This window comes from Kitasatospora sp. NPDC051164, from assembly GCF_044455625.1.
Taxonomy (GTDB): Bacteria; Actinomycetota; Actinomycetes; order Streptomycetales; family Streptomycetaceae; genus Kitasatospora.
The window spans coordinates 56617-105229 of record NZ_JBITFB010000032.1; the positions used below are offsets into that span (position 1 = coordinate 56617).

General features: G+C 72.7%; 40 protein-coding genes and 1 pseudogene (1 of these 41 cut by a window edge). 20 read left to right on the forward strand and 21 right to left on the reverse strand.

Annotated features, from left to right (window positions below; all coding sequences use genetic code 11):
- Positions 1–482 carry the 5' end (the start) of a pyruvate dehydrogenase (acetyl-transferring) E1 component subunit alpha gene (gene pdhA, locus ACIBEC_RS36965; RefSeq protein WP_396289912.1) on the reverse strand. The gene continues 673 nt to the left of window position 1, outside the view, so the window shows 482 of its 1155 coding nt (coding positions 1–482); the start codon lies at positions 480–482; its stop codon lies off the left edge, out of view.
- Between the two features lie 401 nt (positions 483–883).
- Here pdhA and ACIBEC_RS36970 point away from each other — a divergent pair, with 401 nt between their 5' ends.
- Complete coding sequence (locus tag ACIBEC_RS36970; protein WP_396289914.1) at positions 884–1567, forward strand: response regulator; 684 nt, start codon at positions 884–886, stop codon at positions 1565–1567.
- Positions 1568–1692: 125 nt separating this feature from the next.
- The gene (locus tag ACIBEC_RS36975) at positions 1693–2733 is read left to right on the forward strand and encodes a phosphotransferase (protein WP_396289935.1); all 1041 of its coding nucleotides are present in this window, start codon (positions 1693–1695) and stop codon (positions 2731–2733) included.
- 5 nt (positions 2734–2738) lie between these two features.
- Here the strand turns inward: ACIBEC_RS36975 and ACIBEC_RS36980 are convergent, their stop codons facing one another.
- The 10 genes and pseudogenes from ACIBEC_RS36980 to ACIBEC_RS37025 form a co-directional block, all read right to left on the reverse strand.
- Positions 2739–4478 carry a protein kinase gene (locus tag ACIBEC_RS36980; RefSeq protein WP_360502424.1) on the reverse strand — a complete coding sequence of 580 codons (1740 nt, stop codon included), beginning with the start codon at positions 4476–4478 and terminating at the stop codon, positions 2739–2741.
- Between the two features lie 112 nt (positions 4479–4590).
- Positions 4591–6021 (reverse strand): protein kinase, encoded by a 1431-nt coding sequence (locus ACIBEC_RS36985; RefSeq protein WP_360502427.1) that lies wholly within the window; start codon positions 6019–6021, stop codon positions 4591–4593.
- 279 nt (positions 6022–6300) lie between these two features.
- Positions 6301–6915, reverse strand: coding sequence for a bacterial proteasome activator family protein (locus tag ACIBEC_RS36990; RefSeq protein WP_360502428.1), 615 nt, complete (start codon positions 6913–6915; stop codon positions 6301–6303).
- A 338-nt stretch (positions 6916–7253) separates the two neighbouring features.
- Complete coding sequence (locus ACIBEC_RS36995; protein ID WP_396289918.1) at positions 7254–8054, reverse strand: hypothetical protein; 801 nt, start codon at positions 8052–8054, stop codon at positions 7254–7256.
- A gap of 188 nt (positions 8055–8242) precedes the next feature.
- Positions 8243–9220 (reverse strand): NAD(P)H-quinone oxidoreductase, encoded by a 978-nt coding sequence (locus tag ACIBEC_RS37000; RefSeq protein ID WP_360502433.1) that lies wholly within the window; start codon positions 9218–9220, stop codon positions 8243–8245.
- A 48-nt stretch (positions 9221–9268) separates the two neighbouring features.
- Positions 9269–10315 carry a potassium channel family protein gene (locus ACIBEC_RS37005; protein ID WP_360502435.1) on the reverse strand — a complete coding sequence of 349 codons (1047 nt, stop codon included), beginning with the start codon at positions 10313–10315 and terminating at the stop codon, positions 9269–9271.
- Between the two features lie 22 nt (positions 10316–10337).
- Positions 10338–11522, reverse strand: a complete 1185-nt coding sequence (locus tag ACIBEC_RS37010; protein ID WP_360502438.1) for a molybdopterin molybdotransferase MoeA — start codon at positions 11520–11522, stop codon at positions 10338–10340.
- 20 nt (positions 11523–11542) lie between these two features.
- A pseudogene (locus ACIBEC_RS37015) lies at positions 11543–12485 on the reverse strand (NTP transferase domain-containing protein).
- A 31-nt stretch (positions 12486–12516) separates the two neighbouring features.
- Complete coding sequence (locus ACIBEC_RS37020) at positions 12517–13503, reverse strand: MBL fold metallo-hydrolase (protein ID WP_360502441.1); 987 nt, start codon at positions 13501–13503, stop codon at positions 12517–12519.
- Between the two features lie 121 nt (positions 13504–13624).
- The gene (locus ACIBEC_RS37025) at positions 13625–14257 is read right to left on the reverse strand and encodes an NAD(P)H-dependent oxidoreductase (RefSeq protein ID WP_360502443.1); all 633 of its coding nucleotides are present in this window, start codon (positions 14255–14257) and stop codon (positions 13625–13627) included.
- Positions 14258–14362: 105 nt separating this feature from the next.
- On the opposite strand from ACIBEC_RS37025, the gene ACIBEC_RS37030 reads away from it, so the two are divergent.
- Positions 14363–14773, forward strand: coding sequence for a helix-turn-helix domain-containing protein (locus tag ACIBEC_RS37030; protein ID WP_360502446.1), 411 nt, complete (start codon positions 14363–14365; stop codon positions 14771–14773).
- A 121-nt stretch (positions 14774–14894) separates the two neighbouring features.
- On the opposite strand, the gene ACIBEC_RS37035 is transcribed toward ACIBEC_RS37030, so the two are convergent.
- Positions 14895–15659 carry a polyprenol monophosphomannose synthase gene (locus ACIBEC_RS37035; RefSeq protein WP_360502449.1) on the reverse strand — a complete coding sequence of 255 codons (765 nt, stop codon included), beginning with the start codon at positions 15657–15659 and terminating at the stop codon, positions 14895–14897.
- 328 nt (positions 15660–15987) lie between these two features.
- Between ACIBEC_RS37035 and manA the strand changes: the two genes are divergently transcribed.
- Positions 15988–17187 (forward strand): mannose-6-phosphate isomerase, class I, encoded by a 1200-nt coding sequence (gene manA / locus ACIBEC_RS37040; RefSeq protein WP_360502452.1) that lies wholly within the window; start codon positions 15988–15990, stop codon positions 17185–17187.
- A gap of 118 nt (positions 17188–17305) precedes the next feature.
- On the opposite strand, the gene ACIBEC_RS37045 is transcribed toward manA, so the two are convergent.
- Entirely contained in the window at positions 17306–17593 is a 288-nt protein-coding gene (locus ACIBEC_RS37045) for a LysR substrate-binding domain-containing protein (protein WP_360502454.1), read from the reverse strand.
- Positions 17594–17731: 138 nt separating this feature from the next.
- On the reverse strand, positions 17732–19360 hold the full coding sequence (gene dnaB / locus ACIBEC_RS37050) for a replicative DNA helicase (protein ID WP_360502457.1): 1629 nt from the start codon (positions 19358–19360) through the stop codon (positions 17732–17734).
- Positions 19361–19811: 451 nt separating this feature from the next.
- On the opposite strand from dnaB, the gene ACIBEC_RS37055 reads away from it, so the two are divergent.
- Positions 19812–21161, forward strand: a complete 1350-nt coding sequence (locus ACIBEC_RS37055; RefSeq protein WP_360502460.1) for an MATE family efflux transporter — start codon at positions 19812–19814, stop codon at positions 21159–21161.
- Between the two features lie 72 nt (positions 21162–21233).
- Here ACIBEC_RS37055 and rplI read toward each other — a convergent pair whose 3' ends face one another.
- From rplI to rpsF, 4 genes are all read right to left on the reverse strand, one after another.
- Positions 21234–21680, reverse strand: coding sequence for a 50S ribosomal protein L9 (rplI, locus tag ACIBEC_RS37060; protein ID WP_360502462.1), 447 nt, complete (start codon positions 21678–21680; stop codon positions 21234–21236).
- Between the two features lie 17 nt (positions 21681–21697).
- A complete protein-coding gene (gene rpsR / locus ACIBEC_RS37065) occupies positions 21698–21934 on the reverse strand; it encodes a 30S ribosomal protein S18 (RefSeq protein ID WP_030059640.1) in 237 nt (78 codons plus the stop codon).
- A gap of 79 nt (positions 21935–22013) precedes the next feature.
- Positions 22014–22622: a single-stranded DNA-binding protein gene (locus ACIBEC_RS37070; protein WP_360502464.1), complete on the reverse strand. Its 609-nt coding sequence runs from the start codon at positions 22620–22622 to the stop codon at positions 22014–22016.
- Positions 22623–22718: 96 nt separating this feature from the next.
- Positions 22719–23009: a 30S ribosomal protein S6 gene (gene rpsF, locus ACIBEC_RS37075; RefSeq protein WP_360502466.1), complete on the reverse strand. Its 291-nt coding sequence runs from the start codon at positions 23007–23009 to the stop codon at positions 22719–22721.
- A gap of 318 nt (positions 23010–23327) precedes the next feature.
- Here rpsF and ACIBEC_RS37080 point away from each other — a divergent pair, with 318 nt between their 5' ends.
- The 3 genes from ACIBEC_RS37080 to ACIBEC_RS37090 all read left to right on the forward strand — a co-directional run bounded on the left by ACIBEC_RS37080 (position 23328) and on the right by ACIBEC_RS37090 (position 25990).
- Positions 23328–23627, forward strand: a complete 300-nt coding sequence (locus ACIBEC_RS37080; protein WP_360502469.1) for a hypothetical protein — start codon at positions 23328–23330, stop codon at positions 23625–23627.
- A 196-nt stretch (positions 23628–23823) separates the two neighbouring features.
- Positions 23824–24942, forward strand: a complete 1119-nt coding sequence (locus ACIBEC_RS37085) for a peptidoglycan bridge formation glycyltransferase FemA/FemB family protein (protein WP_360502471.1) — start codon at positions 23824–23826, stop codon at positions 24940–24942.
- Between the two features lie 13 nt (positions 24943–24955).
- On the forward strand, positions 24956–25990 hold the full coding sequence (locus ACIBEC_RS37090; RefSeq protein WP_360502474.1) for an alanine racemase: 1035 nt from the start codon (positions 24956–24958) through the stop codon (positions 25988–25990).
- A 12-nt stretch (positions 25991–26002) separates the two neighbouring features.
- Here the strand turns inward: ACIBEC_RS37090 and ACIBEC_RS37095 are convergent, their stop codons facing one another.
- Together ACIBEC_RS37095 and ACIBEC_RS37100 are read right to left on the reverse strand one after the other, a co-directional pair.
- Complete coding sequence (locus ACIBEC_RS37095; protein WP_360502476.1) at positions 26003–27580, reverse strand: glycosyltransferase 87 family protein; 1578 nt, start codon at positions 27578–27580, stop codon at positions 26003–26005.
- 159 nt (positions 27581–27739) lie between these two features.
- Complete coding sequence (locus ACIBEC_RS37100; protein WP_360502478.1) at positions 27740–30193, reverse strand: transglycosylase domain-containing protein; 2454 nt, start codon at positions 30191–30193, stop codon at positions 27740–27742.
- 516 nt (positions 30194–30709) lie between these two features.
- Here ACIBEC_RS37100 and ACIBEC_RS37105 point away from each other — a divergent pair.
- The 5 genes from ACIBEC_RS37105 to ACIBEC_RS37125 all read left to right on the forward strand — a co-directional run bounded on the left by ACIBEC_RS37105 (position 30710) and on the right by ACIBEC_RS37125 (position 35868).
- Positions 30710–31411: a PadR family transcriptional regulator gene (locus tag ACIBEC_RS37105; protein WP_360502480.1), complete on the forward strand. Its 702-nt coding sequence runs from the start codon at positions 30710–30712 to the stop codon at positions 31409–31411.
- A 127-nt stretch (positions 31412–31538) separates the two neighbouring features.
- On the forward strand, positions 31539–32621 hold the full coding sequence (locus ACIBEC_RS37110; protein ID WP_360502482.1) for an inositol-3-phosphate synthase: 1083 nt from the start codon (positions 31539–31541) through the stop codon (positions 32619–32621).
- Between the two features lie 126 nt (positions 32622–32747).
- Entirely contained in the window at positions 32748–34067 is a 1320-nt protein-coding gene (locus ACIBEC_RS37115; protein WP_360502485.1) for an MFS transporter, read from the forward strand.
- A 107-nt stretch (positions 34068–34174) separates the two neighbouring features.
- Complete coding sequence (locus ACIBEC_RS37120) at positions 34175–34807, forward strand: hypothetical protein (RefSeq protein ID WP_360502488.1); 633 nt, start codon at positions 34175–34177, stop codon at positions 34805–34807.
- A 32-nt stretch (positions 34808–34839) separates the two neighbouring features.
- Positions 34840–35868, forward strand: a complete 1029-nt coding sequence (locus ACIBEC_RS37125) for a hypothetical protein (RefSeq protein ID WP_360502490.1) — start codon at positions 34840–34842, stop codon at positions 35866–35868.
- A gap of 120 nt (positions 35869–35988) precedes the next feature.
- On the opposite strand, the gene ACIBEC_RS37130 is transcribed toward ACIBEC_RS37125, so the two are convergent.
- A complete protein-coding gene (locus tag ACIBEC_RS37130; protein WP_396289928.1) occupies positions 35989–37485 on the reverse strand; it encodes a CCA tRNA nucleotidyltransferase in 1497 nt (498 codons plus the stop codon).
- A 312-nt stretch (positions 37486–37797) separates the two neighbouring features.
- Here ACIBEC_RS37130 and ACIBEC_RS37135 point away from each other — a divergent pair, with 312 nt between their 5' ends.
- The 7 genes from ACIBEC_RS37135 (at position 37798) to trxA (ending at position 48486) form a co-directional block, all read left to right on the forward strand.
- On the forward strand, positions 37798–40209 hold the full coding sequence (locus ACIBEC_RS37135; protein ID WP_360502493.1) for a DUF6049 family protein: 2412 nt from the start codon (positions 37798–37800) through the stop codon (positions 40207–40209).
- Between the two features lie 57 nt (positions 40210–40266).
- A complete protein-coding gene (gene murJ, locus ACIBEC_RS37140; protein WP_360502495.1) occupies positions 40267–42765 on the forward strand; it encodes a murein biosynthesis integral membrane protein MurJ in 2499 nt (832 codons plus the stop codon).
- Between the two features lie 300 nt (positions 42766–43065).
- A complete protein-coding gene (locus tag ACIBEC_RS37145; RefSeq protein ID WP_360502498.1) occupies positions 43066–45129 on the forward strand; it encodes a serine/threonine protein kinase in 2064 nt (687 codons plus the stop codon).
- 47 nt (positions 45130–45176) lie between these two features.
- Positions 45177–45893, forward strand: coding sequence for an RNA polymerase sigma factor SigM (sigM, locus tag ACIBEC_RS37150; protein ID WP_360502500.1), 717 nt, complete (start codon positions 45177–45179; stop codon positions 45891–45893).
- Complete coding sequence (locus tag ACIBEC_RS37155) at positions 45890–46882, forward strand: hypothetical protein (RefSeq protein ID WP_360502502.1); 993 nt, start codon at positions 45890–45892, stop codon at positions 46880–46882. Before sigM ends, ACIBEC_RS37155 begins: the two co-directional genes overlap by 4 nt.
- Positions 46883–47055: 173 nt before the next feature.
- Positions 47056–48021 carry a thioredoxin-disulfide reductase gene (gene trxB / locus ACIBEC_RS37160; RefSeq protein WP_360502505.1) on the forward strand — a complete coding sequence of 322 codons (966 nt, stop codon included), beginning with the start codon at positions 47056–47058 and terminating at the stop codon, positions 48019–48021.
- A gap of 138 nt (positions 48022–48159) precedes the next feature.
- The gene (gene trxA, locus ACIBEC_RS37165) at positions 48160–48486 is read left to right on the forward strand and encodes a thioredoxin (RefSeq protein ID WP_360502507.1); all 327 of its coding nucleotides are present in this window, start codon (positions 48160–48162) and stop codon (positions 48484–48486) included.
- The last annotated feature ends 127 nt before the right edge of the window (positions 48487–48613 follow it).

A 48613-nucleotide genomic window follows, 5' to 3' on the forward strand; every position in this document is an offset into this window, starting at 1 on the left:
TGCAGGGCCTGCGCGCCGATCACGATGGTGTACAGGTGGAAGTTCTTCTCGTTCGGGTCCCAGCCGCCGTGGTTCACGCCGCGGAACATGCCGAGCAGGTTCAGCGGGTCGACGTCCCGGCACCAGGCCACGCCGTGCTCGCGGTAGGTGGGGAAGGCGTAGTCGCCGGTGCGCATGGCGCGGCCGGAGCCGACCTGGGCGGCCTCCTGGCCGAGCAGCGAGGCCCACAGGCCCAGCTCGCCCTGGCGCTGCAGCGCGGTGGCCTCGGCGTCGAACCGGCGCACCAGCACCAGGTCGCGGTAGAGGGAGCGCAGCTCCTCCGGAGTGGTGGTGAGGGGGTAGTCCGGGTGCTCGACCCGCTCGCCTTCCGGCGTGAGCAACTGGACGAGCTCCGGCTGGGCGTCCGTACCCGTGGCGCGGAGGGTGTCAGGAACAGCGGGGGCCGCCTTCTTGCGAGCCCTCGCCGTGCTTTTGACGGTCACGTTCACTCCTCGGTCTGTCCGGCCGCCCGGGGTCGCCGGTGACCGGTCCGGTCACCGCCTCGCGGGGCGCGCGTGGGTGTGCGCACCTACTGCGGGGCAGGTGGTGATCCTGTTCCGACGGCGTCCCTCACGAGAACGTTACCCAGCGTCCGCCCTTGGCGCGCTTGCGCTAGGACGTCCTACTTGTTCAGGGCCTACAACCCCGAGGGTGCCGCGCTCGGACCGCCGTCGGAAGGGTGGGGGTGACGGGCGACGTGACGCAGCTCTCAATTCGAGCGCCTTCAGGACACCAGCGCACGTTATCCGGGCAGACGCCCGTACGTAAGGGGGTTCTCGGTATCGGTTTCGGTGACTCTGGCCGGATCACGTCGTCACGGCGTTGCGAGTGATAGGTCTTTCGTATGGCGATATGGGAGGCTTTGGACGTGACTGACAACGGACAAATCAGGGTATTCCTGCTCGATGACCACGAGGTCGTCCGGCGGGGTGTGCACGATCTGCTCTCGGTCGAGGACGACATCGAGGTGGTCGGCGAGGCCGGCACGGCCGCCGAGGCGCTCACCCGGATCCCTGCGGTCCACCCCGACGTCGCGGTGCTCGACGTCCGGCTGCCGGACGGCAACGGGGTCGAGGTCTGCCGCGAGATCCGGTCCCGGCTGCCGGACATCAAGTGCCTGATGCTGACCTCGTTCTCGGACGACGAGGCACTGTTCGACTCGATCATGGCGGGCGCCTCCGGCTACGTCCTGAAGGCGATCCGCGGCACCGACCTGATCACCGCCGTCCGGGACGTCGCGGCCGGCCGCTCGCTGCTCGACCCGGTCGCCACCAGCCGGGTGCTCGCCCGACTGCGCGACGGCGGCGAGAAGGAGGACGAACGGCTGGCCCAACTCACCAAGCAGGAGCGGCGGATCCTCGACCTGATCGGCGAGGGGATGACCAATCGTCAGATCGGCAACGAGTTGCACCTGGCCGAGAAAACGGTGAAGAACTACGTCTCCAGTCTGCTCGCCAAGATGGGCATGGAGCGACGCACCCAAGCGGCGGCCTTCGTGGCGCGGCACCAGGCCGACCACCAGCACTGACGTGGAAGTTTCACAGGTCTGACGGTTTGTCAAGGGCCCCCGCCAGGGGGCCATAACCTCTGGCTGTGACTTTCAGCCAGACCCTCGCCTGCGCCCCGGCCCGCCCCGACCTCTCCGCACCGCCGATGGGGACCCTCAGCCCGCCCGTCCCGCACACCGCGCTCGCCGAGGTCCTGACCCGCTACCGGGTGGGGCGCCTGCTGACCGCCGAACCGGTCGCCGAAGGCCTGCTGAACCGGGGGTACCGGGTCATCACCGAGGCCGGTCCGTACTTCCTGAAGTGCTACGTCGACACCGCCACCGCCAGCCGTCCCAAGATCTTCGCCCACCACCGCGCGATGGCCGCGCTGAACACCCTCGGACTGCCCGTCGCACCCCCGCTGGCCTGCGCCGGACGCTCGGGCACGATGGCCGGCTGGGGCGGCCGGCTGTTCGCGCTGTTCCCGTGGACCGACGGCCGACACCGGCACGGTACCGAGCTCGACCTCCCCCAGTGCGAGGCGCTCGGCGCGCTGCTCGGCCGGCTGCACGGCGCGCTCGACGATGTCTGCGCCCCCTTCGACCCGCCCGCCGGCTACCGCAGCGCCGACCCCGCCGACAGCGCCGAACTCGCCCGTGACCTGCGGCGCCGCGCCCGCGAGCACCGCCCGTACGGGGAACTGGACGCGCTCGTCCAGCAACGGCTCACGGAACGGCTGGAACTGCTCGCCGAACACGCCCACCGCCGCCCCGCCCCGCAGGCCGCCCCGCCCACCGGCTGGACCCACGGCGACTTCCACGGCCTCAACCTGCTGTACGACGACGACCCGGCGGGCGGCCGGGTGGCCGCCGTCCTGGACTGGGACAAGCTCGGCCCGCAGCCGCGCGCCGAGGAGGCCGTCCGGGCCGCCACCCTGCTGTTCAACGACCGGGCATCGGGCGTCCTCGACCTGGTCCGGGTCCGCCGCTACTCCCAGGCCTACCGGGCCTCCGGCGCCGCCACCTCCGAGCACCTGGCTGCCGCCGCCCACCGGGTGTGGTGGGAGCGGCTGAACGACTTCTGGATGCTGCAGTGGCGCTACCAGCGGGCCGACCACCGGGCCGACCCGCTCTACCCCGCCTCGGCGGGCCAGCTGGCGTGGTGGTGCCAGGAGTACGAGCAGGTCCTGGACGCCTTCGCCAACTGACCGGCTCAGCCGAGGGTCGGCGGCGAGATCGGCCCCTTCGTGGAGCTCGGCGGGGCCGGGTTGGTGGGCGTGCCGCCCCCGCCGCCCGGGGTCGACGTGGACCCCCCGGTCGACCCGCCGGTCGGAGTCGCCGACGAGCTGCCCGTCGCGGAGTGGGTGGGGGTCGGCGTCGGCGTCGGAGTCGGCGTGTGCTTGCCCGAACTCGCCGACGGCGACATGTTGTTGCCGCTGTTCCCGGTGTTGTTCCCGCTGTTGTTGCCGGGCTCGGTCGGCTGCTGCGGCTTCCTGCTGCCGGAGACCGACGCCGGCGGGCTCGGCAGACCGCTCTGGGTCGGCGTGGTCGGCTCGGTCGTGCTGACCACCGGCTCGGGCGTCGGAGGCAGGACGTGGTCCTTGGTGCCGCCGTTGTCGGCGCCGCTGAGCGCGAACGCGATTCCGGCACCGGCCGCGACCAGCACCGCGATGGCGCCGGCCACCCAGGCCCACGGCCCGCGCCGCCGACCGTGCCCGTCGTCGTCGTCGCCCTCGCCGCCACCGCCGTACAGGCCGCCGCCCCCCGAGTAGGAGGTCGCGGGGGTGGAGCCGCCCGCCCCCTGGTAGGGCAGCACGGAGGTCTGGTCGCCCGGGCGGACCACGCCGAAGGCCGCCGTGGCCGCCGCCTGGTCCGGCCGGAGCACCTGGGTCGCGCCGGTGTCGCCGGGGGCCCCGCCCGCGCCGACCCAGCCGGCCCCGGCCGCGCCGTGCATCTCGCGCAGCGCGTGCTGCAGGTGGGCACGGAACTCGTCGGCGTCCTGGAAGCGGTCGTCCGGGTTCTTGGCGAGCGAGCGCAGCACCAGCGGGTCGAGGCCGACCGGCACCCGGCCGTTGGCCTGCGAGGGCGGCATCGGCAGGTCCTGGACGTGCTGGTAGACCACCGAGAGCGGGGTGTCGCCGGTGAACGGCGGGCGCAGCGTGAGCAGTTCGAACAGCATGCAGCCGGCCGCGTACAGGTCGGAGCGGTGGTCGACCGGCTTGCCCAGCGCCTGCTCGGGCGAGAGGTACTGCGGGGTGCCCATGACCATGCCGGTCTGGGTCATCGTGGTGGCCCCGCCGGTCAGCGCCCGGGCGATGCCGAAGTCCATCACCTTGACCGCGCCGGCGGTCGTGATGATCACGTTGGCGGGCTTGATGTCGCGGTGGACGATGCCGTGCCGGTGGCTGTAGGCGAGCGCCTCCAGCACCCCGGCGATGATGATCAGCGCCTGGTCGACCGGCGGCGCCTCCTCGTCCGCCAGCAGCTCGCGGACGGTCCGGCCCTCGACCAGCTCCATCACGATGTACGGCGTGGACTCGTCCCCGACGTACTCCTCGCCGGTGTCGTAGACCGAGACGATCGAGTGGTGGTTGAGCGCCGCGACCGCGTGCGCCTCGCGGGTGAACCGCAGCCGGGCGACGTCGTCCTGGGCCAGCTCGCCGCGCAGCAGCTTGACGGCGACGGTGCGGCCCAGCCGCACGTCCTCGGCGGCGAACACCTCGGCCATGCCGCCGCGGCCCAGCCGGTGGGTCAGCCGGTAGCGGCCGTCGCCGACGGTGCCCAGCGGTGCGGCGGTGCCGCGACCGGGGGTGTGCGGGCCGCCGGAGCCGAAGACGGGCGGCAGCGCCGAGGTCGCGGCATCGCTGCCGGGCTCGGGAATCCTCGGCGTCCCGCCGGTCCGGCCGGCCGCTCGGGCACCCGCGTCGTCATCCGGCTGCTGCGTCTGTGCCATCGCTCCTCGCCCCGGGCGTTCGCTCGGATCGCGGTGCCCTGTCGCCTACGTATCCCCGAACGCTACCGCTTCCGGCGCGCAGCCGTGGCACCCGTGAACCGGTCGGAATCCGTCAGAGCCGGCCATTCCGGTCGGCCGGCAGGTCGACCACCAGGACGTTCGCCGGACGCTCGGCGTGGCCGAACTTGCCATTCGTCTTCTTGTCGGCGTTGTTGACCACGATCGCGATGATGATGCCGGCCAGCACGAGCACGCCGACGATGATCCCGACCACGACCACGGCCGTCGAGCAGCCACCGCCGCCGGACGCCTTCGGCTGCTGGTACGGCGGCATCGGCTGCGGCGGCGGGGTGTGCGCCTGCTGGGCGAAGGGGTGCGGGGTGTGCGGGGCCTGCGGACGCGGCGTCTGGTAGGCCGGCGGCGGCGTCTGGTACTGCGGCTGCTGCCCCTGCTGGAGGTACTGCGGGTGCGGGGTGTGCGGGGCCTGCGGACGCGGCGTCTGGTAGGCCGGCGGCGGCGTCTGGTACTGCGGCTGCTGCCCCTGCTGCGGGTACTGCGGCGGCGGCGTGTGCGGAGCCTGCGGGGCGGCGTGCACCGAACGCGGGCCCTCGTTGATCACCAGTGGGGTACTGGCCTGCAGCTTGTGCCCGCTGCCGCCGCCCTTCGCGGCCTCGATCAGCCGCTCCGCCTCGTCCCGCATCGCCGCCGCGCTCTGGAACCGGTGCGCCGGGTCCTTGCGCAGCGCCTGGGCGACGAAGGCGTCCACCTCGGGGGTGACCGAGCGGTTGAGGGCGGAGGGCGCCGGCGGCTCCTCCTGGACGTGCTTGTAGGCGATCGAGAACGCCGAGTCGCCGTCGAAGACCAGCTGGCCGGTGAGCATCTCGAAGAGCATCACGCCGACCGAGTACAGGTCGGAGCGGGCGTCCACCGGCTTGCCGAGCGCCTGCTCGGGCGAGAGGTACTGCGGGGTGCCGACCACCATGCCGGTCTGCGTCATCGACGTGACGCCGGACTCCAGCGCCCGGGCGATGCCGAAGTCCATGACCTTGACATTGCCCTTGCGGTCGAACATGACGTTGCCGGGCTTGATGTCGCGGTGCACCAGGCCCATGTCGTGCGAGGCCTCCAGCGCGTTCAGCACGCCGACGGTGACCTTCAGGGCCGCCTCGGTCGGCATCGCGCCGTACTGGCCGATCGCCTCGTTGATCGCCTCGCGCAGGCCCTGGCCGTCGATCAGCTGCATGACGATGTACGGCGTGCTGGAGCCGTCCGGGGCGATGTCCTCGCCGCTGTCGTACACCGTGACGATGTTCGGGTGCTCCAGCCGGGCCACTGCCTGGGCCTCGCGGCGGAACCGCTCCTTGAACGAGTCGTCCCGGCCCAGTTCGCTGTGCATGCTCTTCAGCGCGACCTGCCGGTCCAGCACGCTGTCGTAGGCGAGGTGCACGGACGCCATGCCGCCTTCGCCCAGCAGCCGCTGCAGCACATAACGGCCGTTGCCCAGGGAGAAGCCCTCGACCGCCGCGTTGCCGTGCTCGCTCATGGTCCTCTGCTCCCCCTCGGCGCGGCCGTGCTGCCGCAACCCGTGACGTTCGGTCTCGTCCGTGCTGGTGGGCCCGGCCCGCTGGCCTGGCGGACCCCTGTCGCGGCGGCCCGACCGGCCTGCGACAGGGGTCAGGGTATCGGCTCGCGCCGACGGTGATCGGCCCAGGGCCGCTCCTGGGCCCGGGCCGCCGGCGCCGGATCCCGGCGACGCGGCCCGGGACGGGTCGTCGTGGTACGTCCGGTCCGGCGGCCGCCGGACCTGCCGCCGGGTACCGGACTACAGGTACGGGCCGGAGCGGATGCCGCGGCCCTGGCCCGGCTCGTCCTCGTCCTGGTCCCCGCCGTGCAGACCCGGCGGCAGCGCCCGCCGCATCTGCTCCAGCTGGGCCCGGGCCGCCATCTGCTGGGCGAACAGCGCGGTCTGGATGCCGTGGAACAGGCCCTCCAGCCAGCCGACCAGCTGGGCCTGGGCGATCCGCAGCTCGGCCTCGGTCGGGATGGTGTCCTCGGTGAACGGCAGCGACAGCCGCTCCAGCTCGGCGACCAGCTCCGGGGCCAGGCCGAGTTCGAGCTCCTTGATCGAGCTCGCGTGGATGTCCTTCAGCCGGACCCGGCTCGCCTCGTCGAGGGGCGCCGCCCGGACCTCCTCCAACAGCTGCTTGATCATGCTGCCGATGCGCATGACCTTGGCGGGCTGCTCGACCATCTCGGTCACCGGGAGCTCGCGCGGCATGTCGATGTCGTCGTCCCCCTCCCCCGCCGGGCCGGCGAAGCCCTGGCCCACGGGCATCCCGTCCGGTCCGACGATCAGCACCTTCTGGCCGTCCTGCGACTGCCCGCCGGCGGCCTGGTAGGGCTCCTGCGACGAGCGCTCGTTCATCGGATTCGTCATGAACAACATTCTCTCTCACTGGGGTTGGTCGGGCGGAAGCCCCCGTTCGTCCCGCCGTCCTGCGCCACCCGTGACGACGGTACGCCCCCACGCGCCGCGCGGGAATCCGTACGGGTACTCAGATCCCGCGCCCCGCAGGCCGGCCGCCCACCACCGCGCCCACCCCACGGAACCCGCACCGAACCTCCACCCCCACCGGAGGCCGTCGCTCCGGCCCGCCCCGGGGACCGGACCCCGCGCAGCCGCACCCGCGCGCGCCGGGAACCGGCTGCGCACGCCCGGTAGCGCACCGCTCTCCCCCGGCTGCGGGCCGACGCCGGGGCGGCCGCCGCCCCGGCTCAGCCCTTCCGCAGCCGCACGCCGATCAGCCCCAGGCCGCAGCCGATCAGCCCGAGGCCGACGCCGAGCGGGAGCTGGGTCGTGGAGGCGTCCTGCCAGCGGGCGGGGAGGACGATCGGGAGGCTGGCGGCCGCGACGGGCCGGCCGGAGGCGGCCGTGACGGCGTCCGGTGCGACGGCGTCGCCAGGGGCCGCCGGATCCGGGGCGCCCGGGTCTGCCTGGTCGGCCACCGGCTGGTCGGCCACCGGCTGGTCGGCCACCGGCTGGTCGGCCTTGACGCCCTGGTCCTGGGTCTGCTCGGGAGCCTGGTCGACGGCCTGGCCAGGGGCCTGGTCGGTCGCCTGGTCCGGGGCCTGGTCCGGGGCCTGTTCCACGGTGGCGTCGGGCCGTTCCGGCAGGGACGCCGGGCGGTGCCGGTGGGCTCGGGGGCCGTCGCCGCCCTGGTGCAGGCGGGGTGCCGGGTGCTGCGGCGGCGCGGCCGCCGGCCTGGGCGCGGTCGAGGACTCCGGCGCCGTCGCCGCCGCGCTCGGCGCCCCTGCCGCAAGGTCCGGGGTCGGAGCAGGGGCGGAGGAAGGAGGCGGGAGAGGAAGTGAAGGAGAAGGCGAAGGGAAAGGCGTCACCCCCGTCGAGGGCGAGGGCATCGCCACCGCCGCCGACGCGGCGGCCAGGGGGAGCGTGAGCCCCAGCACGGCCGCCGCGAACAGCCGCTGGGCGCGGCCCGGGCCGGAGCGGCGACGGGTACGACGGTGGTGCGGCGCTACGGGCAGCGGCCCGAGGTGTGCGTGCGGTGATGCGGCCACGGTCGGAGTCCTTCCGACGGCCGGCCGCGCCCGGGGGCGGGGTCGGCGGCGGGACAGCTCCGGACCAGCCTCGCACGATCCGATAATTCAGGCATTTCGGACATTCGAAGAGCCGCCCGCCCATCACCCAGGCCACCGCATCACCCCGGCCGCTCCTCACCCCGGCCGCTCCTCAGGCCGGCCGCCCCTCAGGCCCGCAGCACGACCTTCCCGACCTGCTCCCCGGCCTCCAGCACCCGGTGCCCCTCGCCCGCGTCGGTCAGCGGCAGCACCCGGTCCACCACCGGCTTCACCACCCCGGACTCGACCAGCGGCCACACGTGCTCCCGCACCGCCGCCACGATCGCCGCCTTCTCCGCCAGCGGCCGTCCGCGCAGGTTGGTGGCGATCACCGCCGCCCGCTTGCGCAGCAGCGCGTTGAGGTCGAGCTCGCCCTTCACCCCGCCCTGCAGCCCGATGATCACCAGTCGCCCGTTGACCGCCAGCGCGTCCACGTTCCGCTGCAGGTACTTGGCGCCCATGATGTCCAGGATCACGTCCGCCCCGGCCCCGTCGGTGGCCTCCCGGAGCGCCTCGACGAAGTCCTGCTCGCGGTAGTCGATCGCGATGTCCGCACCCAGTTCGGTGCACCGGGCCAGCTTCTGGGCGCTGCCCGCGGTGACCGCGACCCGCGCGCCGATCGCCTTGGCCAGCTGGATCGCCATGGTCCCGATGCCGCTCGCGCCGCCGTGCAGGAGCACGGTCTCGCCGGGCCGCAGGTGCGCGGTGAGGAAGACGTTGGACCACACCGTGCAGGCGACCTCCGGCAGCGCCGCGGCCTGCTCGGGGCTCAGCCCCTTGGGCACCGGCAGCAGCTGCCCGGTCGGCACCGCGACCCGCTCCGCGTAGCCGCCGCCGACCAGCAGCGCACACACCTCGTCGCCGACCGCCCAGCCGGACACCCCCGGCCCGAGCGCGACGATCCGCCCGGCGCACTCCAGCCCCGGGTAGGGCGAGGCGCCGGGCGGCGGGTTGTAGAAGCCCTGCCGCTGGAGCAGGTCGGCACGGTTGACGGCGGTGGCCGCCACCTCGACCAGGACCTCGCCCTCGCCGGGCACCGGGTCGGGCACCTCGGCCCACACCAGTGCCTCGGGGCCGCCGGGTACGGGAATCGTCATCGCATGCATGTCCCGAACCTACTGCGCGTCAGGGCGCTCCGCGGGGCAGAGCCCGCGTCAACCGGTCGACTTGATGACGATCACCCGGTCGGTGAGCTGCAGCACGGCGGCCTCCGGCTCGGTGTAGTTGATCACCCGCCGGCCGCGGACCACCGCGACCACCAGGTCCTCGCACCGGCGCGGGCTGTGCCCGGCCTCGGCCCGGGTGACCGGGCGCTCCACCACGTCCAGCCCGTTGCCGTACGTCAGCAGGTCCTCCATCACCGCCCCGGCGTGCGGACTGAGCATCGACAGCCCGAGCAGCCGTCCGGCCGAACTGGAGCTGGTGACCACGACGTCGGCGCCGCTCTGCCGCAGCAACGGGGCGTTCTCGTCCTCCCGCACGGCGGCGACCACGGTGGCGTTGCGGTTCAGCTGGCGTGCCGTCAGCGTGATCAGCACGGCGGTGTCGTCCCGCTCCGGTGCGACCACCACCCGGGCCGCCGTGGGCAGGGCGGCGCGCACCAGCGTGTCGGTGCGGGTGGCGTCGCCGACCACCCCGACCAGGCCGTGCTGCGCGGCGTGGTCGATCACCTTGCGCTGCGGGTCGACGACGACGATCTCCTCCTTCTTCACCCCCTGCCCGAGCAGGGTGTCGACGGCGCTGCGGCCCTTCGTCCCGTACCCGATGACGACGGTGTGCTCGCGCACGGTGGACCTCCAGCGGTTCAACCGCCATTGCAGGCGGGTCCGTTCGGTGAGCACCTCCAGCGTGGTGCCGACCAGGATGATCAGGAACAGCACGCGCAGCGGGGTGACCACGAAGATGTTGGTGAGCCGGGCGCCGTCGCTGAACGGGGTGATGTCGCCGTACCCGGTGGTGGAGAGCGTCACGGTCGCGTAGTACGCCGCGTCGAGGAAGCTGAGCCCGCCGCCGGCGTTGTCGTTGTAGCCGTCCCGGTCGACGTAGACGATCAGCGTGGTGGCGACCAGGACGGCGAGCGCCAGCAGCAGCCGGAAGCCGACCTGCCGTACGGCGGGCTCGGACCGGCGGGCGGGCAGCACGATCCCGGCGTCCGCCCACGGCTCGGTGCCCGGCGCCCGAGTGCCCCGCAGGCGGCTCATGCGCCGGCCCGGCTGTCCCCGCTCACGGCACCTCCAGCAGCTCGACCGTCTCCCCGGCCGCCACTCCGCCGGGCGGGACCACGGCCAGCGCCTCGGCCCGGGCGAGCCCGCGCAGCATCGCGGGCCCGTCGAAGGCGAGCGGGACGACGCCCTCGGCCGTGCGCCGGACGGGCTGCAGCCGGGTGTCCGCCGGGTGCCCGGGCAGTGCGGCCGCGGCGGGCGCGAGGGCGGGGGCACCGGCGGCCCGTCCGCTGCGGGCGTGCAGCAGGGGCAGGGTGAGCGTGACCATGCCGGCGACGGCGGCCAGCGGGTTGCCCGGCAAGCCGACGAGGTGGCGCCCGCCGGGGAGTTCGGCCAGCAGCATGGGGTGCCCGGGCCGGACCGCGACGCCGTCCACCAGCAGCCGGGCGCCGGCCTCGTCGAGCGCCCGGTGCAGGAAGTCGACCGGCCCGGCGGCCGTCCCGCCGGTGGTGACCACGATGTCGGCTGTGGAGTGCCGCAGCGCGTCCCGGAGCAGTCCGAAGTCGTCGCGCACGTACCGCACGTCGGCGACCTCGGCGCCGGCGGCCCGCAGCCAGGGCAGCAGCAGCGGCCCGAGCGCGTCCCGGACCAGGCCCGGGCCGGGGATCCCGGATGCGAGCAACTCGTCACCCAGGACGAGCAGTTGGACGACCGGACGGCGGCGGACGACCAGTCGGTCGTGGCCGCAGGCGGCGGCCAGGCCCAGCACGGCCGGCCCGACCAGGGTGCCCTCCGGCAGCAGCTCCTCGCCCCGGCGGCACTCCTGGCCGCGCGGCCGGACGTCCTGGCCGGTGGTCAACTGTCTGGGGCCGCAGTCGCGCAGCAGCGTGCCGTCCGTCCGCCCGTGCTCGCGGCGCAGGACGGCGGTGGCCCCGGACGGCAGTTGGGCGCCGGTGGCGATCTCCACGGCGGTGCCGTCGGCCAGCGGCGCCGGCTCGGCCGGTCCGGCCAGCACCCGGCCGGCGACCCGCCACGGGCCGGGCCCGGCGACCGCCCAGCCGTCCATCGCGGAGGTGTCGAAGGCGGGCAGGTCGGTCAGCGCCCCGAGCGGCTCGGCGAGGGTGTGGCCGAGCGCCTCGGCCAGCGGCAGCCCGATCCCGGGCAGCGGGCGCAGCCCGGCCCGGCGCGCGGTCTCGCGGGCCCGGGGCCAGCCGGACACGGCGGGGCCGGTGGACGGGGCGGCCACGGTCGTCTGCCCGACGGCGCTCACCGCTCGCCCGGCCGGTCGGCGGCGCCCCACCCCTCGGCGAGGGCCTCGGTCCGTCGGGCGGCCTCGGCGACGGCCTCCGACCCGCCGCCCCGCTGGGCGGCGGCGTAGCCGATCAGGAAGGCGGTCAGCGGCGCGGCCGGCCGGGCCACCCCGTGCGCGACCACCCGGGCCATGTCGAGCAGACCTCGGACGTCCACGTCCAGGTCGATGCCCAGGTCGGCCTTGACCTCGGCGATCCAGTCATCCAGCGTGCGCTCCATGCGCCCATGCTGCCTGATCGGCGGTTTCCCGGAGGTGTTCGCCCCGTGTGCGGGGCGCGTCATTTCGCTCACAGCCCGGTGACCGGCGTCGTGCGGCTCAGTTCCGGTCGCGTTCCCGGGCCTGCTCCAGGTCCTCCCAGGTGTCGCAGTCGTACGCGACGTTGTCGGTGTCGGCGACCCGCAGGTGCGCCAGCCCGCCGACCAGGCGGCGCAGCGGCCGGCCCGCCGGGTCGCCGAGGGCGGCCAGCGCGGCGCGCAGCGGGGCGGTGCGGTACGCGGCGGCGAGCGGCTGGTCGCGGCCGCCCGCGTCGACCAGCACGGCGGCGTCCACGGTCGGCCCGGCCCCGTCCAGGGCGGCGGCCAGCCGGTGCACGGTCCGCCGGTCCAGGAACGGCAGGTCGGCGGCGAGCAGCAGCACGGTGTCCGCGGTGACCAGGTCGAGCCCGGCCGCGACGGCGGCGACCGGCCCGCCGCCGGGCGGCTGCTCCCTGGTCCAGCGGACGCCGGTGCGCGCGGTCGGCCGGACCGGGCCGACCACAACGGTGGTGCGGGCGTCCGCGCAGGCGGCGAGCACCCGGTCGAGCAGGGTGGTCTCGCCCACCGTCAGGCCGGGCTTGTCGGCCCCGCCGAGGCGCCGGGCGGCCCCGCCCGCCGGAACGATCACGTCGTACGGCGTCATGCGGCCAGTATCCGCCCGGCCGCGGCGGACCCTAGTCGGCCGGGTCGTCCTCGACGATCTCGGCGTCGATGATCTCCGACTCGACGATCTCCGCGTCGACGATCTCCGCGCCGATGGTTCCGTTCTCCGCCGCCGACCGGGCGGTGTTGGCCGCCGCGCCCAGTTCCAGGATGGCCGGCAGCGTCAGCTCCCCGTACCGCCGGTTCATCGCGGTGACCAGCGCCTCCGGGTCGTGCGGGTGCTCGGCCAGCAGCCGGTCGAAGTCCTGCAGGTACTCGCCGGTGAAGGCGAGCACCCGGGCCGTGTCGTCGCCCTGGTCGGGGGCCCGGTGCCCGGCGATCACCCGGTCCGCGCCGAGGTCGGCGATCCGGCCGAGGTTGTGCCCCCAGGTGGTGCGCTGGGCCGGGGTGGTGTCGGCGGTCCAGACGTGGGTGCCGTTGTAGACGAAGTCCCCGGCGATCACGGTCCGGATGCTCGGCACGTGGACGACCGTGGAGTTCCCGCAGTCGCCCTGGCCGAGCAGCAGGACGGGGATCACCTGGCGGTCCAGCATGAGCGGCTGCGGCAGCAGCGGGGCGGGGATCAGCGGGTGGTCCGGGATGTCGTCGCCGTACACCGGCTTCCACTGCGCGACCTTGGCGGCGGCGGTGCGCCGGATGCCCTCGACCACCGCCGGCGCGGCCAGCAGCCGCGCGTCGGGGAAGAGCTTCAGCACCTCCTCGGCGCCGAAGTAGTGGTCGGGGTGCTGGTGGGTGACCACGATGGCGAGGAGCCGGCGGCCCTTGCCGGCGATCCACTCGGCCAGTTCGCGTCCGGCGCTGCGGGTGAGCTGGGCGTCCACCAGGATCGCGGCCTGCTCGCCGAGGATCAGCGCGGAGGTGGCGAAGAAGGCCGACTCGGGGCCGGTGAAGACGGCGACCTCCAGCGGCCGGGCGGGCCGCTCGGCCTCCGGGAACGCGGCGGGTGAGGTGTCCGCGGGCTCCGCGCCGGCGCTCTCCTCGGGCGGGGACGACGTCACGGGCTGCTCCCTCTGCACGGCGGTCGGATTTCCTGCGCCCTCAGCATGGGAGTACCGGTGCCCGATTCCACGGAAGGCGCGCCCGGCTGGGCGCGCCATCCGGCTCACGTCACGCCATGGCTCAGGCGGCGAGCTCCTTGGCCCGGCGGGCGGCCTGCTCCAGGGCCCGGGCCTTGGACTCGGCGGCGTTCGGGATGAACTCGGCCAGCGCCGGGACGACCGGGGCCATGGTGAACTCCGGGACGATGAAGTCGACCTCCAGGCCGAGCGCGGTCAGCACCTTCTCCAGGTAGGTGGTGACGAACTCGAACGGCTCGCGCGGGGCGCCGGGCGCGTACGAGCCGCCGCGGGAGGCGACCACGGTGACCGGGGTGCCCTTGGCGGAGGGCGCCTCGCCGGCGGTGCGGCCGACCAGGATCACCTGGTCCAGCCAGGCCTTGAGGGTCGACGGGATCGTGAAGTTGTACATCGGGCTGCCGATCAGCACGGCGTCGGCCCGCTCCAGCTCGCCGATCAGCTCCTCGCGCAGCGCGAAGGCGGCGGCCTGTTCGGCGCTGTGGGTCTCGGCCGGGGCGAATCCGGCACTGATGCCGTGCACGTCCAGGTGCGGGATCGGGTCGGCGGCGAGGTCGTGGTAGATCACCGTGCCCTCGGGGTGCTGGGCCTGCCAGGCGGCCCGGAAGGCGGCGGTGACCTCGCGGGAGACGGAGCCGTCGGCGACCGCGGAGGAGTCGATGTGCAGAAGCGTGGGCATGGCTGACCTCCAGAGAATTAGTAGCTGCCGTTTTCGCTGCAGCTGCAAGTAAGGTAGCAGCTTACTTTTCTGCAGTCACTAGTGACGGTCGAGTACGCTGGATCCATGGCCCAGCACGAGGTAGTCACCGACGGAGTCCCGACCGCCACCGACGCGTGCGACGTCGCGGCCCACGGCGCCTGCCAGAACATCGACCTGGCCCTCGGCCGGGTGTTCACCCTGCTCGGCAAGCGCTGGACCGGCATGCTGCTGGGCGTGCTCAACAACAGCGGCCCGGCCTACTTCTCCGAGCTGCGCCGCGCCGTCCCGGGCATCAGCGAGCGGATGCTCTCCGACCGGCTGACCGAGCTGGCCGAGGCCGGGCTGCTGGTCCGCGAGGTCGACGCCGGCCCGCCGCTGCGAGTCAGCTACCGGCTCACCGAGAGCGGCGTCGCGCTCAAGCCCGCCCTCCATGAACTGGCCGTCTGGGCCGACCGCCACCTGCCCGAGAGCGCCCTCAAGAGCGGCGGCTGCTGACCCTCGGGGCCGCCCGCCCCCGGACGTCCCGCCCCTGGAGATTCCGTCCCCGGACATGCGGAAGGGCCCGCCTGCTGTCACCAGCAGACGGGCCCTTCACCCGAGCGAATCGGTCAGTCGTTCAGCGCTTTTTCGCACCGCGCAGCCGGGCCAGCCGGTCGGCGAGACCCCAGGAGGTCACCCGCCACAGCGCCTCGACCACGATGCTGCGGCTCATCTTGGACGCGCCCAGCTCGCGCTCGACGAAGGTGATCGGCACCTCGGCGACCTTGAATCCGGCCTTCACCGTGCGCCAGGCCAGGTCGACCTGGAAGCAGTACCCGGCCGAGGCGACCTCGTCCATGCCCAGGCCCAGCAGGGTCTCCTTGCGGAACGCCCGGTAGCCGCCGGTGACGTCCTTGATCGGCACGCCCAGCATCAGCCGGGAGTACGTCGAGCCGCCGCGCGAGAGCAGCAGCCGCGACTTCGGCCAGTTCACCACCCGGCCGCCCGGCACCCAGCGCGAGCCCAGCACCAGGTCGGCGCCGCGCAGCGCGCCCAGCAGCCGGTCCAGCTCCTCGGGCTGGTGCGAGCCGTCCGCGTCCATCTCGACCAGGACGTCGTAACCGTTGTCGATGCCCCAGCGGAAGCCCGCGAGGTAGGCGGCGCCCAGGCCCTCCTTGCCCTTGCGGTGCATGACGTGCACGTGGGGGTCCTCGACGGCCAGCTTGTCGGCGAGCTCACCGGTGCCGTCGGGGCTGTTGTCGTCGGCGACCAGGACGTGCGCCTCGGGCACCGCGGCACGGACCCGGCCGACGATCCGCTCGACGTTCTCCGCCTCGTTGTAGGTCGGGATGATCACCAGGACCCTGCCGAGATCAGCAAAACTCTGCTGGTTCACGGTCACGTACAAACCTCTCGGCCGATGGCGGGGAATCTCAGAACACCGTCGCCCGCACTCTGGAACGCGGCTCCACCGGCAGCCCTCCGGCGGGGTGACCACGGTGGAGAACTGCGCGCAGGGCGGAGACTACTGCGTCCTGGCATCCTACTACCGCGCCCGGGAACCACCGGTCCGACCACGGCACTCCCACCTGACGCCCACCGTTTCCCCGTGGGTGACACCGTTCGGCTAGGGTCGATGCCCTTGCCCGTGCCCGGACCGCCCGCACCGCCGGGCCCGCCCCCGGCGATCCGGCACACCCGCCAGACAGCGAAGGAGTAGGACCGCGCGCATGGACAGGCTCGTCAACACCGTCCGCCCGTACGCCTGGGGGTCGCTCACGGCCCTGCCCGAGCTGCTCGGGCAGCAGCCGACCGGGGAACCGCAGGCCGAGCTGTGGATGGGCGCCCACCCCGGCGACCCGTCCCGCGCCGACCGCGGGGACGGCCCGCGCCGGCTGGACGAACTGATCGCGGCCGACCCCGAGGGCGAGCTGGGCGCCGCGAGCGTGGCCCGGTTCGGCCCGACCCTGCCGTTCCTCTTCAAGGTCCTCGCCGCGGGCACCCCGCTGTCCATCCAGGCCCACCCCACGCTCGACCAGGCCCGCGCCGGCTTCGCCGCCGAGAACGCCCTCGGCATCCCGCTGGACGCCCCCGAGCGCAGCTACCGCGACGCCAACCACAAGCCCGAAATGGTCTGCGCGCTGGGCGAGTTCGAGGGCCTGTGCGGCTTCCGCCGGCCCGCCGAGGCGGCCGAGCTGATGGCCCGGCTCGGGGTGCCCGGACTGGACCCGCTGATCGACCTGCTGTGCGTCGAGGACGAGTCCGAGGCGCTGCGCGGCACGCTGGCCGCCATCCTCACCATGGACGACGAGACCGCCCGGAAGACCGTCCGGGAGACCGCCGAGGTGCTGGCGGAGTGCGACGCCCGTGATCCGGACTGGTACTACGCGCCGTACGCCCGGATCGCCGAGGACTTCCCGGACGACCGCGGCCTGATCGCCGGCATGCTGCTCAACCACTTCCGGCTGCGGGCCGGCGAGGCGCTCTACCTGGGCGCCGGGGTGCCGCACGCCTACCTGTCCGGCGTCTGCGTCGAACTGCAGGCCAACTCCGACAACGTGCTGCGGGCCGGCCTCACCCCCAAGCACATCGACGTGCCGGAGCTGCTGAAGGTCGTGGTCTTCGAGGCCGGCGACCCCGAGGTGCCGGCCCCCGTCCCGGTCGAGGCCACCCCGGGCGAGGAGCTCTACCCCGTCCCGATCGACGAGTTCCGGCTGTCCCGCTTCGCGCTGGACGGCGTCGAGCGCGCGATCGACGGCCGCACCCCGCAGATCCTGCTCTGCACCGAGGGCCGCGCCCGCCTCACCGCCGCCGACGGCACCGTCCTGGACCTCGCCCGCGGCCAGTCCGCCTTCCTCCCCGCCACCGGCACCGCGACCCGCCTCTCCGGCACCGGCACCACGCTCTTCCGCGCCACCGTCACCGTCTGAGTAACCGTCTGAACCACCCTCCGGCCGCCCCGGCCGCCCCGGCCGGGGTGGTCGTGGCGGCCGCCGTCCGTCTCGCGAAGGTGGCGGAGCCTTCTGGGACGTCCGAGCCGGGACTTCGTCAGGCTCCGCCCGGTGGGTCGGGTGTGCGTTGCGGGGGTGCCTCCCAGGTGGCGGTGGTGTCGCGGGCGACGTCGTGCAGGAGGTCGACGAGCTTGTCCGCGAGGGGTGTGAGGCCGGCGTCGGACTTGGTCACGGCGTAGATCTGGCGGTAGGACCTGGGCCGGGCCAGTTCGCGGTGGGTGGTGCCGCGGGCGTGGGTCAGGGCCAGGCGGGAGACCAGGGCCACGGCGATGCCGGTGCCGACGAGGGCCTGGGCGACATCGTAGGACTCCGTCTCGAACCGCACGGTGGCTCCCGAGCCGTCGGATGGACCGGCCCGCCCGCTCCGGCCCATCCGCGCGGGGCGCCGAAGGGGACCCGAAGGCACCACCGGCGCGGTGAAGCACTCCCCCGGAGCCGCGCCGAAGCAGGGCTCGAACCCGGGTCAGTCCCGGGTCATGTCGACGAAGCGCGAGTAGTGGCCCTGGAAGGCCACCGTGATGGTCGCGGTCGGACCGTTACGGTGCTTGGCGACGATCAGGTCGGCCTCGCCGGCGCGCGGGGACTCCTTCTCGTAGGCGTCCTCGCGGTGCAGCAGGATGACCATGTCGGCGTCCTGCTCGATCGAGCCCGACTCACGCAGGTCCGAGACCATCGGCCGCTTGTCGGTGCGCTGCTCGGGGCCACGGTTCAGCTGGGAGAGCGCGATGACGGGGACTTCCAGCTCCTTGGCCAGCAGCTTGAGGTTTCGGGACATGTCCGAGACCTCCTGCTGGCGGTTCTCGGCCCGGCGGGAGCCGCCGGACTGCATCAGCTGGAGGTAGTCGATGACGACCAGCTTGATGTCGTTGCGCTGCTTGAGCCGGCGGCACTTGGCGCGGATCTCCATCATCGACAGGTTCGGCGAGTCGTCGATGAACAGCGGCGCCTCGCTGACGTCGGGCATCCGGCGGGCGACCCTCGTCCAGTCGTCGTCCGTCATGTTCCCGGAGCGCATGTGGTGCAGCGCCACCCGGGCCTCGGCGGAGAGCAGACGCATGGCGATCTCGTTGCGCCCCATTTCGAGCGAGAAGATCACGCTCGGCAGCTTGTTCTGGATCGAGCAGGCCCGGGCGAAGTCCAGCGCGAGGGTGGACTTACCCATGGCGGGGCGGGCCGCGATGACGATCATCTGGCCGGGGTGCAGGCCGTTGGTGAGCGCGTCGAAGTCGGCGAAGCCGGTCGGCACGCCGGACATCTGGCCCTGCCGGGAGCCGATCGCCTCGATCTCGTCGAGGGCGCCCTCCATGATGTCGGCGAGCGGCGCGTAGTCCTCGTTGGTGCGCTGTTCGGTGACGGCGTAGATCTCCGCCTGGGCGGCGTTGACGATCTCGTCGACGTCGCCCTCGGCCGCGTAGCCCATGCCGGCGATCCGGGTGCCCGCCTCGACCAGGCGGCGCAGCACGGCCCGCTCGTGGACGATCTGGGCGTAGTACTCGGCGTTGGCCGCGGTCGGGACGGAGTTGACCAGGGTGTGCAGGTACGAGGCACCGCCGACCCGCTGCAGCTCGCCGCGCTTGGTCAGCTCGCCGGCCACGGTGATCGGGTCGGCAGGCTCGCCCCGGGCGTAGAGGTCGAGGATCGCGCCGTGGACCATCTCGTGCGCGGGCCGGTAGTAGTCGGCGGGCTTGAGCACCTCGACCACGTCGGCGATGGCGTCCTTGGAGAGCAGCATGCCGCCGAGGACGGACTGCTCGGCGGCGAGGTCCTGCGGGGGGACGCGCTCGAAGCCGTCCACGCCGCCTTCTCCGTCGCCCTCGCCACGGCGCTGCCAGCCGCCCTCCCGCCGGCCGCCCTCGCGCGAGGAGCCGTTCCGGCCGCCCTTGCCGCCCTGGGAGCCGCCCTTCTGGAAGCCGTCGCGGCCACCGCCCTTGCCACCCTGGCCGCCGCGGCTGTGGGAGACCGGGAGCCGGTCGCCGGGGCCGTCCGGGAAGGGCGCGTCATCGAAGGCGGTGGCCGGGAAGGGGTCCTCCGCGGTCTGCCAGTCCTCCTCCGGCGGCGGGGCGTCGTGGTCGTCGTACTGGGGGCCGGTCACGCGTGTTCCCCGATCAGCGAGTGGTGCGAGTTTGGAGCGGGCTTGCCGGTGGCTGGGTGGATCGGATCCGCTCCTCTTTGTACGCCACGGCCCCGACAAATCGGACGCCGGGGCGGCGGGAGTGTCGGGCGGAGAGCCCACGCTAAGGCGCCGGACGGCCTTGCGCCAAGGCGGTTATCCACAGGGGGTGTGGATGAGCGGCCCCGACCTGTGGAGAACTGCCGCAAAGCTGTGGACACCCCTGTGGACGTCCCTGTGGATAACCAGACGATCGATCCACCGTCAACTTGCTGACCTGGGATTACCCCTTCCGAGGCCTGTGCATGAGAAATTCTTCACACACCTCCGAACGGCTGTGGGCACGGAGCGTGCGAACAGCGTCGCTCAGGACTTCGAGTAATGGCCACAACCCACTGTGATCCATTACCTGTGGATGAGTAGCCTGGAGCCCATGACCGCCTCGCCGCCCAACGACACATCGTCGGCCCCCGACCGGCGCCGGCACGACCGGGAGATCCTCGCCCTGGCCGTCCCGGCCTTCGGCGCACTGGTCGCCGAGCCGCTCTTCCTGATGGCCGACTCGGCGATCGTCGGCCACCTCGGCACCCCCCAGCTGGCCGGGGTCGGCGTCGCCTCCGCCGCGCTCACCACCGCGACCGGCGTGTTCGTCTTCCTCGCCTACGCCACCACCGCGGCAGTCGCCCGCCGGATCGGGGCCGGGGACCGCCGGGGCGCCGTGCAGCAGGGCATCGACGGCATCTGGCTCGCCCTCGGCCTGGCCCTCCCGGTGGTCCTGCTGACCGTGCTGGCGGCTCCCTGGGTGGCCGACGTCCTGGGTGCCTCGCCGACCGCCGCGCCCTACGCAGTGACGTATCTGCGGATCAGCTCCCTGGGCATCCCGGCGATGCTCATGGTGCTGGCCGCCACCGGCGTGCTGCGCGGACTCCAGGACACCCGGACGCCCCTGCTGGTGGCCGTTGCGGGCTTCACCGCCAACATCGGCCTGAACGTCGGTCTGGTGTACGGCGCCGGCCTCGGGGTGGCCGGTTCGGCCTGGGGCACCGTGCTCGCGCAGACCGCGATGGCCGCCGTCTACCTGGTCGTGGTGGTCCGCGGCGCCCGCCGGGAGCGAGCCTCACTGCGGCCGGACGCGACGGGCATCCGGGCCTGCGCCAAGGCCGGCGGCCCGCTGCTGGTCCGGACGATCAGCCTGCGCGCGGTGCTGATGATCGCGACCGCGGTGGCCGCCCGGCTGGGCGACGACCAGGTGGCCGCGCACCAGATCACCATGACGCTGTTCAGCTTCCTGGCGTTCGCGCTGGACGCCATCGCGATCGCCGGCCAGGCCATCATCGGCCGCTACCTGGGCGCCACGGACGCCCCGGGTGCCAGGGCCGCCACCCGGCGGATGGTCGAGTGGGGCGTCGGTTCCGGGGTGGTGCTCGGCCTGCTGGTGGTCGCCGCCCGCCCGCTGTACGTCCCGCTGTTCACGCCCGATCCGGCCGTCCGGGCGCAGCTGGACACCGCCCTGCTGCTGCTGGCGCTGAGCCAGCCGGTCGCCGGCCTGGTCTTCGTGCTGGACGGGGTGCTGATGGGAGCCGGGGACGGCCCGTACCTGGCCTGGGCGGCGCTCGCGACCCTGGCGGTGTTCGCCCCGGCGGCCTTCGCCGTCCCGGCCAACGGCGCCGGGCTGGCCGGGCTCTGGTGGGCGATGAACCTGTTCATGCTGGTCCGCGCCGCCTTCCTGGTCTGGCGCGCCCGTGGCGGCAAGTGGCTGGTCACCGGGGCCGTGCGCGGGTAGCCCGCGCGCCCGGGAACGACCGAGGGCCGGACTCCCGGAGGAGTCCGGCCCTCAGGCCACTGCGGGGGGAACTCAGGCAGCGACGACCGCGATGTCCAGGTTGGCCTGGACGTCGGAGTGCAGCTTGACCGAGATCTTGTGGGTGCCCACGGTCTTGATCGGCGAGGCGATCGCGACGGCGCGCTTGTCCACAGCCGGGCCGCCGGCGGCCTTGATGGCCTCGACGACGTCGGCCTGGGTCACCGAGCCGAACAGACGGCCGGCCTCACCCGAACGGACGGCCAGCTTGACCTGGACGCCCTCCAGCTTGCCCTTGACCTCGTTGGCGGCCTCGAGGGTCTGGATCGCGTGGATCTTGCGGGCGCGACGGATGGCGTCGACGTCCTTCTGGCCGCCCTTGGTCCAGCGGATGGCGAAGCCACGCGGGACCAGGTAGTTGCGGGCGTAGCCGTCCTTGACCTCGACGACCTCGCCGGCGGAGCCGAGACCCGGCACCTCGTGCGTGAGGATGATCTTCATTACTTGGTCACCCTCTCTTAGCGCGCGGTGCTGGTGTAGGGCAGCAGCGCCATCTCACGGCTGTTCTTCACGGCCGTGGCGACGTCACGCTGGTGCTGGGTGCAGTTGCCGGTGACCCGGCGGGCACGGATCTTTCCGCGGTCGGAGATGTACTTCCGCAGCAGGTTCGTGTCCTTGTAGTCAACGTAGTTGACCTTGTCCTTGCAGAAGACGCAAACCTTCTTCTTCGGCTTGCGAGCAGGCGGCTTCGCCATTGTGTGCTCCATTTGGGGTTCACGGCCCGGCCGGCGTCCGGGGACGCCTGCGGCCGGGCCGCACGAAATCTGTCAGCTCTTAGAACGGGGGCTCTTCCGAGAAGCCGCCGCCACCGCCGGACGGGGCGCCCCAGCTGCCGCCCTGGTTTCCACCGGACGGGGCGCTGGAGGCCCAGGGGTCCTCGGAGGGGCCGGACTGGCCACCGGAGTTACCACCCCAGTTGCCGCCCTGCTGGCCGCCACCGCCGCCCCAGTTGCCACCGCCCTGGCCGCCGCCCTGCTGGCCGCCGAAGCCGCCACCGGGGCCGCCAGGACCGCCGGAGCGGTTGGCCCGGGTGACCTTGGCGGTCGCCGAGCGCAGGCTCGGGCCGACCTCGTCGACCTCGACCTCGAAGACCGTCCGCTTCTCGCCTTCCTTGGTCTCGTAAGACCGCTGGCGCAGTCGGCCCTGCACGATGACGCGCATGCCGCGCTGCAGCGACTCGGCCACGTTCTCCGCCGGCTGCCGCCAGACGTTGCACGTGAGGAAGAGGCTCTCGCCGTCCTTCCACTCGTTCGTCTGACGGTCGAAGGTGCGGGGGGTGGACGCGATGCGGAACTTCGCGACCGCCGCACCCGACGGGGTGAAGCGCAGCTCGGGGTCGTCGACGAGATTGCCGACGAGGGTGATGACGGTCTCGCCTGCCATGGTGGTGATGACCTCTCGGGAAGATGTCCGTTCACCGCTGTTTCACGTGAAACAGCGGACGCGAGCTACCCGAGACCCGAAGGCCTCAGAGGTGGCTCAGTGGGTGTCCGGGCGCAGGACCTTGGTCCGCAGAACCGACTCGCTCAGGCCCATCTGGCGGTCGAGCTCCTTGACGACCTCAGGCGTGGCCTTGAGGTCGATGACCGAGTAGATGCCCTCGGACTGCTTGTTGATCTCGTAAGCCAGACGGCGACGACCCCAGGTGTCGACCTTCTCCACCTTGCCGCCGCCGTTGCGGACGACAGTGAGGAAGTTCTCGATCAGGGGGGCGACAGCGCGCTCCTCGACCGAGGGGTCGAGGATGACCATCAGCTCGTAGTGACGCATGAGTAACCCACCTCCTTTGGACTCAGCGGCCACGGTCTCTCCGTGGCAGGAGGGTTGTGCGTAGCGTCGACACCGGTGCGGTGACGACTCCGGCCCACCGTAGCGGCCGGGTCCGACAATCGGCCCCCGTCCACCCCGGAGGGGTGTCGCCCGAAAGAGGGCGCAAGGGGGCACAACTACACCAGTGCAGACGGCACAGCCTACCCGCACCCGGACGGCCGAACAAAACGCATAGGGGTTGTGAGACCGACCCAACCGCCGCAATCTGGACGGAACGGGATTCCTGCCCGTTCGTCTCCACGCCAGGAGGTGGGACTCATGGCCCAGTCCGTCCACCGCATGCCCGCGCTCACGCTGAACACCGACGGCCACCCGCACCCCCGCGAGAACACCCTGGTGGCGCTCACCGCCGTCCTGGGCGTCATCGCCTTCACCACCTCGTTCTTCCACAACCTGCATCTGATGACCTCGTGGACCGGCCTGGCCGGCATCATCACGGGGCTCTGGGGGATGTTCGTCTCGGTCACCACCGCCGAGCGCTTCGTCCTGATGATCACGCTCGGCGCCTCCGCGGTCGGCTTCTACCTCGGCATCGCCCGGGGCGGCCTCTGGGGCTGAGCCGGCGACTCCGGGGCCGGACCGCCCCGGCCCCTCCGGAACCCTCGGCGCCCCCGCCGCGTATCTGCAAGAGGACAGGTACCCGACGGGGGCGCCGTCGTGCCCGCCGCGACGGGGGCACCGAGGGCCCCGGACGGTAGGGTCAGCCCGAGAACCCGGGGCCCACCGCAGCCCGACCGACGAGGAGCACCGAGCAATGAGCCTGCGCCTGAGGACGATCACCCGCGAGGAGCACCTCGCCTTCATCAGGAGCCGCGCCTCGGCCAGCCACATGCAGGTGCCGTCGTGGGGCGACGTCAAGGCCGAGTGGCGGTCCGAGTCGATCGGCTGGTTCGACGACGCCGACCAGCTCGTCGGCGCCGGACTGGTCCTCTACCGCCAGCTGCCGAAGCTCAAGCGCTACCTCGCCTACCTGCCCGAGGGCCCGGTCATCGACTGGTTCGACCGCGACCTCGACCGCTGGCTCTCCCCGATGCTGGCGCACCTGAAGTCGCAGGGCGCGTTCTCGGTGAAGATGGGCCCGCCGGTGGTCATCCGCCGCTGGAACGCCCCCACCATCAAGGAGGCCATCGCCGCCAAGCAGGCCAAGCGCCTGCGCGACGTCGAGGCCGACTGGTACGAGGCGCGCGCCTTCGAGGTGGCCGACCGGCTGCGCAAGGCCGGCTGGCTGCAGGGCGAGGACGGCGGCGCCGGCTTCGGCGACGTCCAGCCGCGCTACGTCTTCCAGGTGCCGCTGGCCAACCGCTCGCTGGACGACATCCACAAGAACTTCAACCAGCTCTGGCGTCGCAACATCAAGAAGGCCGAGAAGAGCGGCGTCGAGGTGTTCCAGGGCGGCTACGACGAGCTGCCGATCTTCCACCAGCTCTACCTGGTCACCGCCGAGCGCGACCGCTTCACCCCGCGCCCGCTGTCCTACTTCCAGCGGATGTGGAAGGCCCTCACCGCCGAGGACCCGAACCGCATGCGGCTCTACATCGCCTACCACGAGGGCGAGCCGCTGGCCGCCACCACGATGCTCGTGGTCGGTGAGCACGTCTGGTACTCCTACGGCGCCTCGGCCAACCACAAGCGCGAGGTCAAGCCGTCCAACGCCATCCAGTGGCGGATGATGCGCGACTCCTACGCCCTCGGCGGCGGTGTGTACGACCTGCGCGGCATCAGTGACACCCTGGACGAGAACGACCACCTGTTCGGCCTGATCCAGTTCAAGGTCGGCACCGGCGGCCAGGCTGCCGAGTACCTCGGCGAGTGGGACTTCCCGCTCAACAAGCTGCTGCACAAGGCCCTCGACCTCTACATGTCCCGCCGCTGAGGAGGCTGACCCGATGACGCTGTCGCTCTACCTCGACACCGAACGCTGGCGCACCCACCAGCGCTCCGTCCTCGCCGAGTTCCCCGGCCTGGTGCCGGTCGCCAAGGGGAACGGCTACGGCCTGGGCAACCACCGGCTGGCCGAGGAGGCGACGCTGCTGGGCACCGGTGTGCTCGCCGTCGGTACCGCGTACGAGGCGGCCGACGCCGCCGAGTGGTACGGCGGCGAGCTGCTGGTGCTCACCCCGTACCGGGTCGGCGAGGAGGTCCTCCCGATGCCGCACGCCCGGGTGATCCGCACGGTCGCGGGTGTGGACGCCCTGCGGACGCTGCACGGCACCCGGGTGGTGCTGGAGTGCATGACCACCATGCGCCGCCACGGTGTGAGCGCCGCCGACCTGAGCACCGTCGCCGCCGAGCTCGAGGGCGTCAGCTTCGAGGGCCTGGCGCTGCACCTGCCGATGGACCGGCCGGACGGCTCCAGCCCGGTCGAGGAGGTCGCGTACTGGGTGGACACCGCCCGTGCGGCCGGCATCCCGGTCCACACCGTGTTCGTCAGCCACCTCGGCGCGGCCGGCATGGAGCAGCTCGCCCAGCGCTACCCGGAGACCGTCTTCCGGGCCCGGATCGGCACCCGGCTCTGGCTGGGCGACCACGCCGCGCTGGAGGTCCGGGCCACCGTCCTGGACGTCACCCCGGTGAAGAAGGGCGACCGCTACGGCTACCGCCAGCACCCGGCGCCCGCCGACGGCCACATCCTGGTGGTCGCCGGCGGCACCGCGCACGGCATCGGCCTGGAGGCGCCCAAGTACGTGCAGAGCATGGCCTCGCGGGCCAAGGGCATCGCCCGGGCCGGTCTGGCGACGGTCAACAAGACCAAGTCGCCGTTCCACTGGGCCGGCAAGCAGCTCTGGTTCGCCGAGCCGCCGCACATGCAGGTCTCGCTGCTGTTCCTGGACGGCGAGACCGGGGCCCCCGCGATCGGCGAGGAGCTCGGTCTCCAGGTCCGTCACACCACCACGCACTTCGACCGCGTGGTGGACCGCTAGCAGCGGGACGGGTCACGGTTTCTCGGCCGGCTCCGACAGTTCCGGCTCACCGAGCCACTGCTCGGGGCCGGCCGGCGCGTACGCGGCGTAGGTCTCCTCCTCGCGCAGCCGCCGGGCGGTGCCCAGCACGAACACGTCCGGGGCGTGGTCGAGCACCCCGCCGGAGGGGTCGTCGCTGCCGTCCCAGCGGACCGGGTCGCGGTCCGGGTAGAGGACGTCGCGGACGACGAGGGCGACCAGGTAGAGCGTGCCGATCAGGTGCAGCGCGATCGCGAAGTGGTACCAGGCCTCGCCGATCCCGTGCTGCTTGGGCCCGGTGACGAAGCCCAGGTGGGACCAGATGCCCAGCGTGTAGAGCACCTCGCAGGCCTGCCAGATCAGGAAGTCCCGCCAGCGCGGCCGGGCCAGCGCCGCGAGCGGCAGCAGCCAGAGCGCGTACTGCGGCGAGTACACCTTGTTGACCAGCACGAACAGTGCGACGACCAGGAAGGCCAGCTGCGCGAAGCGCGGGCGGCGCGGCGCCGAGAGGCCGAGCCACGCCAGGGCCAGGCAGCCCAGCACCATCAGCACGCCGATGTAGAGGTCGAGGTCGGCCAGCCCGACGCCGCGGGTCTGCATCAGGATCAGCCAGAACGAGCCGTAGTCCTCGCCGCGGTGCTTGCTGAACACGTAGAAGGTCGACCAGCCCTGCCAGTTGGCGAGCATGATCGGCAGGTTGACCAGCAGCCAGGAGCCCACCGCGCCGCCGAGCATCACCCGGAACTCGCGCCACTTGCCGGCCCGCCAGCAGAGCACCAGCAGCGGGCCGATCAGCAGCACCGGGTAGAGCTTGGCGGCGGTGGCCAGGCCGATGAAGACGCCGGCCCAGCCCGGCCGGGAGCGGGCCCACCAGGCCATCGCCACGGCGGCCAGGGCGACCGCGAGCAGGTCCCAGTTGACCGTGCCGTTGAGCAGCAGGACGGGCGCGAGCGCGAACAGCAGCGCGTCCCAGGGACGGCGGCGGTGGGTGCGGGTGAGCGCCACGACCGCGACCACCGCGCAGGCCATCAGCAGCCCGGCGTTGATCGCCCAGAACCACTGCTCCTGGCTCTGCTGGTTGCCCCCGCCTGGCGTCAGCCAGGCCGCGACCTGCATGAACAGGCCGGTCAGCACCGGGTACTCGAGGTACTGCAGGTCCCCCGACGAGCCCGGGATGCGGTCCACGTACGGGTGCAGTCCGGCCGCGAAGCCGCGTCCGGAGAACAGGTGCGGGATGTCGCTGTAGCAGGAGTGGATGTACTGCGGCGAGCCCGGCTGGAACCAGGCCTGCTCGTAGCAGGGCAGCTTCTGCGCCATGCCGAGCACCGAGACCACGATCACCGCGAGCGCCAGGAAGCGCGCCGGGATCCACCAGGAGACGCCGAGCAGTGCCCGGCGCCCGGGCGGCCCGCCGATCACCTCGCTGCCGGCCGCCGCCACCGGGTCCTCGTCGGCCGGAACGACCACGGTGTCGGGCAGCGGCGCGGCCGTGGCGACGGCTGCCGGGGTGGGCCCTGCGGCGGCGCCGGGCCCGGCCGGTCCGGCGGTTTCGTCACGATCGCTCGACGTCATGCCGGACATCCTGCCGCACCATCCGCGCCGGGACGAGGAGGACCCCGCAACGGTCTGCGGAGGTCCGCGGGCGGCCGGGTCCGCGAAACCCGACGAAAACGGCGGTGGCGGCCCTCCGAGGAGGACCGCCACCGCCGTCGGCGCTTCACGTCGGGGGTGCTACCCCCCTACGGGCGGGGCGCCGGTGGGCGTCGACGTCGGCTTGCCGGTCGGCTTGCCGCCGCCACCCGGTGTGGAGCTGTCGGTAGGCGTCGGCTGCTGCGTCGGGCAGCCGATCACCGGGAGGCAGCTGTTGGTCGGGTGCGGGGTCTTGGTCTTCGTCGCGGTCGGCTGCGGGTCGCCGGGGCAGTCCACGCCCGGCACGCAGATCTGGGTGGGCTGCGGCGGCAGGGGCTGGGTGGGCTGCGCCGGCGGCTGGGTCTGCGTCGGGGCCGCTGGGCTGTCGCTCATGGTCGGCGTCGGCACGGGCGTGGCCGTGGACGGCGCACCGGAGGAGTCGACCTCGGTGCCGACCGGCTGCGGGGTCGGGAAGTCCAGCTTCTTCTCGTTGGCCAGCGCGACCTTCATGTACCGGGTGAAGACATCGGTCGGGATGTCACCACCGTGGATGGACTCCTTGCCGCCGGTGCCGTTGAGCGACTGTCGCTCGTGCTTGTTCGGGTCCTCGCGCCACATCGCGACGCTGGTCACCAGCTGCGGGGTGTAGCCGACCCACCAGGCCGACTTGTTCTGGTCGGTGGTACCGGTCTTGCCCGCGACCGGGCGGCCCAGGTCCTTGGTCTTGGTACCGGTACCCTTCGCCGCCACGTTCACCAGCACGTCGGTGACGTTGTCGGCGACCGTCGGCTCCAGCGCGACCTTGGCGTCCTTCTTGCCGAAGCCCGGGCGGTCCACGCCGTTCAGCTCGACCTTGGTGACCGAGTACGGCTCGGACTCCTTGCCGCTGGCCGCCAGGGTGCCGTAGGCGGTAGCCATCCGGATCGGGCTGATGGTGGAGGTGCCGAGCGGGAAGGTCGCGGTCTTCGGGTCCGCGAGGCTCTCCTTCTTGACACCCATCTGCACCGCGATGTCGGCCACGTTCTGGCCGCCGACGTCCTGGTTGAGCTGGACGAAGGGCACGTTGTACGAGTACTGCATGGCCTGCCGCAGCGAGACGTAGCCGTGCTTGCTGGCGTCCTCGTTCTTCTGGTGGTACGGCTTGCCGTCGTCGCCGATCACCAGCGAGCCGTCCGGCTTGCGGATCTCGGACATGTCGTCGGCCAGGTAGCGGCTGTCGGCGTTGATCCGCTTCGGCTTGCCGTCGTCGCCCTTCGCGGTCTGCACGCCGACCTGCATCGCGGTGGCCAGCACGAAGGGCTTGAAGGTCGAGCCGACCTGGACGCCGGAGGCGTCGGCGTTGTTGTCGAAGTGTCCGTTCTCCACGCCGTCACCGCCGTAGAGGGCGATGATCGCGCCGTCGCTGGGGCGGATGCTGGCGGAGCCGAACTGGATGTTGGTGTCGTTGTCCGGGCGCTTCTGCGGGTTGAGGTTCTCCGCCTTGACGTCGTCCACGGCCTTCTTCAGGGCGTCGACCTTGTCCTTCTCGAAGGTCGTGTAGATCTTCAGGCCGCCCTTGTCGATCACCTGCTGGGTGATCGTCTTGTCGTTGTTCATGACGTACTTGTTGGCGGTGTCGACCAGGTAGCTGATCTCACCGTTCATGTTGGAGCTGGGCTTCAGCGGGATCGGATCCGGGAAGGCACTGCACTTGGCCCGCTCCTCGGCGGTGACGGCCTTGGTCTTCACCATGTTGTCGAGGATCCAGGACCAACGCCCCTGGGCCCGGTCCTTGTTGGCCGGGTTGGTGGGGTCGTAGTACGCCGCGCCCTTGAGCAGGCCCGCCAGCATGGCGCTCTGACAGAGGTTGAGGTCCTTGGCGTCCACCCCGTAGTAAGCCTGGGCGGCGGCCTGGGCCCCGTTCGCGCCACGACCGAACCAGCTGGTGTTCAGGTAGCCCTTGAGGATCTCGGGCTTCCCCTTCTGCTGGTTGATCTTCAGCGTGATGAAGAACTCCTTCACCTTGCGGCTGAGGGTCTGCTCCTGGCTCAGGTAGGCGTTCTTCACGTACTGCTGGGTGATGGTCGAGGCGCCCTGGGTCTCACCTCCCTTCGCCATGTTGTAGACGGCGCGGAGCATGCCCTTGGGGTCGATGCCGCTGTCGGTGCGGAAGTCCTGGTTCTCCGCCGCGATCACGGCGTTCTGCAGGTTGGGGCTGATGTCGGAGAGCTCGACGATCTGACGGTTCGTCTGGCCCTTGCGGGTCATCTCGGAGCCGTCCGACCAGTAGTAGATCGTGTTCTGGCCCTGCACCAGCTTGTTCAGCTCCGGGACCTCGGTGGTCTGGTACAGGTAGAACACCAGACCCACGAAGCAGCCGAAGACGAGCAGGAAGCCGCTCAGCCACTGCTTCCAGGACGGCAGCCAGCGCCGCACCCCGGTCTTGCCGAACCGCGGGTAGTCGATGAAGCGCTTCTTGCCGGGCCCGGCGGCCGCGGCGGAAGCCGCGGCGGCACCGCTCCGGCCGCCCCCCTTGTCCTTCTTCTGCCCGGCCTTGCGCATCTCCGCACGGGTCATCCGGGGCTGCCGGGCGGTCTCCCGAACGCCCGGCGGGCGCCGGCGCCCGATCCCGTCCGAGTTCAACTCGTCGGGACCCGGCCCTCCCCGACGGCCGCCGCCTCCCGGGGGCTGCTGCCCGTCACCGCCCGGGTCGGGCGTCCTTCGCCGTCGTTCGCTCATCTTCCAGCCACTCCTCGCCAGGCGTCTCCAGCCTGAAGGCAGGGGTTCACGTCCGATGCCCGCAAACCGCCCTAACCCCGGAGGTGGTCTTCGTGCACACGCGACAGGGTACGCAGCACAGAAATACAACTAATCGGGCATCAGTCGCCAATAACCGCAAAACGGCGACAGATCATTACACGGCCGTTGCCAACCTCACCCGCGCGTCGGCTTGTGATCACATTCACGCGTGCCCCCCTTGCCCGTTCCGGGGGTCGGGTTTACTGTTCTCGATATATCGAGCCGATACATCGAAGCGGAATACCGCCGGATGCAGCGGCCGGACGAGGGCCGAGAGGGAGGAGGACCACGGCAGTGGGCAGGCGCTCAGGAGTGCTGGAGTTCGCCGTTCTCGGCCTGCTCCATGACGCCCCGATGCACGGCTACGAGCTGCGCAAGCGGCTCAACATCCTGCTCGGTACGTTCCGGGCACTCTCCTACGGAACGCTCTACCCCTGCCTGAAGAGCCTGGTCGCCCAGGGCTTCCTGGTCGAGGACAACCCGGACGTCGAGTACGTCCCGGCCACCGCGCTCAACGGCAAGCGGTCCAAGATCGTCTACCGGCTCTCCGCCGAGGGGAAGCAGCGCTTCGAGGAGCTGCTCGCCGACTCCGGCCCGGACGCCTGGGAGGACGAGCACTTCGGCGTCCACTTCGCGTTCTTCGGCCAGACCGACCGGGCCGTCCGGATGCGCGTCCTGGAGGGACGCCGCAGCCGGCTGGAGGAGCGCCTGGAGCGGATGCGCAACTCGCTCGCCCGTGCCCGCGAGCGGTTCGACGACTACACCGTCGAACTCCAGCGGCACGGACTGGAGTCGGTGGAGCGCGAGGTCCGCTGGCTCAACGAGCTGATCGAGACCGAGCGGTCCAACCGCACCGGCCGGACCGGTCCCGCCACCGGCGGCGACTCCACCGCCGTACCCCCCAAGACTTCGGACGGCCGTGGCCAGGAGACCGGGTCCTCGGACCCGTCCGGGCCACCGTACGACCGCCCGGGGCGCTCCGCCCAGGAGCGCTGACACCGCGCCAGCCCTGTGCCGCGCGGAAGGAGTGGGCGCCTCGCGCCCTTACAAGCAGTCATCGAAGAAGCAGGACGAGTTCCGCCGGTTCCGGCGGTCCTCATGAGATCACAGGGAGCAACCGGAAATGGGTTCGGTTCGCGTAGCCATCGTTGGCGTGGGCAACTGCGCCGCGTCGCTGGTGCAGGGTGTCGAGTACTACAAGGACGCCGACCCGGCCGGCAAGGTCCCCGGGCTGATGCACGTCCAGTTCGGTGACTACCACGTCCGTGACGTGGAGTTCGTCGCGGCCTTCGACGTCGACGCCAAGAAGGTCGGCTTCGACCTGGCCGACGCCATCGGCAACAGCGAGAACAACACCATCAAGATCTGCGACGTGCCGCCGACCGGCGTCACCGTCCAGCGCGGCCACACCCTCGACGGCCTGGGTAAGTACTACCGGGAGACCATCGAGGAGTCCGACGAGGCCCCGGCCGACGTCGTCCGGATCCTCAAGGACCAGCAGGTCGACGTCCTGGTCTGCTACCTGCCGGTGGGCTCCGAGAACGCCGCCAAGTTCTACGCCCAGTGCGCCATCGACGCCAAGGTCGCCTTCGTGAACGCCCTCCCGGTGTTCATCGCGGGCACCAAGGAGTGGGCGGACAAGTTCACCGAGGCCGGCGTGCCGATCGTCGGTGACGACATCAAGTCCCAGGTCGGCGCCACCATCACGCACCGCGTGATGGCCAAGCTGTTCGAGGACCGCGGTGTTCTCCTCGAGCGCACCATGCAGCTGAACGTCGGCGGCAACATGGACTTCAAGAACATGCTCGAGCGCGAGCGCCTGGAGTCCAAGAAGGTCTCCAAGACCCAGGCCGTCACCTCGCAGATCCGCGACCGCGAGCTGGGCTCCAACAACGTCCACATCGGTCCCTCGGACTACGTGGCCTGGCTGGACGACCGCAAGTGGGCCTACGTCCGCCTGGAGGGTCGCGCGTTCGGTGACGTCCCGCTGAACCTGGAGTACAAGCTCGAGGTCTGGGACTCCCCGAACTCCGCCGGTGTCATCATCGACGCCGTGCGCGCCGCCAAGATCGCCAAGGACCGCGGCATCGGCGGCCCGATCCTGTCGGCCTCCTCGTACTTCATGAAGTCCCCGCCGGTCCAGTACTTCGACGACGAGGCCCGCGACAACGTCGAGAAGTTCATCCGCGGTGAGGTCGAGCGCTGAGCTGACGGCCCCTAGCCGCGCGTAGCCGCTCCGAAGAGCCCACGATCACCGGATCGTGGGCTCTTCACCATTTTCCGGCCAATGTTTCACGTGAAACAGCAACCGGTTCCATGGCACTCTGGGCGGGTGGCGATCACCGAGAACGGCAGCACCCACCAGTCCGCGCACCGCGCCACGCTCGTCGATCTGCTCCGGGGCCGCGACTTCCGGCGGCTGCTGACCGCCCGGGTGCTCTCCCAGCTCTCCGACGGCGTCTTCCAGGTCTCGCTCGCCGCCTACGTGGTCTTCTCCCCCGAGAAGCAGTCCTCCCCCGCCGACATCGCCTCGGTGCTGGCTGTGATGCTGCTGCCGTTCTCGGTGATCGGCCCGTTCGCCGGGGTGCTGCTGGACCGCTGGCGCCGCCGTCAGGTGCTGTACTTCGGCAACCTGGCCCGCTTCGGGCTGGGCCTGGGCACCGGCGCGCTGCTCCTGGCCAAGGCGCCGACCCAGCTGTTCTTCGCGTCGGCCCTGCTCGTCACCGCGCTCAACCGGTTCATCCTGGCCGGCCTGTCCGCCGCCCTGCCCCGGGTGGTGGAGCAGGACCGACTGGTCACCGCCAACGCGCTCTCCCCCACGCTCGGGACGGTCGCCGCCGCCTGCGGCGGGGGCATCGGCTTCCTGCTGCACCAGGTGATGACCCCGGGCCCCACCGCGGACGCCGCACTGGTCACGGTCGCCTCGCTGCTCTACCTGTCGGCCGCGCTGGCCGCCCGGCGGATGGACCGCGATCTGCTCGGCCCGGAGCAGCACGCCGACCGCCCGGCACTCGGCCAGGCGCTGGTGCGGGCCACCGTCGAACTCGGCGCCGCCGTCCGCCACCTGGTGCGGGACTGCCGCCCCGCCGTGCACGCGCTGGCCGCCGTCACCGCGGCCCGGTTCTGCTACGGCGTGCTGATCGTGGTCGTGGTGATGCTCGCCCGATACACCTTCAACGACCCGACCGACAGTGCGGCCGGCCTGGTCACCCTCGGCCAGGCGGTCGGCCTCTCCGCCGCCGGGTTCTTCGTCGCCGCGGTGGTCAGCCCCTGGTGCACCCGCAAGCTCGGGCTGACCGGCTGGATGACGGCCTGCCTGGTCGCCCCGGTGGTCTTCGTCCCGGCGCTCGGCCTGGGCTTCACGCTGGTGCCGTGCCTGATCGCCGCCCTGCTGCTCGGAGTGGTCACCCAGGGCACCAAGATCTGCGCCGACACCGTGGTGCAGGAGTCGGTCGAGGACGAGTACCGCGGCCGGGTCTTCGCCATCTACGACGTGCTGTTCAACGTCGCCTTCGTGGCCGCCGCCATGGTGACCGCACTGGTGCTGCCGCTGTCCGGCCGCTCGGTCCCGGTGGTCGTCGGGGTCGCCGCGGTGTACGCCGGCACGGCGGTCGTCTACCTGCGCGCCGCCCGCCGCCGACCGCACCCCTGACCGTCTCTCCACACATCCCCCGGGACTCGGGACCGATGGCGTCCGACCGAGTCGCTAAGGTGTCAGACCTGTCGGAGCGACAGCACTCTGTCTCGGGGGACGAACTGATGAGCACACCGCCCAATCCGTACGGGCCACCGGTCGTACAGCCGTACGGTGCGCCGGTTCCCCCGCCGGCCGCCCCGTACGGACCGCCGCCCGCCTACGGGCAGCCCCCGCAGCCGGCCCCGGCCGGGTACGGGCAGCCGCCGTCGTACGGGCAGTCCCCGTACGGGCAGCAGCAGCCCTACGGGCAGGCACCGTACGGACAGCAGCCGCCGGCCGGGGCGTACGGCTACCCGCAGCCTGCCGCACCGACGCCGAGCGCACCGCCGGCGGCCAAGAAGAGCAGCGGCATCTCCAAGCTGAAGATGGTCGGCCTCGCGGGCGGCTGCGTGGCCCTGGCGGTCGGGTACTTCGTCGCCGGGCCGAGCGTCAGCAGTGCCAAGCCCGGCGACTGTGTGCGGGTGAGCGGCTCCCGCTCTGTCGAAATCGCCAAGTGTACTGATTCCACAGCGAATTACCGCGTACTGTCGAAGTTCGAAGGCACCACCGACGTGAACCGCTGCAAGCAGACGCCGCAGACCACGAGTGCCGTCTCGGGCAAGAGCGGCCGCCGCTGGAACAAGAAGCGGTACGTGCTCTGCCTCGGTCCGATGGCACCCGCCACCACCGGCCTCCCGCCGGTGAAGAAGTCCTGAACTCTTCCGCCACTCCGTCCCCGGGGGACCACTTGTCCGTTCCGCCTCCGCCCCAGATGCCGTACGGTCCGCCGCCGGGCGACGGCAACCCCTACTCCTCCGGCGGCGCCTACGGCGCCCCGCCCCCGCCGCCCGGCCAGCCCGGGTACGGGTACCCCAGCGCCCCGCCGCCGCCCGGCCAGCCGTACGGCTACCCGCAGCCCGCACCCGGCTACGGGTACCCGCCGCAGGGCCCGACGGACGGTCTGACCTGCCGGTTCTGCGGCGGCTACCCGGCGGTGAACGCCACCGTCCGCGGCCACCAGGGCCTGCTCGTGGCCTACCGGATGCTGCGGATGTCCGGCCCGTTCTGCCGCACCTGCGGCACGGCCACCGTGCGCGACATGTCCGCCCGGACGCTGGTCCAGGGCTGGTGGAGCCTGGTGTCGTGGCTGCTGACCCCGATCACGCTGCTGCTGAACCTCGGCCCGCACAACCGGTTCAAGCAGCTGCAGCCGCCCGTCCCGGGCAGCCACGGGCCGCAGCTCGACCCGGGCGTCCCGCTGACGCGCCGTCCGCACATCGCGATGCTGGTGGTGCCGGTCTCGCTGGCGGTCACCATCGTCCTGGCCGCCACCGGGGTACTCGGCCCGACGAAGGACAACGGCCCGTCCGACCCGATCACCGCGGCCCCGGCGCCGACGCCCTCCTCCTTCACCTTCACGCCCTCGCCGCCGCCGGCCTTCCCCTCGCCGACCTTCACGATCCCGTCGGTGCCGAGCATCACCCTCCCGCCGGTCACCACCCCGACCGACGACACGGACGCCGTGGACTCGGCCAAGGCGGGCGACTGCCTGCACAACGACAACGGCCCGGCCGGCGCGACCACCGACACCCACCCGAAGGTCTCGGTGCTGCCCTGCACCGACGCCACGGCGCAGTACAAGGTGATCTACAAGTACCTCGCCACGTCCGACGAGAAGGTCTGCGAGAAGCAGCCGAAGGCGGACAGCTGGTACACCCGCACCTACACCAACTTCCCGGCCCTGAACTACGTGCTCTGCCTCAAGAAGCTCAAGTAGCTCACGCAGCTCAAGCAGCCCGCCGCAGCACGCGAGGGGTGGCCCCGGCCGAGTGCCGGGACCACCCCTCGCGTCGTGTCCGGAGCCGGTCCGGACCCATAGCCGGAGCCGGAGCCGGCGTCAGCCCTGCTGCTGCTCGGCCCACCAGGCGCGCAGCGCCGCGACCGCCTCGTCGTGCTCCATCGGACCGTGCTCCAGCCGTAGTTCGAGCATCTGCTTGTACGCCTTTCCGACCTGCGGACCGGGCTTGAGGCCGAGCAGCTCCATGATCTGGTTGCCGTCCAGCGCCGGGCGGACGGCGTCCAGCTCCTCCTGCGCCTTCAGCTCGGAGATCCGCGTCTCCAGGCCGTCGTAGGTGCGCGAGAGCGCGGCCGCCTTCTTCTTGTTGCGGGTGGTGCAGTCGGAGCGGGTCAGCTTGTGCAGGCGCTCCAGCAGCGGCCCCGCGTCGGTGATGTAGCGGCGCACCGCGGAGTCGGTCCACTCGCCGCCGCCGTAGCCGTGGAAGCGCAGGTGCAGCTCGACCAGGCGCGAGACGTCCTCGGTGAGCTCCTTGGAGTACTTGAGCTCGCGCATCCGCTTGCGGGTCATCTTGGCGCCGACCACCTCGTGGTGGTGGAAGGAGACCCGGCCGTCCGACTCGAAGCGGCGGGTGCGCGGCTTGCCGATGTCGTGCAGCAGCGCGGCCAGCCGCAGGGTGAGGTCCGGGCCGTCCTGCTCCAGGTCGACGGCCTGCTCCAGGACGGTCAGCGAGTGCTCGTAGACGTCCTTGTGCCGGTGGTGCTCGTCGCGCTCCAGCCGCAGTGCGGGCAGCTCGGGCAGCACGTACCCGGCCAGGCCGGTGTCGACCAGCAGGCGCAGGCCCTTCACCGGGTGCTTGGCCAGCAGCAGCTTGTTCAGCTCGGCCTGGACCCGCTCCGCCGAGACGATGGTGATCCGCTCGGCCATCGCGGTCATCGCGGCGACCACCTCGGGCGCCGGTTCGAAGTCGAGCTGGGCGGCGAAGCGGGCGGCCCGCATCATCCGCAGCGGGTCGTCGGAGAAGGACTCCTCGGGGGTGGCGGGGGTGCGCAGCACCCGGGCCTCCAGGTCCTCCAGGCCGTTGTGGGGGTCGACGAAGCCGCGGCCGGGCAGGTCGACGGCCATCGCGTTGACCGTGAAGTCCCGGCGGACCAGGTCCTCCTCGATGGTCTCGCCGTAGGTCACCTCGGGCTTGCGGGAGGTGCGGTCGTACGCCTCGGAGCGGTAGGTGGTGATCTCGATCAGGAAGGAGCCCTCGGGGGTGTCCTTGCGGGCACCGACGGTGCCGAAGGCGATGCCGACGTCCCAGATCGCGTCCGCCCAGCCCTTGACCAGCTTGAGCACCTGCTGCGGGCGGGCGTCAGTGGTGAAGTCCAGGTCGTTGCCGAGCCGGCCGAGCAGCGCGTCCCGGACCGAGCCGCCGACCAGCGCCAGCCGGTGACCGGCTGCCTGGAAGCGGTCGGCGATCTCGTCGGCGACCGGCGACACCCGCAGCAGCTCTTGCAGGCCCAGGGTCTGGGCCTCGCTCAGGCCTGGTACGGCCTGGAGGGCGGTGCTGGGACGATCGGTGCGCGCGGTGGGCTCATTGGCAGTGGACACGGCTCACAAGGGTACGTGCCCCGGCAGGTCAACCGCCCGCGCGTTTTGGGCGTCTCTTCCCACAGCCCGCAACACTGCACCGCGGGCTGCATCGTTACCATGCCGGTGGACGGGTCTCGGGCACCGGACAGGGGACACGGTGTCCAAGCGAAGACCGTCGGGCGGACCGCGCCGGACGGGACGAACAGCATCAGCAGCGAGCGATCGAGAACGGCGAGGGCGAAGCGAGTGAGCGAGCCGGCACGGCACTCGGGCCTGGGGGCGCACCGACAGCCTGGACGGGCCGAACGCCCGGCCGAGGGGCGTCATCCGGTGCGCCGGGCGGGCCTGCGCCTCGCCGCCGCCTGCGCGGCCGCCCTGACCCTCTTCACGGCCGCTCCGGCCGGTGCGCTGCCGGCCGGCGGCGACATCGCCTCGGCCGAGTACCCGGTGGTGCTGACCATCGAGTCGCTGGCCCCGCAGGTGGCCGCCCCCAACGGCACCGTGACGATCACCGGGCACGTCACCAACGCCGGCAAGTCGGCGCTCAAGGGCGCCCACGCGGCGGTCCGCAAGCCCTTCTCCGGCAAGCCGCTGGACCGGCGCAGCGATCTGGCGAACGTGGCCGGCCGTTCCGCGCCGGACGGCAAGGACGGCGTGGAGCTGGACAGCCCGCAGTACGCCCTGCCGGAGCTGAACCCCGGCCAGACCCTGCCGTACACCCTGAGCGTCGCGGTGAACGACCTCGGGCTGTCCTCGAGCGGGGTGTACGAGCTCGCAGTGGACGCCTGGGGCTCGACCGCCGACAACTCGCACGACCGGGCCCTGGGCATCGCCCGGAGCTTCCTGCCGTACAACCCGGGCGGTGCCGAGGCGCAGCCGACGAAGGTCGCCACGCTCTGGCCGCTGGTGCACGCGCCGGTGCTGGCCGCGCAGACCGTCGCCGACAACGACCAGTCCGTCCCGGTGCTGCGCGACGACAGCCTGGCGGCCGAGTTCGCCCCGGGCGGCCGGCTGTACGAGCTGGTCGACACCGGCTCCAAGCTGTCCGGGCTGACCTGGGTGGTCGACCCGGACCTGCTGGACGCCGCGTTCGCGATGACCAAGCCGTACCGGGTGCAGAAGCCGGGCACCGAGTCCGCGGGCAAGTCGGCCAGGGACGACAACACCGTCGTGAACAACGGCTCGGCCGCCGCCACCGCCTGGCTGGACAAGTTGCGGGCCGCGGTCGCCAAGCCGGACAGCCAGGTGGTCGCGCTGCCGTACGCCGACCCGGACCTCGCGTCGATCGCCCACAACGGCGCCGACCTGCCCGGCATGACCACCGCGCTGAACAAGGCCGCCACGGCCGGTCGGCTGACCGTCGAGGGCCGGCTCTCCGTGGACACCCGTTCCGATGTCGCCTGGCCGTACCAGGGCTACGTCGACCAGCAGATCGCCGGGCTCGCCCAGCAGGCGGGCAGCGGCCTGGTGCTGGCCAACGGGGCGAGCCTGCCGGAGCCGGACTCGCTGAACTACACCCCGACCGCGGTGCGCCCGATCGGCAACGGGCAGAGCGCCGTGGTCGCCGACGAGACGGTCTCCGGGCTCTTCCAGAGGGACCTGAGCAGCGCGAAGGACCAGACCGAGGCGACCCAGCGCTTCCTCGCCGAGACCTTCGCGATCACCCACGAGCAGCCGCAGAACCAGCGCGGCCTGCTGGTCATGCCGCCCCGCGAGCTGAGCGTCAACACCGCGAAGGTGCTGGCGAGCGCCCTGCAGGCGGCGTCCGCCAAGTGGATCTCCCCGGTCAAGCTGGACGCGGTGGCCCAGGCCCCGGCGGACCAGAAGGCCAACACGGGCGTCCCGGCGGCCGCGGACTACCCGACCCAGGCCCGCGCCTCGGAGCTGTCGGCGGCCGATCTGATCGGCACCAACAAGATCCAGTACGACCTGGACACGCTGATGCGGGTGCTCACCCTGCCGCAGCGGGTGCGCGGCCCGTTCAACGCCGCCATGGTCCGGTCGCTGTCCACCGAGTGGCGCAGCCAGGCCGCGGCCGGCGGCGCCTACCGCGCCGGCGTCACGCAGTACCTGCAGGAGCTGACCAAGGCCGTCCAGGTGCCGCCGAAGACCGTGGTCACGCTGGCCGGCGACACCGGTCTGCTCCAGGTCAGCGTCCGCAACGACCTGACCCAGGCGGTCACCAACCTGAAGCTGGTGCTCACCTCGACCCAGCCGAACCGGCTGAACGTGCGCCGGGAGGAGGAGCTGGTCCTCCCGGCCTCGCAGAGCGCCACCCTCCGCTTCCAGGCCGAGGCGCACAACAACGGGCCGGTCGGCATGACCGCCCAGCTGTGGACCACCGGCCCCGACTCGCGGCCGTACGGTGCGGCCCAGCCGTTCACGGTGCAGGTCACCTCGGTGACCAACGGCGTGCTGTACGTCTTCGCGGGCGCCGGCCTGCTGCTGCTGTTGGCCGCGCTGCGCTTCATGCGCCAGCGCAAGCGGCGGGGCGGGGAGCCGCACGAGGACGGCGACCAGCCGGTCGGGGACGCCCCGGCGACGGGCGGGGCCGCGGCCGAGGAGCCGACGGCCGACAAGGCGGACGAGGCGGACGGGGCCGAGGGGTCCGAAGCCGCCGCCCGGGCCGACGGGGAGGGGCCGGCGGGCGGCGCCGCTGGTGACGCTCCCGCGCAGACACCGCGCGGCAGCAGCCCGGATGGCCGGGATCGGGCCGCCAGTGATGAGAAGGTTGGTCCTTGATACCGCCGACCCCCCGTGACGCCGGGCCGGCCTCCCCCACGACAGCGAAGAGGTGACATGACCGGGCGCAGCGAGGAGCGGCAGCCGGGCCGCGGTGAGAGCCGGCCGGGTGCCGAGTCGCCGTCCGGCGACTGGTACGTGGCCGACACCTACGCCCAGGACCCGTACGCGGCCGACGCGTACGGGAACCCGCAGGACGGCCAGGACCCGTACGGTCTGCGGGCCGGCCGACCGGCCGCGCCGCAGCAGCCGGCCGCCGCGTACGACGTGCCGCCGCAGCTGCCGCCGCAGGGCGGCGGCTATCCGACGCCGGTGCCGCCCGCCCCCTACCCGGCGGCGGACCACTTCTCGCCCCCGGTGCCACCGGTGCAGCCCGGCTGGGACACCCCGGGGCAGGCCGGCTGGCAGCCGGAGCCGGCCCCGGCTCCGGCCCGCGGCCCGTGGGGCGGTGCCGAGCAGCCGCAGCAGCAGTGGGAGCCCGGCCCGGCGCACTCCGCCTGGGACTCCGAGACCACCGAGTACGTCGGGGTGGACGCGCTGTTCGGCGGCCGCCAGGCGGAGGCCGCGGCCCCGCCGCCGGTACCGCAGCCCGCCCCGGCCCCGCAGACCACCCCGCCGGGTGCCCACGGAGCCGTGCCGCCCGGCGCGCCCGTGCCGCCGCCCGGCCCCGCGCCGTACCCGCCGATGGGCGGCTACCCGGGGCAGCCGCAGCACGCCGGCCCGCACGGGCAGCGCCCCTTCGTGCCGCCGATCGAGTTCGACCCGCCGCTCTCCGAGGAGGAGGCCACCATGCAGGTGGCCGCCGTCGCGGTGCCCCCGGCGGTCGAGCCGCTGGCGGACCTCGCCGCCGAGGAGCAGGCCGCGCCGCCGGAGTCCGCGGGCGCGGCGGCCCCGGCGGCCGGCGGCGGGGGCGGCAAGGTCGCGAGCCTGCTGAACTCCAGCGCGATCATGGCGGCCGGCACGCTGGTCTCCCGCGGCACCGGCTTCGTCCGGACCATGGTGATCACCACGGCCATCGGCGTCGGCGTGATGGGCGACTCGTACAACGCGGCGAACACCCTGCCGACCCTGCTGTACATCCTGATCGGCGGCGGCGCGTTGAACGCGGTGTTCGTGCCGCAGCTGGTGCGCAGCATGAAGAACGACGAGGACGGCGGCACCGCGTACGCCAGCCGGCTGCTCACCCTGGTGATGGTCGGGCTCGCCGGCGTGGTGTTCCTGGCGGTGCTCGGGGCGCCCGTGCTGGTCCAGCTGATCGCCCACCCGATGATGGCGAACCCGGAGCGGGCCGCCACCACGGTGGCGCTGGCCCGCTACTGCCTGCCGACCATCTTCTTCATGGGCATCCACGTGGTGATGGGCCAGGTCCTCAACGCCCGCGGCCGGTTCGGCGCGATGATGTGGACGCCGGTCCTGAACAACGTCGTGGTGATCTTCACCTTCTCCGCCTACATCTGGGTCTACGGCGGGTTCGGCACCACCCACGTCACCCCGGAGTCCATCTCGCCCGAGGGCGTCCGGCTGCTCGGCCTCGGCACCCTGATCGGCCTGGTCGTCCAGTCGCTGGCGATGATCCCGTACCTGCGGGCGGCCGACTTCCGCTACCGGCCCCGCTTCGACTGGCGCGGCCACGGCCTGGGCAAGGCCGCCCGGCTGGCCAAGTGGACGTTCTTCTTCGTGCTCGCCAACCAGGCCGGCTACCTGGTGATCACCCAGCTGTCCACCAAGGCCGGCGCCGCCGCGGCCGCGGCCGGTCACGACGGTGTCGGCCTGGCCGCGTTCTCCAACGCCCTGCTGATCTGGCAGCTCCCGCAGGCCGTGATCACCGTCTCGATCATGAGCGCGGTGCTCCCCCGGCTGTCCCGGGCGGCCGCCGACGAGGATGCCGGTGCCGTCCGCGACGACATCTCCTACGGTCTGCGCACCACGGCGGTGGCGGTCGTCCCGGCGGCCTTCCTCTTCCTGGCGCTCGGTCCGGTGATCGGCCGGTCGATCTACGCCGTCGGTGGCGACGCGAGCGTCCTGAGCGGCGCGACCAACGTCGGCCTGATGCTCTCCGCCTTCGCCCTGGGCCTGATCCCGTACTCGGCCCAGTACGTGATGCTGCGCGGCTTCTACGCCTACGAGGACACCCGGACGCCGTTCTCCAACACCGTCTGGGTCGCGGTCTGCCAGGCCGCCTTCTCCCTGCTGTGCTGGCTGCTGCTGCCCGCCGAATGGACGGTGACCGGCATGGCGTTCGGCTACGGCCTCGGGTACGCCATCGGGGTGGCGGTGGCCCTGCCGAAGCTGAAGAAGAAGATCGGCGGGCTGGACACCAAGCGGATCGGCAAGACCTACAGCCGGCTGGCCGCCGCGTGCGTCCCGGCCGCGCTGGTCGGTCTCGGCGCCAGCCTGGGGATCCAGCAGGTACTCGGTGGCTGGACGGGTAGCGTGGCCGCCCTCGTCGTGGCGGGCGGCCTGCAGATGAGCGTCTTCGTGCTGATCGCGAAGCGCCTGCGGATCGAGGAACTGAACGCCATGCTGGGCATGGTCCGCGGCCGACTGGGCCGCTGACCGTCCCTTCGACGGCCGGACGAGCGGGCGCCCTGACCGGGCGTCAACCGGAGCGGACAGCTCCTCGGCTCGTCCGGCCGACTGCTGGGTTGCCAGCCGCCCCGGGCCCGCCCGGCGGCCGGATGGCGACCCGGTGTCCTATCTGCACCACATCTCTCCACCCGTACGCAACCGAGTGGACCCCTCAGCGGTCGTACCCGGTGGAGAAGAGTGGGCACAATTGTCCTGGAGCACAGGGCCGCCAACCCGCGGGCTCCAGCGACTCTCGGCCGGGGCGACACAAGGGGAGGCAGGACCACGGTGGCTGATGGCACCAAGGCGGTCGTCGACACGTCAACAGCTGACGCGGCGGCGGACGAAGCCGCGCTGGCCGCGGCGATCGACGAGTTCGCGGTCGCGAAGGACGCCGACGGGCGTGCCTCCGCCGACGGCGGCAAGGGCGCCTCCACCGCTGCCGCCGCTCCCGGGGAGAACAGCGGGGACGTCGAGGGGGACGCTGACGAGGCCTCCGACGACGACTCCGACCGGGCCTCCGACCGGGCCTCCGGCCAGGCCTCCGACGGTGCCTCCGACGGGGACACCGACCGGGAGGGCCCGCCGGCCGCCGCCCCGGAAGCCTCCGTGAGCGAGGAGACCTCGGAGATCACCGCCCCGCTCTCGGTCCGGGAGATCGCCGCCGAACTGGCCGCCGGCTCCGCCCGGAAGAAGCCCGCCCCCGCGCCGGCGCCCGCCAAGCGCCGCCCCACCGACCCGCAGCCCACGGTCGACCCGCGCGACACCGCCACCCTCCCGCGCACCCTCCCCGCGCCGCAGCGGCGCAGCGGCGACATGATCGGCCACCGGTACCTGCTCGAGGAGTGCATCTCCCAGAGCGACACCTTCAGCAGCTGGCGCGCCGTCGACGAGAAACTGCGCCGGGCCGTCGGCGTCCACCTGATGGCCTCCGGCCACCAGCGCGCCCGCAAGGTGCTGGCCGCGGCCAAGTCCGCCGCCCTGCTCGGCGACCCGCGCTTCGTCCAGGTCCTGGACGCCGTCCAGGAAGGCGAGCTGGTCTACGTCGTACGGGAGTGGCTGCCGCACTCCTCCGACCTGGCCAAGCTGCTCGCGAACGGCCCGATGGAGCCGCACGAGGCGTACCAGATGGTCCGCCAGGTCGCCGACGCGGTCGCCGCCGCCCACCGGCGCGGCCAGGCCCACCTGCGGCTCACCCCGCGCTGCGTGCTGCGCACCGACAGCGGCCAGTACCGGATCAACGGCATCGCGGTCGACGCCGCCCTGCGCGGGCTGCCCGTCGAGGGCACCACCGAGGACGCCCAACGCACCGACACCCGCGCGATCGGTGCCCTGCTGTTCGCCGCGCTCACCCACCGCTGGCCGTACCCGGAGGACCGCTACGACCTCCGGGGCCTGCCGAAGGGCCTCCAGAACGCCGCGCCGGACCAGGTCCGCGCCGGGGTCCACAAGGGCCTGTCCGAGCTCGCCGCACGGGCCCTGTTCGACCACCCGCCGCACCACGCCGAGCCGATCACCACCCCGGAGGAGCTGGTCCGGGCGATCGCGCAGATGCCCCGGATCCGCCAGCCCGAGCCGGAGCTGCCCGCCTTCCCGGTCCCGCCCCGGCACAACACCCACGCCCTGCCCACCGCGCCCAACCCGACCCGGGTGGCCGACCCGGCGGTCGCCCCGCTGCCCGCCTCGTCGCGGCCCACCGCCTCCCGCCGGACGAAGCGGCGGCTGCGCCGGGTCGTCAAGGCCACCGCCTGGACGGTCGCCCTGGGCGCGATCGGCGTCGCCTCCTGGCAGTTCGTCGGCAGCCTGCGCCATCCCGAGTCGTCCGCCGCCGCGCCGCAGCCCACGGTCACCAGCTCCTCGCCGAGCCCGCACGCCAGCACCCACAACCCGGTGCCGATCGCCATCAAGGAGGCGCAGTCGTACAACCCGCTGGGCGACGGGCCCGAGGGCACCGAGAGCATCGGAAAGGCCATCGACGGCGACCCGAACTCCGCCTGGACCACCGGCTGGTACGTCGACCAGTTCGGCCCCAAGGCGCCCGCCCTCAAGTCGGGCACCGGCCTGCTGATCGACCTCGGCACCCAGCAGTCGGTCTCCTCGGTGAACGTCCAGTTCCTCGGCGGCGAGCAGACGGCGGAGCTGCGGGTGCCCACCGGGGCCGCCACCACCAACCCGATGCAGGCCAAGCCGGAGAGTTTCAGCATCGTCGGCAAGAAGGCCGGGACGAACGTCGAGTACACCCTCGACTCCCCGGTCACCACGCGCTACCTCTTGATCTGGCTGACCGGTCTGACCAAGGATGGCGACACCAGATACCGCGGCCACGTCGCCGAGGTGAAGGTCTCCGGCTGACCGCACGGCTCGCGCACCGGAACGACGGCAGAGGTCAAGGGGTGACAGTGGCGGACGACGACGCGGCGTTGCTCGCCCGGCACGTCGCCGGCGACCAGGAGGCCTTCGGCCTGCTGGTGAACCGGCACCGCGACCGGCTCTGGGCGGTCGCCCTGCGCACCCTGGGCGACCGCGAGGAGGCCGCCGACGCGCTCCAGGACGCCCTGGTCTCCGCCTTCCGCGCCGCCGCCGGCTTCCAGGGCCGCTCGGCCGTCACCACCTGGCTGCACCGGATCGTGGTCAACGCCTGTCTGGACCGCGCCCGGCGCAGCGCCACCCGCCGCACCACCCCGCTCGACGAGGACCCGCAGCGGCTCGACACCCTGGTCGGCTCCGCCGAGCCGGCCGACTCCCCGGTGGTCCGCGCCGAGCTGCACCGCGAGGTGACCGCGGCCCTCGGCGAGCTGCCCGCCGAGCAGCGGGCCGCACTGGTCCTGGTCGACATGCAGGGCTACCCGGTCGCCGAGGCCGCCGAGCTGCTGGGCGTCCCGGTGGGCACCGTGAAGAGCCGCTGCGCGCGCGGCCGGGCGCGGCTGCTCCCGCTCGTACGGCACCTGCGGGAGAGCGACGGCGGGCCGGATGTTTCACGTGAAACACCGGGCGGCCACGGCTCGGCCCCACCGGTGCGGGGCACCCGGGGGAACCCGACGGCCCCCCGCACCGTCACAGGGACAGGCCCGAGCACCGGTCGGACGATGCTGGAAGGAGACGCGAGCACACGATGACCGCCAACCCCTTCTCGCCCGACCACACCGAGGACCACCCCCCGGTCGAGCGGCTCGCCGACCTCACCGAGGGGCTGGTCGACTCCCCCGAGGCCGTCGCGGCGCTGCGACGGCACCTGGTCGGCTGCGCCGAGTGCCGCGAGACCGTCGACGCGCTCGCCGAGGTCCAGGCGCTGCTCGGCGGCGTCGAGACCCCGCCGATGCCCGCCGACATCGCCGACCGGCTGGACGCCGCTCTGGCCCAGGCCGCCGCCGAGGCCCCGGCACCCGCTTCCGGGAACGACCGCAAGGCCCTCGCCCGCCCTCAGGAGGCCCCTGCCGCCGCCCGCCGGTCCGGCACCCCGGCCTCGCCCGTACGCGCCGCCACGGGGCCCTCCACGCCGCCCTCCCGACCCTCGGCCCGGCCCGCCGCCGCCACCGGCCCCGGCCGCCCGCGCCCCCGGCGTCGATTCGCCCTGCTGCTCGGCGCCGCCGCCGCCCTGGCTGCCCTCGGACTCGGCGGGGCGCTGCTGCTGCACCCCGACGACGGGGCCGGCGGCCCCACGGTCACCGCGGGCGCCCCTGCGGGCACCACCGCCGCCGCAGCCCCGGGACGCGCCCCGCACGGGGCGAGCGCCGGCACCGACTACCGCGCCGACCGCCTCGCTACCCAGATCCAGCAGTTGCTGGCCCGCTCGGAGAGCGCTCCGGGGCTGCGGCCGACCGGGCAGGCCAAGCCCGAGAGCGTCCTGCCCGCCGAGGGCGCCCGGCCGGAGCCCTCCTCCCCGGCTTCACCGTCCCCCTCCGCTTCCGCCTCCCCGGCCCCCTCGGCGTCCTGCCCGCCCCCCGCCTCCGGCGCCCCGCTGGCCACCGACCGGGGCAGCTACGACGGCGCCCCGGTGGACGTCCTGGTCTACCCGGTGCCCGGCCGGCCCGACCTCGTGGACGTCTACCTGCGCGCCCCCGACTGCGGCCAGGTCGTCCTGCACCAGAGCGTTCCCAGTCGCTGACCAGTGGTTCCCATGCGATCCACGCCCAGCACGGCACGCCGCTTCCGGAGTTCGGGCACCTGGTACTGATCCGCCTGGGAATGCGAGACACTGGTCAGTCGTTGTCCCGGGCGGCGGAGCAGGACCGCCCTCCCCGCAGCTAACGCGGGTCGCGATGCGAACCAGGAGAAGCAGTGAGCGACGTCCGTAACGTGATCATCATCGGTTCCGGCCCGGCCGGGTACACGGCAGCGCTCTACACGGCCCGTGCCTCCCTCAAGCCACTGGTCTTCGAGGGGGCCGTCACCGCCGGTGGTGCGCTCATGAACACCACCGAGGTCGAGAACTTCCCGGGCTTCCGGGACGGCATCATGGGCCCCGAGCTGATGGACAACATGCGGGCCCAGGCCGAGCGCTTCGGCGCCGAGCTGATCCCCGATGACATCGTCGCGGTCGACCTCACCGGTGACATCAAGACCGTCACCGACTCCGAGGGCAACGTGCACAAGGCCCGTGCCGTGATCGTCACCACCGGCTCCCAGCACCGCAAGCTCGACCTGCCGAACGAGGACAAGCTCTCCGGGCGCGGCGTCTCCTGGTGCGCCACCTGCGACGGCTTCTTCTTCCGCGACCAGGACATCGCGGTGGTCGGCGGCGGGGACACCGCCCTGGAGGAGGCGACCTTCCTCTCCCGCTTCGCCAAGAGCGTCACGATCATCCACCGCCGGGACACCCTGCGCGCCTCCAAGGCGATGCAGGAGCGTGCCTTCGCCGACGAGAAGATCCGCTTCGAGTGGGACAGCGCGGTCGAGGCCATCCATGGCGACCCGAAGCTGAGCGGCGTCACCCTGCGCGACACCACCACCGGCGAGACCCGCGAGCTGGCCGTCACCGGTCTGTTCATCGCGATCGGCCACGACCCGCGCACCGAGCTGTTCAAGGGCCAGCTGGACCTCGACGCCGAGGGCTACCTCCAGGTCGAGGCCCCCTCGACCCGGACCAACATCCCGGGCGTGTTCGGCGCCGGCGACGTCGTGGACCACACCTACCGCCAGGCCATCACCGCCGCCGGCACCGGCTGCTCCTCGGCGCTGGACGCCGAGCGCTACCTGGCCGCGCTGGACGACCTGGAGGCCAAGGCCGCCGCCGTGGCGGTCTGACCCCCCGGGCCACCGACCCACCCTCGCGGGGGTGCTGTGTTCCACGTGACACCCCCGCCCCGGCCAGGCAGAAACAGAACGGGCCCGCCCGTTGTTCTCCTGGCAGCAGCCCCCTCCGTCCTAACCCGAGGAGTTCCCGTGGCCGGCGCCACCACCACCGTCACCGACGCGACGTTCCAGTCCGACGTCCTGGACAGCGACAAGCCCGTGCTGGTCGACTTCTGGGCCACCTGGTGCGGCCCGTGCCGCCAGGTCGCCCCGGTCCTGGAGGACATCGCGGCCGAGCACAGCGACAAGCTGACCATCGCCAAGCTCGACGTGGACGCCAACCAGGAGACCGCCGCCAAGTACGGCGTCATCTCGATCCCGACCCTGATCGTCTACAAGAACGGCGAGCCGGTGAAGTCCATCACCGGTGCCCGGCCGAAGGCGGCGCTGCTGCGCGAGCTGGCCGAGTTCATCTAGGTCGTCGGACCGTCGACCGCACGGCGGCGGGGGGGGCCCCCCCCCGGGCGCCCCCCCCCGCGGGGGGGGCCCCGCCCCCCCCCCCCCCCCCCCGCCCCCCCCCCCCCCCCCCCCCCCCCCAACGGGG

What these genes read in the sequence shown, in the direction of transcription:
- ACIBEC_RS37090 (WP_360502474.1), top strand. Translation starts at nt 24,956, where the DNA reads ATGACGCTGTCGCTCTACCTCGACACCGAACGCTGGCGCACCCACCAG.
- ACIBEC_RS37110 (WP_360502482.1), top strand. Translation starts at nt 31,539, where the DNA reads ATGGGTTCGGTTCGCGTAGCCATCGTTGGCGTGGGCAACTGCGCCGCG.
- ACIBEC_RS37155 (WP_360502502.1), top strand. Translation starts at nt 45,890, where the DNA reads ATGACCGCCAACCCCTTCTCGCCCGACCACACCGAGGACCACCCCCCG.
- ACIBEC_RS37025 (WP_360502443.1), bottom strand. Translation starts at nt 14,257, where the DNA reads ATGCCCACGCTTCTGCACATCGACTCCTCCGCGGTCGCCGACGGCTCC.
- ACIBEC_RS36990 (WP_360502428.1), bottom strand. Translation starts at nt 6,915, where the DNA reads ATGACGAATCCGATGAACGAGCGCTCGTCGCAGGAGCCCTACCAGGCC.
- murJ (WP_360502495.1), top strand. Translation starts at nt 40,267, where the DNA reads ATGACCGGGCGCAGCGAGGAGCGGCAGCCGGGCCGCGGTGAGAGCCGG.
- ACIBEC_RS37055 (WP_360502460.1), top strand. Translation starts at nt 19,812, where the DNA reads ATGACCGCCTCGCCGCCCAACGACACATCGTCGGCCCCCGACCGGCGC.
- ACIBEC_RS37030 (WP_360502446.1), top strand. Translation starts at nt 14,363, where the DNA reads ATGGCCCAGCACGAGGTAGTCACCGACGGAGTCCCGACCGCCACCGAC.
- rpsR (WP_030059640.1), bottom strand. Translation starts at nt 21,934, where the DNA reads ATGGCGAAGCCGCCTGCTCGCAAGCCGAAGAAGAAGGTTTGCGTCTTC.
- ACIBEC_RS36985 (WP_360502427.1), bottom strand. Translation starts at nt 6,021, where the DNA reads ATGAGCGAGCACGGCAACGCGGCGGTCGAGGGCTTCTCCCTGGGCAAC.
- ACIBEC_RS36970 (WP_396289914.1), top strand. Translation starts at nt 884, where the DNA reads ATGGCGATATGGGAGGCTTTGGACGTGACTGACAACGGACAAATCAGG.
- ACIBEC_RS37000 (WP_360502433.1), bottom strand. Translation starts at nt 9,220, where the DNA reads ATGCATGCGATGACGATTCCCGTACCCGGCGGCCCCGAGGCACTGGTG.
- ACIBEC_RS37080 (WP_360502469.1), top strand. Translation starts at nt 23,328, where the DNA reads ATGGCCCAGTCCGTCCACCGCATGCCCGCGCTCACGCTGAACACCGAC.
- ACIBEC_RS37085 (WP_360502471.1), top strand. Translation starts at nt 23,824, where the DNA reads ATGAGCCTGCGCCTGAGGACGATCACCCGCGAGGAGCACCTCGCCTTC.
- ACIBEC_RS36980 (WP_360502424.1), bottom strand. Translation starts at nt 4,478, where the DNA reads ATGGCACAGACGCAGCAGCCGGATGACGACGCGGGTGCCCGAGCGGCC.
- rpsF (WP_360502466.1), bottom strand. Translation starts at nt 23,009, where the DNA reads ATGCGTCACTACGAGCTGATGGTCATCCTCGACCCCTCGGTCGAGGAG.
- ACIBEC_RS37120 (WP_360502488.1), top strand. Translation starts at nt 34,175, where the DNA reads ATGAGCACACCGCCCAATCCGTACGGGCCACCGGTCGTACAGCCGTAC.
- ACIBEC_RS37095 (WP_360502476.1), bottom strand. Translation starts at nt 27,580, where the DNA reads ATGACGTCGAGCGATCGTGACGAAACCGCCGGACCGGCCGGGCCCGGC.
- ACIBEC_RS37100 (WP_360502478.1), bottom strand. Translation starts at nt 30,193, where the DNA reads ATGACCCGTGCGGAGATGCGCAAGGCCGGGCAGAAGAAGGACAAGGGG.
- ACIBEC_RS36975 (WP_396289935.1), top strand. Translation starts at nt 1,693, where the DNA reads ATGGGGACCCTCAGCCCGCCCGTCCCGCACACCGCGCTCGCCGAGGTC.
- ACIBEC_RS37070 (WP_360502464.1), bottom strand. Translation starts at nt 22,622, where the DNA reads ATGGCAGGCGAGACCGTCATCACCCTCGTCGGCAATCTCGTCGACGAC.
- ACIBEC_RS37005 (WP_360502435.1), bottom strand. Translation starts at nt 10,315, where the DNA reads ATGAGCCGCCTGCGGGGCACTCGGGCGCCGGGCACCGAGCCGTGGGCG.
- manA (WP_360502452.1), top strand. Translation starts at nt 15,988, where the DNA reads ATGGACAGGCTCGTCAACACCGTCCGCCCGTACGCCTGGGGGTCGCTC.
- rplI (WP_360502462.1), bottom strand. Translation starts at nt 21,680, where the DNA reads ATGAAGATCATCCTCACGCACGAGGTGCCGGGTCTCGGCTCCGCCGGC.